This window comes from Mesorhizobium sp. M0045, assembly GCF_040323385.1.
In the GTDB taxonomy this organism is placed as follows: domain Bacteria; phylum Pseudomonadota; class Alphaproteobacteria; order Rhizobiales; family Rhizobiaceae; genus Mesorhizobium.
The window spans coordinates 54,368-109,752 of record NZ_JAMYUY010000005.1; the positions used below are offsets into that span (position 1 = coordinate 54,368).

General features: G+C 63.5%; 56 protein-coding genes and 1 tRNA gene (2 of these 57 running past the window's edge). 26 read left to right on the top strand and 31 right to left on the bottom strand.

Features of this window, described 5'->3' with window-relative positions; all coding sequences use genetic code 11:
* Window positions 1-651, bottom strand: the 5' portion of a protein-coding gene (gene hrcA / locus NKJ72_RS09690; protein ID WP_254818004.1) for a heat-inducible transcriptional repressor HrcA. The gene continues 462 nt to the left of window position 1, outside the view; 651 of the gene's 1,113 nt are visible here — the first part of the coding sequence; the start codon lies at window positions 649-651; the stop codon falls past the left edge of the window.
* A 145-nt stretch (window positions 652-796) separates the two neighbouring features.
* Here hrcA and rph point away from each other — a divergent pair, with 145 nt between their 5' ends.
* The 5 genes from rph to NKJ72_RS09715 are packed head-to-tail and all read left to right on the top strand — an operon-like array spanning window position 797 to window position 4,109.
* Window positions 797-1,513, top strand: coding sequence for a ribonuclease PH (gene rph, locus NKJ72_RS09695; protein ID WP_254818003.1), 717 nt, complete (start codon window positions 797-799; stop codon window positions 1,511-1,513).
* A gap of 32 nt (window positions 1,514-1,545) precedes the next feature.
* The gene (locus NKJ72_RS09700; protein ID WP_352476833.1) at window positions 1,546-1,956 is read left to right on the top strand and encodes a VOC family protein; all 411 of its coding nucleotides are present in this window, start codon (window positions 1,546-1,548) and stop codon (window positions 1,954-1,956) included.
* Window positions 1,956-2,618: an RdgB/HAM1 family non-canonical purine NTP pyrophosphatase gene (rdgB, locus tag NKJ72_RS09705; RefSeq protein WP_352476834.1), complete on the top strand. Its 663-nt coding sequence runs from the start codon at window positions 1,956-1,958 to the stop codon at window positions 2,616-2,618. The genes NKJ72_RS09700 and rdgB overlap by 1 nt, the downstream gene beginning before the upstream one ends.
* Window positions 2,615-3,778: a radical SAM family heme chaperone HemW gene (gene hemW, locus NKJ72_RS09710; protein WP_352476835.1), complete on the top strand. Its 1,164-nt coding sequence runs from the start codon at window positions 2,615-2,617 to the stop codon at window positions 3,776-3,778. Before rdgB ends, hemW begins: the two co-directional genes overlap by 4 nt.
* Before the next feature lie 4 nt (window positions 3,779-3,782).
* On the top strand, window positions 3,783-4,109 hold the full coding sequence (locus NKJ72_RS09715; RefSeq protein ID WP_352476836.1) for a low molecular weight protein tyrosine phosphatase family protein: 327 nt from the start codon (window positions 3,783-3,785) through the stop codon (window positions 4,107-4,109).
* A gap of 66 nt (window positions 4,110-4,175) precedes the next feature.
* Here the strand turns inward: NKJ72_RS09715 and NKJ72_RS09720 are convergent, their stop codons facing one another.
* Together NKJ72_RS09720 and NKJ72_RS09725 are read right to left on the bottom strand one after the other, a co-directional pair.
* On the bottom strand, window positions 4,176-4,361 hold the full coding sequence (locus tag NKJ72_RS09720) for a hypothetical protein (protein WP_352476837.1): 186 nt from the start codon (window positions 4,359-4,361) through the stop codon (window positions 4,176-4,178).
* 7 nt (window positions 4,362-4,368) lie between these two features.
* Window positions 4,369-4,554, bottom strand: coding sequence for a hypothetical protein (locus NKJ72_RS09725; RefSeq protein ID WP_352476838.1), 186 nt, complete (start codon window positions 4,552-4,554; stop codon window positions 4,369-4,371).
* Between the two features lie 176 nt (window positions 4,555-4,730).
* Between NKJ72_RS09725 and rsmI the strand changes: the two genes are divergently transcribed.
* The 4 genes from rsmI to NKJ72_RS09745 all read left to right on the top strand — a co-directional run bounded on the left by rsmI (window position 4,731) and on the right by NKJ72_RS09745 (window position 7,506).
* Entirely contained in the window at window positions 4,731-5,657 is a 927-nt protein-coding gene (gene rsmI, locus NKJ72_RS09730) for a 16S rRNA (cytidine(1402)-2'-O)-methyltransferase (RefSeq protein ID WP_352476839.1), read from the top strand.
* A complete protein-coding gene (locus tag NKJ72_RS09735; protein WP_352476840.1) occupies window positions 5,650-6,027 on the top strand; it encodes a YraN family protein in 378 nt (125 codons plus the stop codon). The genes rsmI and NKJ72_RS09735 overlap by 8 nt, the downstream gene beginning before the upstream one ends.
* Before the next feature lie 192 nt (window positions 6,028-6,219).
* Window positions 6,220-7,191 (top strand): complex I NDUFA9 subunit family protein, encoded by a 972-nt coding sequence (locus NKJ72_RS09740; protein WP_352476841.1) that lies wholly within the window; start codon window positions 6,220-6,222, stop codon window positions 7,189-7,191.
* A 78-nt stretch (window positions 7,192-7,269) separates the two neighbouring features.
* On the top strand, window positions 7,270-7,506 hold the full coding sequence (locus tag NKJ72_RS09745; protein WP_254817997.1) for a metallothionein: 237 nt from the start codon (window positions 7,270-7,272) through the stop codon (window positions 7,504-7,506).
* Window positions 7,507-7,651: 145 nt separating this feature from the next.
* Here the strand turns inward: NKJ72_RS09745 and NKJ72_RS09750 are convergent, their stop codons facing one another.
* Entirely contained in the window at window positions 7,652-8,902 is a 1,251-nt protein-coding gene (locus NKJ72_RS09750) for a flavin-containing monooxygenase (RefSeq protein ID WP_352476842.1), read from the bottom strand.
* A 94-nt stretch (window positions 8,903-8,996) separates the two neighbouring features.
* The gene (locus NKJ72_RS09755) at window positions 8,997-9,803 is read right to left on the bottom strand and encodes an undecaprenyl-diphosphate phosphatase (RefSeq protein WP_352476843.1); all 807 of its coding nucleotides are present in this window, start codon (window positions 9,801-9,803) and stop codon (window positions 8,997-8,999) included.
* Window positions 9,804-9,964: 161 nt separating this feature from the next.
* On the opposite strand from NKJ72_RS09755, the gene NKJ72_RS09760 reads away from it, so the two are divergent.
* From NKJ72_RS09760 to NKJ72_RS09800, 9 genes are all read left to right on the top strand, one after another.
* Complete coding sequence (locus NKJ72_RS09760) at window positions 9,965-10,657, top strand: glutathione S-transferase family protein (RefSeq protein WP_352476844.1); 693 nt, start codon at window positions 9,965-9,967, stop codon at window positions 10,655-10,657.
* The gene (queG, locus tag NKJ72_RS09765) at window positions 10,638-11,798 is read left to right on the top strand and encodes a tRNA epoxyqueuosine(34) reductase QueG (RefSeq protein ID WP_352476845.1); all 1,161 of its coding nucleotides are present in this window, start codon (window positions 10,638-10,640) and stop codon (window positions 11,796-11,798) included. The genes NKJ72_RS09760 and queG overlap by 20 nt, the downstream gene beginning before the upstream one ends.
* Window positions 11,795-12,703, top strand: a complete 909-nt coding sequence (locus tag NKJ72_RS09770) for an SDR family oxidoreductase (RefSeq protein ID WP_352476846.1) — start codon at window positions 11,795-11,797, stop codon at window positions 12,701-12,703. The genes queG and NKJ72_RS09770 overlap by 4 nt, the downstream gene beginning before the upstream one ends.
* 65 nt (window positions 12,704-12,768) lie before the next feature.
* Entirely contained in the window at window positions 12,769-13,854 is a 1,086-nt protein-coding gene (gene mepA / locus NKJ72_RS09775) for a penicillin-insensitive murein endopeptidase (RefSeq protein ID WP_352477090.1), read from the top strand.
* A 121-nt stretch (window positions 13,855-13,975) separates the two neighbouring features.
* Window positions 13,976-15,001 (top strand): glucokinase, encoded by a 1,026-nt coding sequence (locus tag NKJ72_RS09780; RefSeq protein WP_352476847.1) that lies wholly within the window; start codon window positions 13,976-13,978, stop codon window positions 14,999-15,001.
* Window positions 15,002-15,120: 119 nt separating this feature from the next.
* Window positions 15,121-16,980 carry an ABC transporter ATP-binding protein gene (locus NKJ72_RS09785; protein ID WP_254817989.1) on the top strand — a complete coding sequence of 620 codons (1,860 nt, stop codon included), beginning with the start codon at window positions 15,121-15,123 and terminating at the stop codon, window positions 16,978-16,980.
* A gap of 20 nt (window positions 16,981-17,000) precedes the next feature.
* On the top strand, window positions 17,001-17,825 hold the full coding sequence (dapB, locus tag NKJ72_RS09790; RefSeq protein WP_352477091.1) for a 4-hydroxy-tetrahydrodipicolinate reductase: 825 nt from the start codon (window positions 17,001-17,003) through the stop codon (window positions 17,823-17,825).
* Between the two features lie 58 nt (window positions 17,826-17,883).
* Complete coding sequence (locus NKJ72_RS09795; RefSeq protein ID WP_254817988.1) at window positions 17,884-18,504, top strand: 2,3-bisphosphoglycerate-dependent phosphoglycerate mutase; 621 nt, start codon at window positions 17,884-17,886, stop codon at window positions 18,502-18,504.
* Between the two features lie 73 nt (window positions 18,505-18,577).
* A tRNA-Leu gene (locus NKJ72_RS09800) sits at window positions 18,578-18,662 on the top strand.
* Between the two features lie 129 nt (window positions 18,663-18,791).
* On the opposite strand, the gene NKJ72_RS09805 is transcribed toward NKJ72_RS09800, so the two are convergent.
* From NKJ72_RS09805 to NKJ72_RS09825, 5 genes are all read right to left on the bottom strand, one after another.
* A complete protein-coding gene (locus NKJ72_RS09805; RefSeq protein ID WP_352476848.1) occupies window positions 18,792-19,163 on the bottom strand; it encodes a DUF4087 domain-containing protein in 372 nt (123 codons plus the stop codon).
* Between the two features lie 297 nt (window positions 19,164-19,460).
* Window positions 19,461-19,868 carry a lysozyme inhibitor LprI family protein gene (locus NKJ72_RS09810; RefSeq protein WP_352476849.1) on the bottom strand — a complete coding sequence of 136 codons (408 nt, stop codon included), beginning with the start codon at window positions 19,866-19,868 and terminating at the stop codon, window positions 19,461-19,463.
* A gap of 222 nt (window positions 19,869-20,090) precedes the next feature.
* Window positions 20,091-20,525, bottom strand: a complete 435-nt coding sequence (locus tag NKJ72_RS09815; RefSeq protein ID WP_352476850.1) for a hypothetical protein — start codon at window positions 20,523-20,525, stop codon at window positions 20,091-20,093.
* A 33-nt stretch (window positions 20,526-20,558) separates the two neighbouring features.
* A complete protein-coding gene (locus NKJ72_RS09820) occupies window positions 20,559-20,948 on the bottom strand; it encodes a hypothetical protein (RefSeq protein WP_352476851.1) in 390 nt (129 codons plus the stop codon).
* Window positions 20,949-21,732: 784 nt separating this feature from the next.
* Window positions 21,733-23,730 (bottom strand): transcriptional regulator, encoded by a 1,998-nt coding sequence (locus NKJ72_RS09825; RefSeq protein WP_352477092.1) that lies wholly within the window; start codon window positions 23,728-23,730, stop codon window positions 21,733-21,735.
* A gap of 246 nt (window positions 23,731-23,976) precedes the next feature.
* Between NKJ72_RS09825 and NKJ72_RS09830 the strand changes: the two genes are divergently transcribed.
* Both NKJ72_RS09830 and NKJ72_RS09835 read left to right on the top strand, forming a co-directional pair.
* Window positions 23,977-25,062 (top strand): PLP-dependent cysteine synthase family protein, encoded by a 1,086-nt coding sequence (locus NKJ72_RS09830; protein ID WP_352476852.1) that lies wholly within the window; start codon window positions 23,977-23,979, stop codon window positions 25,060-25,062.
* Between the two features lie 25 nt (window positions 25,063-25,087).
* Window positions 25,088-26,575, top strand: coding sequence for a pyridoxal phosphate-dependent decarboxylase family protein (locus tag NKJ72_RS09835; protein WP_352476853.1), 1,488 nt, complete (start codon window positions 25,088-25,090; stop codon window positions 26,573-26,575).
* 49 nt (window positions 26,576-26,624) lie between these two features.
* Here NKJ72_RS09835 and NKJ72_RS09840 read toward each other — a convergent pair whose 3' ends face one another.
* The 7 genes from NKJ72_RS09840 to NKJ72_RS09870 form a co-directional block, all read right to left on the bottom strand.
* Window positions 26,625-28,265: an ABC transporter substrate-binding protein gene (locus tag NKJ72_RS09840; protein WP_352476854.1), complete on the bottom strand. Its 1,641-nt coding sequence runs from the start codon at window positions 28,263-28,265 to the stop codon at window positions 26,625-26,627.
* 212 nt (window positions 28,266-28,477) lie between these two features.
* A complete protein-coding gene (locus tag NKJ72_RS09845; RefSeq protein ID WP_352476855.1) occupies window positions 28,478-29,479 on the bottom strand; it encodes an alpha/beta hydrolase in 1,002 nt (333 codons plus the stop codon).
* Between the two features lie 16 nt (window positions 29,480-29,495).
* On the bottom strand, window positions 29,496-30,173 hold the full coding sequence (locus NKJ72_RS09850) for an isochorismatase family protein (protein WP_352476856.1): 678 nt from the start codon (window positions 30,171-30,173) through the stop codon (window positions 29,496-29,498).
* 20 nt (window positions 30,174-30,193) lie between these two features.
* Entirely contained in the window at window positions 30,194-31,498 is a 1,305-nt protein-coding gene (locus NKJ72_RS09855) for a M24 family metallopeptidase (RefSeq protein ID WP_352476857.1), read from the bottom strand.
* Window positions 31,499-31,790: 292 nt separating this feature from the next.
* Window positions 31,791-32,768, bottom strand: a complete 978-nt coding sequence (locus NKJ72_RS09860; RefSeq protein ID WP_352476858.1) for a GlxA family transcriptional regulator — start codon at window positions 32,766-32,768, stop codon at window positions 31,791-31,793.
* Window positions 32,769-33,093: 325 nt separating this feature from the next.
* On the bottom strand, window positions 33,094-34,275 hold the full coding sequence (locus NKJ72_RS09865) for a cystathionine gamma-synthase (protein ID WP_352476859.1): 1,182 nt from the start codon (window positions 34,273-34,275) through the stop codon (window positions 33,094-33,096).
* Window positions 34,272-35,696, bottom strand: coding sequence for a pyridoxal-phosphate dependent enzyme (locus NKJ72_RS09870; RefSeq protein WP_352476860.1), 1,425 nt, complete (start codon window positions 35,694-35,696; stop codon window positions 34,272-34,274). Before NKJ72_RS09870 ends, NKJ72_RS09865 begins: the two co-directional genes overlap by 4 nt.
* 119 nt (window positions 35,697-35,815) lie before the next feature.
* On the opposite strand from NKJ72_RS09870, the gene NKJ72_RS09875 reads away from it, so the two are divergent.
* Window positions 35,816-35,986, top strand: a complete 171-nt coding sequence (locus tag NKJ72_RS09875) for a hypothetical protein (RefSeq protein ID WP_352476861.1) — start codon at window positions 35,816-35,818, stop codon at window positions 35,984-35,986.
* A 28-nt stretch (window positions 35,987-36,014) separates the two neighbouring features.
* Here the strand turns inward: NKJ72_RS09875 and NKJ72_RS09880 are convergent, their stop codons facing one another.
* From NKJ72_RS09880 to NKJ72_RS09900, 5 genes are all read right to left on the bottom strand, one after another.
* Window positions 36,015-36,221, bottom strand: coding sequence for a winged helix-turn-helix transcriptional regulator (locus tag NKJ72_RS09880; protein WP_352476862.1), 207 nt, complete (start codon window positions 36,219-36,221; stop codon window positions 36,015-36,017).
* A gap of 324 nt (window positions 36,222-36,545) precedes the next feature.
* A complete protein-coding gene (locus NKJ72_RS09885; protein WP_352476863.1) occupies window positions 36,546-37,892 on the bottom strand; it encodes an FAD/NAD(P)-binding protein in 1,347 nt (448 codons plus the stop codon).
* Between the two features lie 49 nt (window positions 37,893-37,941).
* Window positions 37,942-38,394: an RrF2 family transcriptional regulator gene (locus NKJ72_RS09890; protein WP_352476864.1), complete on the bottom strand. Its 453-nt coding sequence runs from the start codon at window positions 38,392-38,394 to the stop codon at window positions 37,942-37,944.
* Window positions 38,395-38,541: 147 nt separating this feature from the next.
* The gene (locus NKJ72_RS09895) at window positions 38,542-38,733 is read right to left on the bottom strand and encodes a hypothetical protein (RefSeq protein WP_352476865.1); all 192 of its coding nucleotides are present in this window, start codon (window positions 38,731-38,733) and stop codon (window positions 38,542-38,544) included.
* 18 nt (window positions 38,734-38,751) lie between these two features.
* Window positions 38,752-39,552, bottom strand: coding sequence for a helix-turn-helix domain-containing protein (locus tag NKJ72_RS09900; protein WP_352476866.1), 801 nt, complete (start codon window positions 39,550-39,552; stop codon window positions 38,752-38,754).
* Between the two features lie 115 nt (window positions 39,553-39,667).
* On the opposite strand from NKJ72_RS09900, the gene NKJ72_RS09905 reads away from it, so the two are divergent.
* On the top strand, window positions 39,668-40,528 hold the full coding sequence (locus tag NKJ72_RS09905) for an SMP-30/gluconolactonase/LRE family protein (protein ID WP_352476867.1): 861 nt from the start codon (window positions 39,668-39,670) through the stop codon (window positions 40,526-40,528).
* A 16-nt stretch (window positions 40,529-40,544) separates the two neighbouring features.
* On the opposite strand, the gene NKJ72_RS09910 is transcribed toward NKJ72_RS09905, so the two are convergent.
* The 4 genes from NKJ72_RS09910 to NKJ72_RS09925 form a co-directional block, all read right to left on the bottom strand.
* Window positions 40,545-42,257, bottom strand: coding sequence for a SulP family inorganic anion transporter (locus tag NKJ72_RS09910; RefSeq protein ID WP_352476868.1), 1,713 nt, complete (start codon window positions 42,255-42,257; stop codon window positions 40,545-40,547).
* Window positions 42,258-42,437: 180 nt separating this feature from the next.
* Window positions 42,438-42,707, bottom strand: coding sequence for a helix-turn-helix domain-containing protein (locus tag NKJ72_RS09915; RefSeq protein WP_292656925.1), 270 nt, complete (start codon window positions 42,705-42,707; stop codon window positions 42,438-42,440).
* 314 nt (window positions 42,708-43,021) lie between these two features.
* Window positions 43,022-43,723, bottom strand: a complete 702-nt coding sequence (locus NKJ72_RS09920) for a phosphatase PAP2 family protein (protein WP_352476869.1) — start codon at window positions 43,721-43,723, stop codon at window positions 43,022-43,024.
* A 14-nt stretch (window positions 43,724-43,737) separates the two neighbouring features.
* Window positions 43,738-44,076 (bottom strand): hypothetical protein, encoded by a 339-nt coding sequence (locus NKJ72_RS09925; RefSeq protein ID WP_023679017.1) that lies wholly within the window; start codon window positions 44,074-44,076, stop codon window positions 43,738-43,740.
* Between the two features lie 202 nt (window positions 44,077-44,278).
* Here NKJ72_RS09925 and NKJ72_RS09930 point away from each other — a divergent pair, with 202 nt between their 5' ends.
* Window positions 44,279-46,285, top strand: a complete 2,007-nt coding sequence (locus NKJ72_RS09930) for a PhoX family protein (protein ID WP_352476870.1) — start codon at window positions 44,279-44,281, stop codon at window positions 46,283-46,285.
* Window positions 46,286-46,388: 103 nt separating this feature from the next.
* On the opposite strand, the gene NKJ72_RS09935 is transcribed toward NKJ72_RS09930, so the two are convergent.
* From NKJ72_RS09935 to NKJ72_RS09950, 4 genes are all read right to left on the bottom strand, one after another.
* Window positions 46,389-47,069, bottom strand: a complete 681-nt coding sequence (locus tag NKJ72_RS09935) for a GNAT family N-acetyltransferase (RefSeq protein WP_352476871.1) — start codon at window positions 47,067-47,069, stop codon at window positions 46,389-46,391.
* Window positions 47,069-47,557, bottom strand: coding sequence for a MarR family winged helix-turn-helix transcriptional regulator (locus NKJ72_RS09940; RefSeq protein WP_352477093.1), 489 nt, complete (start codon window positions 47,555-47,557; stop codon window positions 47,069-47,071). Before NKJ72_RS09940 ends, NKJ72_RS09935 begins: the two co-directional genes overlap by 1 nt.
* A gap of 135 nt (window positions 47,558-47,692) precedes the next feature.
* On the bottom strand, window positions 47,693-48,454 hold the full coding sequence (locus NKJ72_RS09945) for an ABC transporter permease (protein WP_352477094.1): 762 nt from the start codon (window positions 48,452-48,454) through the stop codon (window positions 47,693-47,695).
* A gap of 14 nt (window positions 48,455-48,468) precedes the next feature.
* Window positions 48,469-49,395, bottom strand: a complete 927-nt coding sequence (locus tag NKJ72_RS09950) for an ABC transporter ATP-binding protein (protein WP_352476872.1) — start codon at window positions 49,393-49,395, stop codon at window positions 48,469-48,471.
* A 263-nt stretch (window positions 49,396-49,658) separates the two neighbouring features.
* Between NKJ72_RS09950 and NKJ72_RS09955 the strand changes: the two genes are divergently transcribed.
* The 3 genes from NKJ72_RS09955 (at window position 49,659) to NKJ72_RS09965 (ending at window position 54,685) form a co-directional block, all read left to right on the top strand.
* Window positions 49,659-51,032: a cytochrome ubiquinol oxidase subunit I gene (locus NKJ72_RS09955; RefSeq protein ID WP_352476873.1), complete on the top strand. Its 1,374-nt coding sequence runs from the start codon at window positions 49,659-49,661 to the stop codon at window positions 51,030-51,032.
* A complete protein-coding gene (locus NKJ72_RS09960) occupies window positions 51,029-52,033 on the top strand; it encodes a cytochrome d ubiquinol oxidase subunit II (RefSeq protein ID WP_352476874.1) in 1,005 nt (334 codons plus the stop codon). Before NKJ72_RS09955 ends, NKJ72_RS09960 begins: the two co-directional genes overlap by 4 nt.
* A gap of 102 nt (window positions 52,034-52,135) precedes the next feature.
* Window positions 52,136-54,685 (top strand): mechanosensitive ion channel family protein, encoded by a 2,550-nt coding sequence (locus NKJ72_RS09965; RefSeq protein WP_352476875.1) that lies wholly within the window; start codon window positions 52,136-52,138, stop codon window positions 54,683-54,685.
* Between the two features lie 228 nt (window positions 54,686-54,913).
* Here NKJ72_RS09965 and msrA read toward each other — a convergent pair whose 3' ends face one another.
* A protein-coding gene (gene msrA / locus NKJ72_RS09970) for a peptide-methionine (S)-S-oxide reductase MsrA (RefSeq protein WP_352476876.1) crosses the window boundary here: on the bottom strand, window positions 54,914-55,385 show its 3' portion. It continues 257 nt past the right edge of the window; 472 of the gene's 729 nt are visible here — the last part of the coding sequence; the start codon falls outside the window, past its right edge — the gene reads right to left on this strand; it ends in the stop codon at window positions 54,914-54,916.

A 55,385-nucleotide genomic window follows, 5' to 3' on the forward strand; every position in this document is an offset into this window, starting at 1 on the left:
GGCCAGGGTGCGGCCGCGGATATGGGCGTTGAGGAAGTTGGAGGCTTCGTGCAATTGCGAGACGGTGATGCCGGCGGGCAGATCGATGACGCGATTTTCGACGTCGCCGTTCTGCGAGACCAGCACGGCCAGCGCCTTGGTCGGCTCGAGCTGGATGAATTCGATGTGCTTCAGCGCCGCCTCATTTTTGGCGGCGAGCACGAGGCCGGCGCCGCGCGACATGCCGGACAGCATCTGGCTGGCCTCGGTCAGCATATGCTCCAGCGTCGCGCCCGAGCCGGAGGCGCGCACCTGCGCCTCGATGGTGCGGCGCTCCTCGTCGGAGAGGTCGCCGAGTTCCATGAATGCATCGACGAAGAAGCGCAAGCCGGCCTGGGTCGGCAGCCGGCCAGCCGAGATGTGCGGCGCGTAGATCAGGCCGAGGTGCTCGAGGTCGCTCATCACGTTGCGGATGGTGGCCGGCGACAGCGATGACGGCAGGATGCGCGACAGGCTGCGCGAACCGACCGGCTCGCCATCCCTCAAATAGGAATCGACGATGCGCCGGAAGATGTCGCGCGAACGCATATCGAGCGATTGAAGCGCGGGCGGTTGAAGTGCCGGCGACGAGAGCACTGGCGACTGCGAACCGGGATCGACTACCTTGGTCATTCGAGCCAAAAACCTCCGGTCCGAAGATATAGACTTCCGCGGCGTCGGCGCAACCGGTCCATTTTCCTTTGCGCCTCACGCCCCGTGCGGCTACAAGCCGGCCAAGATTCCCCGGCCAAGATTCCGAAGAAAGAAAGAAGCCTGAATGCGCCCTTCCAAACGCCAATTCGACGAAATGCGCCCCATCTCCTTCGAGCGCGGCGTCTCCAAGCATGCGGAAGGCTCGTGCCTGGTGAAGTTCGGCGACACGCATGTGCTGTGTACGGCCAGCCTGGAGGAAAAGGTGCCGGGCTGGATGCGCAACTCCGGCAAGGGCTGGGTGACGGCGGAATACGGCATGCTGCCGCGTTCGACCGGCGAGCGCATGCGCCGCGAGGCTTCGGCCGGCAAACAAGGCGGCCGCACGCTGGAGATCCAGCGGCTGATCGGCCGCTCCCTGCGCGCCGTGGTCGATCTGCAGGCGCTCGGTGAGCAGCAGATCACCGTCGACTGCGACGTGATCCAGGCCGACGGCGGCACGCGCACCGCTTCGATCACCGGCGGCTGGGTGGCGCTCTACGACTGCCTGCGCTGGATGGAAGCTCGCCAGATGGCGAGCCTGGGCAAGGTGCTTAAGGATCACGTCGCGGCGATCTCCTGCGGCATCCATGATGGCCAGCCGGTCATCGATCTCGACTATATCGAGGATTCCTCGGCCGGCACCGACGCCAATTTCGTCATGACCGGCAAGGGCGGCATCGTCGAGATCCAGGGCACAGCCGAGGGCGAGCCGTTCTCGGAAGAGCAGTTCGCGGCGCTGATGGGGCTCGCCAAGAAAGGCATTCAGCGCCTGGTCAGCTTGCAGCAGATGGCCGTGGCTTAGCTGCGGTCAATATTGGACAGATTGGCGATCCTGTGACTCCTTCCGCAATCCTGGAATCAGCACTCTACGTGACGGACCTTGCTGCCGCGGAACGGTTCTATTCGGGCGTCCTCGGGCTCGATCTGCTCGGTAAGGTCGACGGCAGGCATCTCTTCTTCCGCTGCGGCGACGGCGTGCTGCTTATCTTCAATGCCGAGGCGACCAAAGTGCCGCCGCGGGCCGGCGCCAAGCTGCCCGTGCCGCCGCATGGCACGGTCGGCGAGGGCCATCTTTGCTTCGCCGCAAGCGCGGATGAAATCCCACGCTGGAAAGCGCATCTTGAGGCGAAGAAAATCGCCATCGAAAGTGAGTTCGAATGGCCTCAGGGCGGTCGCTCGATCTATATTCGCGACCCCTCGGGCAATTCGATCGAATTCGCCGAGCCAAGAATTTGGGGCATCTGATGCATTCGCCAACTGTTCACTCGCTTGACGGGCATAAGATCGTCGTCGCAAGCCACAATGCCGGCAAATTGCGCGAATTCACCGATCTGATGGCGCCATTCGGCATAGAAGCGAAGTCCGCAAAGGAATACGGCTTGCCGGAGCCGGACGAGACTGGCACCACTTTCGAGCAGAACGCCTTCATAAAGGCCTTGGCCGCCGCCAAGGCAACTGGATTGCCGGCACTGTCGGACGATTCCGGCCTGTGTGTCGATGCGCTCGACGGCGCACCCGGCGTCTACACCGCCAACTGGGCCGAGACGCCGGACGGCTCCCGCGACTTCGGCATGGCCATGCAGCGCACGGAAGTGGCCTTGCAAGAAGTTGGCGCGATCACGCCTGCCCAGCGCAAGGGCCGCTTTGTCGCGGTCATCTGCCTTGCCTTCCCCGATGGCCAGGCGGAATATTTTCGCGGTGAGGTCGAGGGCACGCTGGTATGGCCGCCGCGCGGCGAGCTCGGCTTCGGCTACGATCCGGTGTTCTTGCCCGATGGGTTCGAAAAGACCTTCGGCGAGATGAGCGCGGAGGAAAAGCATGGCTGGAAGCCCGGCCAGCCAACCGCATTGTCGCACCGTGCCCGTGCTTTCCAGAAATTCGCGCAAGCCCGATTGGCCGGCGCATGACCATGCTGCTCGACCGCAGCCCCGGTTTCGGCGTCTACGTCCACTGGCCATTCTGCGCGGCCAAATGCCCCTATTGCGACTTCAACAGCCATGTCCGCCACCAGCCGGTCGACCAGGAGCGTTTTGCCCGCGCCTTCGAGACCGAGCTAGCGACGATGCGCGGCCGCACCGGACCGCGCGAGGTGACCAGTATCTTTCTTGGCGGCGGCACGCCCTCGCTGATGAAGCCGCAGACCGTGGCGGCGGTGCTGGATGCAGTGGCGAAGAACTGGACGGTGGCTGATGGCATCGAGGTGACGCTGGAGGCCAATCCCTCCTCGGTCGAGGCCGAGCGCTTTCGCGGCTATCGCGCGGCCGGCGTCAACCGGGTGTCGCTTGGCGTGCAGGCGCTGAACGACAAGGATCTGCGCTTCCTCGGCCGTTTGCACAATGTCGATGAGGCCCTGCATGCGATCAGCCTGGCGCGCGAGATATTCCCACGGCTGTCGTTTGACCTGATCTACGCGCGACCCGGTCAGACGCCGGAAGCGTGGCAGGCGGAGCTCGAGCAGGCGATCGGCCACGCCGCAGATCATCTGTCGCTCTATCAGCTGACCATCGAGGAAGGCACGCCGTTCCATGCACTGCATGCGGCAAGGAAATTCATCATTCCAGACAATGAGCTTGCCGCCGATCTCTACGCGTTAACGCAGGAGATCACCGCCGCGCGCGGACTGCCGGCCTACGAAATTTCCAACCACGCCAGGCCCGGCGCCGAAAGCCGGCACAATCTCACCTACTGGCGTTATGGCGAATATGTCGGCGTCGGTCCCGGCGCGCATGGCCGGTTCGTCGAAAATGGCCGCCGCGTGGTGACGATCGCCGAGAGAATGCCGGAGACCTGGGCCAATCTGGTCGAGGCCAAGGGCCATGGCGTTACCGGCGGCGAAATCCTGACGCGGTCGGAAGAGGCCGACGAGTTCCTGCTGATGGGGCTGAGGCTGGCGGAAGGCATCGACCTTTCCCGCTACGAGGCATTTTCAGGGCGCGGCCTGTCGACGGCACGGCTGTCGGTGCTGCAGGACGAAGGCCTGGTGGCACCGATCGGCAATGCCCGCCTGCGCGCCACGCCGGCCGGCATGATCGTGCTCGATGCGGTCGTGGCGGATTTGGCCAGATAGCACGTTGAAGAACGTTCTCTTCACCTGCAGCCAGAATCGCTTGCGCAGCCCGACGGCGGAGCAGGTGTTTTCCAAGCGGCGGGACATCGAGGTCGCTTCGGCCGGCACTAATCACGACGCCGACATTCCGTTGACGCATGAACTCGTCGCCTGGGCCGACATCATCTTCGTGATGGAAAAAACGCACCGCGCCAAACTGCAGCAGAAATTCAAGACAAGCCTGAAAAAGGCTCGAGTAATCTGCCTCGCTATTCCCGACGACTATGCATTCATAGACCCGGCTCTGGTGGGCCTGCTGGAGGCCTGTGTCTCGAAGTATCTAGGTGAATGATACATCGCAGAGCATTCGCAACCGCGCTTCGAGAACTGTCTCGACCGATCGCTAAGGTTTGCGGGGTCAAGCCTCGTGCTTATGGTGGTGTTTGGCGCGATCTTTTTCGCTGGTCTCTCCGGAACGGGCCGGCTTGATCTCGCTTTTGTCGCGCGAGGCACGGTGCTGGTCGTCTGTGGAATGTGGCGCTGCGCCATCGCGGGCGCTTTTTGTTTCGAGGCGGGTGATGAAAATGTCGAAGCGATTGGGCATCGTCCGGTCAGTGCTCCATCGTGCGGTCGGTTTCGTTTGCTTGCTTGCTCTCGGCCGATCGCTGGCGTGCAAGCAGCTTCTTGGCTCTGCCATCTGCGGCTTCGGCAGGCAGGCTCTTGTCGTATGGCGCGGCGAAGCGTTTGCGGCCGGCATAGTAGGGTTCGAAAACGTCCTGTATGGTCAGGCTGTTCATCCTGCTCCTCCCGAGATCAGGTGTAAAATTCGCCGGCAACGGTTTCGTTCCCTACTATGGCGAAGGCATGGCGGCTGGTTCACGTCGGCATCCCTTTTGGAACCCGGGCCTTTGCAACCCAGGCTTTTGCAACCAAGCGTGAGCCGTGCCAAACAGGGTCGAACGGAGTTGTGCAGGTGACCGGCGAATCGGCCAAACGCAGTTATGTGGTCGGGCAGACCGAAATCGCCGCCCGGCCGCTCGAGCCGGCGCTCTACCTGGTGGCGACGCCTATCGGCAATCTCGCCGACATCACGCTACGCGCGCTGGAAACGCTCGCCGCCGCCGATATTGTCGCTTGCGAGGACACACGTGTCAGCCGCGTGCTGCTCGACCGCTACGGCATCCGCCGCCGCACCACCGCCTACCACGAGCACAATGCCGGCGAGGCCGGACCGAAGTTGATCGCGGCGCTGCTGGCCGGCCAAAGCGTAGCGCTGATCTCGGATGCCGGCACGCCGCTCATCTCCGACCCCGGCTACCGGCTGGTCGGTGAGGCGCTGGAACGCGGCATTCGTGTCGTGCCGATCCCCGGCCCATCAGCAGCACTTGCCGCTGTGACGGCATCCGGCCTGCCCTCGGACGCGTTTCTGTTTGCCGGCTTCCTGCCGGTGAAGACCGGGCAGCGGCTGACGCGGCTGGAAGCGCTGAAGGCGGTGCCGGCAACGTTGATCTTCTTCGAATCGCCGCGCCGGCTGGCCGAGACGCTCAGTGCCATGGTCGAGGTGCTGGGCGGTGCCCGCAAGGCGGCGATCGGCCGCGAGCTGACCAAGACTTTCGAGGAGATGCGGACCGGCGCCCTGCAATCGCTCGCCGGCCATTATGCGGGAGCCGATACGCCCAAGGGTGAAATCGTCATCTGCGTCGGCCCAGCCGATGCGGTCGCTGATGAGCCAGAAGATATCGACCGGCTGCTACTTTCGCTCGCCGCCGAGATGCCGGCCTCCAAGGCAGCGGCGGAAGCCGCCAAGATGACGGGTGGCCAGAAGCAGGCGCTCTATCGTCGGCTGCTCGACCTCAAGAATGCTGGAAGAGCCGGGGCCGGCGGCGACGGCGATGGCTGAACGGCCAAGCGCCAGCCGGCAAAAGGCCTACCGGCGCGGCCATCACGGCGAATGGCTGGCGGCGGCGGCGCTGATGCTGAAAGGCTACCGAATTCTTGCCCGCCGCCACCGCACCAGGTTCGGTGAGATCGACCTGATCGCGCGGCGTGGCGATCTGGTGCTGATCGTCGAGGTCAAGGTGCGCCGCACGCTGATGGAGGCAATGGAAGCCGTCGGTCGCGAATCGGAGCACCGCATCGAAGGCGCCGCCGATTTCTGGCTGTCGCGCCAATCCGACTACGGAAAATTATCGGTGCGCTTCGACATGGTGGCGGTGCTGCCGTGGCGTTGGCCGGTGCATGTCGAGAATGTGTTTTACGGGCGAAACTAGGCCATTCTCGAAGTGGGGCCGTTTTGCTGCGCCTGCGGTTCAGATCATGGTTTGCCGATCTGTCAAGCATCCGCCCAGCGCTGACTGGAACAAAAGCGTTCCTGCGTTGTTCCTCAATCGTCCTGATGTTCGACGGGCTGGTTCAAATGCCGGCCAGGGCAGTCCTCGTGGCAGCTATGCGAGGACAAAGGGATGGCGAGGCAAATGGATCCCGACGATCTCAACCCGGAACGGATCGTCACCGTGTTCGGCGGAACTGGCTTTCTCGGGCGCAGGATCGTGAAGCGGCTCCTCGAAAGAGGTTTCACGGTGCGGGCCGCGTCTCGCCATCCGGCTCGGGTCGCCCTGGTCTTCTCCTCGATTACAAGGATGCCCGAAGCAGTCGAGGCGGATATAACGGATGCGTCCTCGATCGGGTCGGCCATTACCGGATCGCAGGCGGTCGTGAATGCTGTCAGTCTTTACGTCGAGCAGGGCGTCCAGACCTTTGAACGCGTGCATGTGAAAGCCGCGGCCGATCTCGCTGCCGCGTCGCGCAACGGCGAAATCGATCAGTTCGTCCAGATTTCCGGGATCGGCTCCGATCCTCAATCGGATTCGAACTACATAAGGGCGCGTGGGCGCGGAGAAGGTGCCGTGGAAAGCGCATTTCCCGGCGCTTTCATTGTGCGTCCCGCTGTCATGACAGGACCTGACGACGCTTTCCTGACGACCATTGTGAGGCTGATACGCCTCCTGCCGGTCTATCCGCTGTTCGGCGATGGAGGCACACGGCTTCAGCCGGTCCATGTGGCAGACGTCGCAGAAGCAGTGAGCCGGCTGATCGACGGGCGAACCCACAAGGGTTCATCCATATTCGAATTCGGTGGCCCGCGCATCTATACCTATAAGGAACTGCTTCGGGAGATCGCCCGACAGCTCGGTAAGCACGTCAAGCTGATGCCGGTGCCGTTTGCGGTTTGGAACGTCTTGGCTGGCGTCGCGGAACTCCTCCCGGCTGCCCCCATAACGCGCAACCAGGTCGATCTTATGCGTCAGGACAATGTGGCAGCAATCGACGCGCCTGGCCTGAAGGAACTCGACATCGAGCCGCGGGGTATCGACGCGGTGATCCGTGCGATCGAACAGCGCCGTGGCACAGGCTCGCGCTCGTCTCCGCCGTAGGAGGGCCCCTGATCCTGGCGGGAACCTATCGCCGCGCGACAGGTTGGTCGAGCTTGGAGCCAGTGAAAGGAAAGAACTATGGCCAGATGCGATCAATGCGGGAATGACTACGATAAGGCTTTCAACGTGACGATGGCCGACGAGACCTACACATTCGACAGCTTCGAATGCGCGGTCCAGAAACTTGCTCCGACGTGTCCGCATTGCGGATGCCGGATCATCGGGCATGGCGTCGAACAGGATGACATCATCTACTGCTGCGCACATTGCGCCGCGGAGGAAGGCGCGAGCGCGCTGACCGATCGTGCGCCTTGACGCGCCTCCTTTGGCGCCTCCAGGTCGACCATTCCGAACGACTGCGCCGGCTCGGTCCGCTTCGACAAAAGGCAGCGTACGTCGTCTTGATCGCGCCAGAGCTGTCATGTTCTTGCACGTTCAAGAACCGCGTTCGACGGCTGGTTTAGACGCCGTTCCGTGGCAAGTCGGGTCGCGCTTGGACAAGTCGCTCCACGACGGCCGCCGCCTCCTCTGGAATGGCCGGTATGGTGCCCGACTTCCGCGTCGATCCGAAATCGAGGCCGGCGAAAAAGAGACCTGGAACAGCGCCGACGCCATCCTCGTGGACGGGCTGGCCGGCTGCATCGAGCGCGCCGGGAAGCCGAACCCACGAGAAATCGCCGGTGAAGCCCGTGCACCAGATCACCGATCTGATGCCGCTCGCCGTCCAGTCGAGGGAGCGGATCGGAGGATCGGGCAAGCGCGGTTCAATCGTCTCGGCCGGATCGTCCTCGGCCGGTGGCGCATCGAGGCCGGCGCGCTCGATGTACTCGTCAACCAGGCGCTTGGCATTCGCCGAGACTTCGTCGGCAAATCGCATATGGTCGTCGAGCTCGTCGCCGAAGACGAGGTTGCCGTTCTCCACACCCCTGAAGCGGCCGAGCAGCACCACGCCCTGCGCGCTCAGCGATTGCAGGCTGATCGTGTGGGTCGCGCCGACCAGCGCGCGGGCCTGCAGCTTGCCGGAGGGGAGGACGAGTTCCTTGCGCGGAACGTCGAGAAAACCGGACAGCGTCAGCCATTTGAGTATGTTGCCCCCGCGGTAGCGCCGCACCCAACGGCCGTTGCGGCTGGTCGCCAAAAAGACCACACGTCCTGCCGACGCCAGATCCTCGGCGATCTGGCCGCCCGACTGGCCGCTTCCGACCACCAGCACCGCGCCACTCTCGAACTCGGCCGGGTTGCGATAGGCCGAGGAATCGACTTGGCGAATTGCGGTTGGCAAATCCGCCGACCCTGCTGGCCGGACCTGCCGATTCTGGTCGCCGGTGGCGATCACCACAGTGCGCGCCAGAAATGCCCTGTCCGTCGTGGTGATGCGAAAGATCCCGTCGTCTCTGGTCAGCTCTTGCACCGGAGTTTGGGTGCTTACCGGCAAGCGGTGCCGCTCGGCATAGCCTTCGAGGTATGCGACGAACTCATGGTGGGTTATCGCGCCCCAGGGCTCGGGGCCGTCGTAGGAATCACCGGGTAAGATGGAGCGGATGGTCGGCGAGTTCAGTCGAAACGAGTTCCATCGCTGCGTTCGCCACGTTTCGCCAATCCGGCCTCGATCAAGCACGCGGTGGTCGCGGCCCTGCCGTGTCAAGAAGTAGCTGACGCCGAGTCCCGCCGGACCGGCGCCAATAACAAGGGCGTCAAGAACTTCGCTCACGCATTCCCCCTGCCAACCATACGTCCACAAGATCGTATGGCTCGGCTTCGGGCAAGAATAGAGTTCCGGCTGGGATTGCGCTATCCGCGCCGGCTCACCCCCAGATTGCCAGCCCCGTCAACCCGACGATGCCGACGACCAGCCGCCACCAGCCGAACAGCGCGTAGCCATGGCGCGAGACGTAGTCGAGCAGGAAGCGCACGACGATTAGCGCGGTGACGAAGGCGGCAACGAAGCCGACTGCGATGATGGGCAAGTCGGCGCTGCTCAGCACATTGCGGTTCTTGAACAGGTCGAAGGCGAAGGCGCCGACCATCGTCGGGATGGCAAGGAAGAAAGAGAATTCCGCCGCCGCCCGCTTGTCGACGCCGAGCAGCAGCGCGCCGACGATGGTCGAGCCCGAACGCGACGTGCCGGGGATTAGCGACAAGCACTGGAACAGCCCGATCTGCAGATAAAGCCTGGTCGGAAACCGCTCGACATCGTGGTAATACGGCTTCGGCGTCATGCGATCGACGAGCAGTAGGATGACACCGCCGATGATCAGCATGATGCAGATCAGCCGCGGCGATTCGAACAGCACCGTCTTGATGAAGTCATGCGCCAGTGCGCCGACAATGGCCGCCGGCAGGAATGCGATGAGAATGCCAAGGACGAAATGCCGCGTCAGCCGATCGTAGGGCAGCTCGAGCAGCATCTTCCAGAGACGGCGGAAATAGACGCTGAGGATCGCCAATATGGCGCCGAGCTGGATCAGGATCTCGAAGGCCTTGCCGGTCGAATGAAAGCCGAGGAAATGGCCGGCGAGCAGGATATGACCGGTCGAAGACACCGGAATAAACTCGGTCAGGCCCTCGAGCATGCCGAGCAGCAGCGCTTCGACTACGGTTTGGCTTTCCATGGCAACCTCGGCGTTGGAGGGCGGGCTTGAGAAAACGGTTTGCTTGTCACGGCGCGGAACTCCCCCTATAGGTCGCAGCACCCTGACAGCCCCTGAATCGGGCGGCCAAGACTTACCGGCGCAGCCGGCGATTTGCCAGTGCGCTCTATTATCGCGGGACCATGCTGACGCTTTTCCACCATCCGATGTTCGCCAGTTGCCGCTTCGTCCGCCTCGCCTTTGGCGAGTATGGCGAGGAACTGGCGCTGATCGAAGAGAAGCCGTGGACGCGGCGCAAGGAGTTCCTGGCACTGAACCCGGCCGGCACGCTGCCGATCCTGCTTGCCGAGGGCGACGTGCCGATCGTCGGCGCGATGGTCATCGCCGAATATCTCGACGAGACGCGCGGCGTACTCAAGCGCGACAAGCGGCTGTTCGCCGAGGATCCGATGGAGCGCGCCGAAATCCGCCGGCTGACCGACTGGTACCTCAACAAGGCGGAAAGCGAGGTTACCCGGCATCTGGTGCGCGAGCGCGTCCTGAAGCCGGTCATGCCGGAAACGGCAGGCGGCGGGTCGCCCGATTCGGCGGCGATCCGCGCCGCCCGCGCCAATATCCGCCAGCATATGAAATACACCAACTGGCTGGCCGGCACCCGTCATTGGCTGGCCGGCAACAAGGTCACCTATGCCGATCTCGCGGCGGCGGCGGCACTGTCGGTGCTCGACTATCTCGGCGAGATTGACTGGCGCGAACACAGCGCCGCGCGCGAATGGTATACAAGGGTGAAATCACGGCCTTCGTTCCGGCCGCTTCTGTCCGACCGGGTGCGCGGCCTGTCGCCGGTGTCACATTATGCGGATCTCGATTTCTGATACGGCAAGCCTGCGCGCGCTCATCGACCGCGAGGCGCGGAACGCCGGCTTCGACGCCGTTGCCGTCACCACGCCCGATGCGATCCCGCAGGCGCCGGAGCGGCTGGCCGAATTCGTTACTGACGGCTTTCACGGCTCGATGGGCTGGATTGCCGAAACGCTCGAGCGGCGAGGCAAACCGAGGGCGCTTTGGCCAGAGGTCCGCTCGATCATCGTACTGGCGATGAATTACGGCCCCGACCACGACCCACGCGAGGTGCTGGCGAAGCGCGACCGCGGCGCGATCTCGGCCTATGCGCAGAACCGCGACTATCATGACGTGATGAAAGGTCGGCTGAAGGAGATCGCCGGCAAGATCGTGGCGCGCGCCGGCGGTGACGTGAAAGTGTTTGTCGACACCGCACCGGTGATGGAAAAGCCGCTGGCCGAGGCGGCCGGCCTCGGCTGGCAAGGCAAGCACACCAACCTGGTTAGCCGCGCGCATGGCTCCTGGCTGTTCCTCGGTACCATCTTCACGACGGCCGAGCTGGTGCCGGACGCGCCTGAGAACGATCATTGCGGCTCCTGCCGGGCCTGCCTCGACGCCTGCCCGACCGATGCCTTTCCGGCGCCTTACCGGCTCGATGCGCGGCGCTGCATTTCATACCTCACCATCGAGAACAAAGGACCGATCCCGCATGAGTTCCGGGAAAAGATCGGCAATCGCATCTATGGCTGCGACGACTGCCTGGCCGCCTGCCCGTGGAACAAGTTCGCCCAAGCCGCTTCGGAGGCAAAGCTTGCCGCCCGCGCGGACTTGCGCGAACCGCCGATCACCGAGCTGCTGCGTCTCGACGACACTGCCTTCCGAACGCTTTTTTCGGGCTCGCCGATCAAGCGCATCGGCCGCGACCGTTTTATCCGCAACGTGCTGATAGCGGCCGGCAATTCCCAGGACTTGTCGCTGGCCGGCGCCGTTCGCGCGCTGCTCGACGACGCCTCGCCCCTGGTTCGCGGAGCCGCGGTATGGGCGCTGTCGCGGCTGGTGCCGGGTCGGGAGTTTGCCGAACGTGCCGCAGCCGCTTTGCAGGCAGAAGATGACGAGGCGGTGAGAGGCGAATGGCTTCTGCCCCTGCCAAAGCCGATCGAGGCGCATACATGACAAAAAAGCAGATTTTCATCTTCGGCGCCGGTTATTCGGGCAAGGCCTTCGCCCGCGCCAACAGGGACGCCGACACAACGATCTTCGGTACAACACGGTCGCTGGAAAAATTCGCGGCGCTGCGGCAAGCCGGTATCGTGCCGCTGCGTTTCGATGGCACACTGACCTCCGAAATCGGCGATGCCCTTGGGAAGACAACCCATCTCGTCGTCTCGGTCGCGCCGGACGAGGCCGGCGACCCGGTGCTGGGCGCCGCCCGCGAGGAGATCGCGGCCAACATGTCGGAACTCGGATGGATCGCCTATCTCTCCACCGTCGGCGTCTATGGCGACCATGGCGGCAATTGGGTGGACGAGGCCGCCGAATGCCGGCCAGTATCGAAGCGATCAGCGATGAGGGTTGCCGCCGAGCAGGATTGGCTGAAACTGGGCCACGACGTCGGCCGGCCGGTGGCGATCCTGCGACTTTCCGGCATTTATGGGCCAGGCCGCAACGCAATGGTCAATCTGGAAAACGGCACCGCCCGGCGGTTGGTCAAGCCGGGCCAGGTGTTCAACCGCATCCATTGCGACGACATTGCCGGCGCGCTCTGGCATCTGGCCGAAGGCAATCGCGGCGGCATCTTCAACATCACCGACGACCTGCCGGCGCCGCCGCAGGACGTCGTCGCCTATGCCGCCCAATTGATGGGCATCGAGCCGCCGCCCGAAATTCCGTTCGAGACCGCCCAACTTTCGCCCATGGCGCGGTCTTTCTATGGCGAGAACAAGCGTGTCGCCAACGCGGCAATCAAGGCGGCCGGTTATGGCTTTCGCTTTCCCGACTACCGCTCGGCGCTCGATGCCATGTGGGCGAGCGGCGACTGGCGCGACGGCGAGGCGCGCAGCCCGATGAAACGGTCCTGATCGATACGTTGCGCGGGCTATGGTATGATGCGGTTCAAATCGCGGAGGGGTCCAGCTTGGGGAAAATGTTGAAGCGAGCCTTGCCCGGCAAAACGCTGCCGCTGACGGCAGCACTGGCCGTCGCCAGCTTGGCGGCGCTTGCAACGCAGCCAGGGAGCGCCGAGCAACGGGCAAAGGACCTGTTCGGCGCCAAAAAGCTGCCGGCACTCGCAGCAGCGCAATCGATCGGCTTCTATTCCAAAGGCTGTTTTTCCGGCGGCGTCGCCCTGCCCCTGGACGGCCGGCACTGGGAGGTGATGCGACCGTCGCGCAATCGCCGCTGGGGCCATCCGGCAATGATCGCGCTGATCGAGAAGCTGTCGCGCGATGCCGCCGCCGACGGCTGGCCGGGCCTGTTGATCGGCGACATCTCGCAACCGCGCGGCGGTCCGATGCTGACCGGCCATGCCTCGCACCAGATCGGCCTCGACGCCGACATCTGGCTGACGCCGATGCCCGACCGCAAGCTCTCGGCCGAAGAGCGCGAAAACATCAGCGCTACCTTGATGGTCGACGAAAAGACCCATCTCGTGAAGGACGGGCTGTGGACGCCGATGCATACGCGGCTGTTGAGGCGCGCCGCGAGCTATCCCGAAGTCGAGCGCATCCTGGTCAATCCCGGGATCAAGAAGAAGCTCTGCGACACGGTCAAAGGCGACCGTAGCTGGTTGCGCAAGGTCAGGCCGTTCTGGGGCCACGACTACCACTTCCACATTCGCATCGGCTGCCAGCCTGGGTCACCCGACTGCAAGGCGCAGGAAGCGACGGCGCCGGGCGATGGCTGCGACCAGGCGCTGGCCTGGTGGTTCACCGAGGAGCCGTGGCGTCCCAACAAGAACCCGGACAAGCCGAAGGCACGCGACGTGATGACGATGGCGAACCTGCCCAGGCAATGCCAGTTCGTGCTCGACGCGCCGGCTCCGCCCTCGGCGGAAGCAGTCACCTACTATGGCGACGGCGTGCCGGTTGCGGCCGCACCCGCTCCCGCGGCAGAGCCTTCGCCGCCGCCGACGCTCGCAGCCGGCGCGGCAGCGCTTCCAGCCTCGGCGAACGCCTTTATGGCGACGCCCGAGTTCGGCATTCCGCTGCCGCGGCCACGACCGGGGCACTGATGCGGGCAGCGTGTTCGCTGTCTGTATCCGTGCATCTCCACTTCGAAAACCGATTTCCCTTTTTGCGGTCATGCGCTAGTCAACGAGAGAACGGCGATACGCGTCGGGAACGGACGAGAGCATGCCAGGCGTAAGCGACGACGACACTCTGTTGCGATTTCCGATCCTGATCGGCGACATAGGCGGCACCAATGCGCGCTTCTCGATCGTACTTGATGCGAATTCCGAGCCCGGCGAGCCAACCATCGTCCAAACCGCCAACTTCAATACGATCGACGAGGCGATCCAGTCGGCCGTGCTCGACCGCTCGTCGGTCCGGCCGAATTCAGCTGTGCTGGCGGTGGCCGGCCCTGTCGAGAGCGACGAGATCCCCCTCACCAATTGCCCATGGATCGTCAAGCCGAGACAGATGTTCGCCAGTCTCGGTCTCGGCGACGTCGTGGTGCTCAACGACTTCGAGGCGCAGGCGCTGGCTGTCGTCGCGCTCGGCGAAGAGCACATGGAAAAGATCGGCGGCGACGAGCCGGAACCGAATTCCGGGCGGGTGGTGCTCGGCCCGGGAACCGGGCTCGGTGTCGCCGGGCTGGTTTATGCGCTGCATCACTGGATACCGGTGCCCGGCGAGGGCGGCCATATGGATATCGGGCCGCGCTCGCCGCGTGATTTCGAGGTGTTTCCGCATATCGAGAAGCTCGAGGGTCGCATCTCCGGCGAACAGATCCTGTCAGGACGCGGCCTGGTAAACGCATACCGGGCGGTGGCCAAAGCGGACGGCAAGCCGTCGCCCTTCACCACGCCCGCCGAGATCACCGCCGCGGCGCTGGCAAAGAACGATCCGGTGGCCGAAGAGGCGCTGTCGATCTTCGTCACCTGTCTGGGGCGCACCGCCGGCGACCTCGCTCTGGTGTTCATGAGCCGCAGCGGTGTTTTCCTCACCGGCGGCATCGCGCAAAAAATCCTGCCGGCGCTGCGGACCGGCAGTTTCCGCGCTGCCTTCGAGGACAAGGCGCCGCACAGCGCCTTGATGCGCAGCATGCCGGTCTACGTCATCACCCATCCGCTGGCAGCGCTTTTAGGGCTGGCCGCCTATGCCAGAAATCCGTCGCTGTTCGGCGTGCAGACGGCGGGGCGACGCTGGCGGGTTTAGGACACAAGCTGCGCCGCGACGAAGTTTCGCCGTCCCCGGCCATAGGCAAGCCGCCATTGGGGCGTTAAGAGGTTGCCGAATTGCAGCCCGGCCGAACCGAAACCACAAAGCGCTCAAACGTGACACTTCCAGCACCAACCAAAGGGAAAGTCCGTCCCAGCGAGATCGTGGCTGTTATCCGCCGCATCATCGCCGAGAACAGCCGCGATTATCGCTGGTACTATGCTCTTGCCGTGCTGTGCCTGGTGACGATCGCGGCGACGACCGCCTTCACAGCCTGGATCATGAAGGATGTCATCGATCAGATCTTCTACCAACGGCGCGGCGATCTTATCGCGCTGATCAGCGTCTCGATCCTGGCCGCCTTCATGCTGCGCGGGCTGGCCAGCTACGGCCAGGCGGTGACGCTGGCCAAAATCGGCAACAATCTGGTGGCGCGCTATCAACGCCGCATCTTCGACCACCTGATGAAGCTCGGCGTCGGCTTCTTCAACGACACCCGCTCGGGCCGGCTCGCCGCGCAGATCAACGAGAACGTCAACGGCATCCGCGATCTCCTGTCGATGACGCTGACATCGCTGGCGCGCGATGCGGTATCGCTTGTCGCGCTGGTCGGCGTCATGATCTGGCAGGACCCGATGCTCTCCGCGATGTCGCTGCTGATCGGCCCGCCTTTGATCTACAGTGTCACCTATCTGATGCGCCGGGTGCGTCGCATCACCCGTGAATCGGTGCAGATCAACTCGCGGCTGATCGGCGCCATGCAGGAAGCAACGCAAGGCATCGCCATCGTCAAGGCCTTCACCCTGGAAGACGAGCTGTCGCGCCGCATCGGCGGCCTCGTCGCGGGCGCCGAGCAGCGGGCAAACAAGATCGCCCGCGTCTCGGAACGGCTGACGCCGATCTCCGAAATGCTGGCCGGCTTCGCCGTCGCCGGCGTCATCGCCTATTCCGGCTACCGGGCGACCGTCGGCGGCCAGCCGCCGGGCGCGGTGTTTGCCTTCATCACCGCCCTGCTGCTTGCCTATGACCCCGCCAGGCGGCTGGCGCGCATGCAGGTCGGCATGGAAAAGTCGCTGGTCAATGCGCGCATGATCTATGAGCTTCTCGACCTCGAGCCGCAGCAGGGTGACGTGCCGGGAGCCGCCGAGGCGAAATTCACCTCTGGCGAAGTGCGCTTCAACAACGTGTCCTTTCGCTATGTCGAAGAAGCGCCGGTCCTGCAGGATTTGAGCTTTGTCGCCGCCGCCGGCAAGGTGACCGCCATCGTCGGCGCCTCGGGCGCCGGCAAGACGACGCTGGTTGCGCTGCTGCAGCGCTTCTACGACGTCGAGTCGGGCAGCATCGAAATCGACGGTCAGGACATTTCAAAGGTCACCAAGCATTCGCTGCGCGGCTCGATCGCTTATGTTTCGCAGCAGCCCTATCTGTTCGAAGGCACCATCCGCGACAACATCCGCTACGGACGTCTGAGCGCCACCGACGCCGAGATTGAACGCGCCGCGCAACAGGCCGCGGCCGACGATTTCATCCGCCAGCAGCCGCAAGGCTACGACACACCGGTCGGCGAGAACGGCGTGACGCTGTCGGGCGGCCAGCGCCAGCGTGTATCGATTGCACGCGCCATCGTTCGGCAGGCGCCGATTCTGCTGCTCGATGAAGCCACCTCGGCGCTCGACAACGAGGCCGAGGCCCGCGTCCAGGAGGCGCTGACCCATGTCATGGAAGGGCGCACCACCATCGTCATCGCGCACCGGCTGTCGACGGTGGTCAATGCCGACCATATCATCGTGCTGGAGCAGGGCCGGCTGGTCGAACAGGGCACGCATGCCTCGTTGATGGCCGACCCGCACAGCGTCTATGCGCGGTTCCACCGGGTGCAGGGCAGGAAAGGGCTGGGGCTTGTCGATGACGCCAAGCCAATCCAGACTGCGGCGCAAAATGGTCACGCGAAACAGGCGGCCGGGAGACATGCATGAGCGACACACCGACCGTCAACATCAATGAAACGGGGGAAATGGGCCTGGTGGTGGTGGGCGCGGCCGGCCGCATGGGCCAGGCGCTGATCCGCGCCATCCACACGATACCGGGTGCCCGCGTCGCCGGCGCCATCGAGCGGGCCGGCTCGCCCCATATCGGCAAGGATGCCGGCGAGCTGGCCGGCGTCGGCAGGCTCGAGGTGGCAATCGGCGACGATCCGCTGCCGGCCTTCGCCAAGGCCGACGGCGTGCTCGATTTCACCACGCCGGCGGCGACCGTCGAATTCGCCGGCTACGCCGCGCAGGCGCGCATCGCCCATATCATCGGCACAACCGGCTGCTCCGCCGAAGACAATGCCAGGATCGCGGCGGCGGCACGGCACGCGACGATCGTCAAGTCAGGCAATATGAGCCTCGGCGTCAATCTGCTGGCAGTGCTGGTTGAGCAGGCGGCGCGCGCGCTCGACGCCGACGATTTCGACATCGAGATCCTGGAAATGCACCACCGGCACAAGGTCGATGCGCCGTCGGGCACGGCGCTGCTGCTCGGCGAAGCCGCCGCTGCCGGGCGCGGGGTAGCACTTGCCGGCAACGATGTTCGCGTGCGCGACGGCCATACCGGCGTGCGCAAGAGCGGCTCGATTGGTTTCGCCAGCTTGCGTGGCGGCTCGGTGGTCGGCGATCACAGTGTGGTGCTGGCCGGTACCGGCGAGCGCATCACGCTCGCCCACCACGCCGAAGACCGGGCAATCTTTGCCCGCGGCGCGGTCAAGGCAGCCCTGTGGGCGCGCGGCCGCAAGCCGGGCCTCTATTCGATGCGGGACGTGCTCGGCCTGACAAGCTGATCCACAGACTTGGCTGATCCACAAGATTAGCCGATTCACAAAATTTGAAGGAGCAAATATGTCGAGAACTCTCGTGCTCGTGCGCCACGGCCAGAGCGAATGGAACCTCAAGAACCTGTTTACCGGCTGGCGCGACGTCGACCTGACCGAACTGGGTCATGCCGAGGCCAAGGCGGCCGGCGCCAAGCTCAGGGCGCGCGGCATGAAATTCGACATCGCCTTCACGTCGTCGCTGATCCGGGCGCAGAAGACCTGCCAGCATATTCTCGACGCCGTTGGCCAGAGCGAGCTCGAGACCATCCGCGACCAGGCGCTGAACGAGCGCGACTATGGCGATCTCTCTGGCCTCAACAAGGATGATGCGCGCAAGAAATGGGGCGAGGAGCAGGTGCATATATGGCGCCGCTCCTACGACGTGGCGCCGCCCGGCGGTGAAAGCCTGAAAGACACCGGCGCGCGCGTCTGGCCCTATTACCTGCACGATCTGCAGCCGCATGTGCTGCGCGGCGGCACGGTGCTGGTGGCGGCACACGGCAATTCGCTGCGCGCCCTGATCATGGCGCTGGACGGCAAATCGGGCGAGGAGATCGTCAAGCTCGAGCTCGGCACCGGCGTGCCGGTCATATATACGCTCAACGCCGATTCGACGGTGGCATCGAAGGAAGTGCTGGAGGGCTGAGGCGGAGAAGGAACGCGGCATTCAAAAAAGCGCGTTGACACTCATCCCTCGCCCGCTTAATGAGCGCGCACCAGCCCAGATGGCGGAATTGGTAGACGCGCACGGTTCAGGTCCGTGTTCCGCAAGGAGTGGAGGTTCGAGTCCTCTTCTGGGCACCAAATTCCTGTTTCGGACCGTTTGATATGGTTCAGAGACTCCAAGAAAAAGCCCGGTTTTGCCGGGCTTTTTTGTTGAGCTGATGCCTAGGCCGTCCGCCGTCGCCCATGGTATCCATTAATATCCAATAATTATCCGTCCGGGTTAGGCAGCGATCTGTCGTTGCGGCAGCGCACCAGCGGAAGGATTTCGCTCGAGATCACCCTGGTGATCTTTTGCTGTTTGGCGTTGGTCACGACGGTCATGCACGCACATCCGTAGCCATCGCCCGAACCGGGCACATTGGTCTCGACGAATTGCCGCTTGTCAAAGGCCGGCACATTGTCGATGCCTTTGGGATCCGATCGTCCCTGCATCTGGATCCACCAGTCCCCGTCACTGTCGGTCAGGACAAGGTTGCCGGGTGTCGGGCTGGAGTACCAACCACAACGGCGCTCGGCATGGGCGGCCGCAGGCAAGGACATGATGACCAGGCCGAAACAGGTAGCGAACAGCGGGCGCATGAGAATCTTTGCCTCCCTGAAGTAAGCAGGTCATGCCGCGAGTAATCTACGCTGGCGCCGGTGGCGAGCGCATGATTTTGTATGCCTTATGGCTTCAACTTCGTGTCCACGTTTTCTTCGATCAATCCGCAATGAAGCGTCACAGGCTCCCTCTGGACATCGCCTAGTGGACCGTCGATGAAATCGCCGTTGAGCAATTGTCCGCACTGCCCTGGCGCGCCTCGCATCCTTTCATGTCCGGCGGCGACGCCAAGCTCGTCGCCGGCGTCATCGTGATCAGATCAGCTGTGGCATGTGTCAGTTCGCGGCCGGAACAGGGCAGCTCATGTCGCCCTCCTGGCATTTCAGATAGCCTTCGAAATCTTTGACACGGGATTGCGTAAGGCCGTCCATGCACTGCGCGATGAGCATTGGCATCATGCTTCCTCCGGCCGCTCCCGCCGTCTGGAAACTGCACTCCGCATCGCGAAACTTGCCCCAATCGCGCTGTGCCTGGACAAGCAGCTTCTTGGTATCCGCATCGTCGTTCAGGCGGGCTTCGATCTGCTTGTAAAGCTCGTTGAGCTTCTTGTCGGATTTCTGAAACTCGGCACCGAAGCACTGGTTCATGGTGGCCTGATCCTTGGCATCGGCGCACTTGTCCTTGGCGAAGGCGACAGTCGGCATGGCCGGAACCATGGCAGCAATCAGTATTGCGGTTTTCATCGATTTCCCTTTCCGGTTGAAGTCAAGCTCTTAAGTTGCTCAGCCCCGCCCCATGTTGCTGTCCGTCATTGCCACGGTTAGCCGTGCCCATGGTCTGATTATCTGGGTTTCGTTGGATCAGCTTTGTCACCCTCGGGGACCGTGACGCGACTTCCGTCACGCCGGAATAGTTGTTCTCCTCACACGCCAACGGCGTCGGCGGCAAATCTCCACCGATCACCATCATTCCGTAACTTGCTCGGCAAAACACTTTGCCAGATCTTGCGGCGCTCCGAGCTTCTTCGCCCAGGATACCAGTTCAGGTTTTTCCGACGGCTCGGCATAGCCGCCCCAGACGTCGCGGAACTGCTTCTTTCCATCGACTGTCTGGAAGAACATCACACCGTCGTCGCTCACGGGCGTGGAGACGTAAGCGGCGCTCCAGTTGCCGTTCTCCATGATCGTGATGAACTTAACCCGAGCCGGCTTGACCTTGTTGTTCAACGCCGAGGCGACGAGCGTGGCATATTCCTGCTTGCGCGCCTTCGTCGCTTCGACCTTTATGCCGTCGCAGGCGCTACCCGCAGCGAAAGCGGATGTCAGCGTCATTCCCAGCCCCGTGAGGCCGGCCATAACGATTTTGGCATGTCGCCGGACCAGGCCGCTGAATTCAGGCATAATTGGCTTCCTCCTTTTTCGCCCCGGAGTCCCTTATTCGGAATCGTCATCGTCCGATGAACTGTCATCGTCCGGTGTATCGACCTCGCAGCCGATGCCGCGGCAGCCTTGGTAGTTGCCTTGCGTATCGAAGTTGGGATTGCCTTCTTTGTCGTACTGCGGTCTGTCGTCGATGGTTTGATCCCCGTCATCAGGATCGTCGACTTTACATCCGAGCCCATGGCAGCCGATGTAACGGCCGCTGGTATCGAAGTTGGGATTGCCGTTCCTGTCGAACTGCGGCCGGTCATCAATCTTTCGGCCGGCTTTGTGGGGCGGATCAACCAGGCAGCCCTTTCCGCGACAATCATCGTAATCGTCGGTGGTACAACCGGCGATCGCCATCACAGCAGTGGCCAAGGCCGCACAGATTACGAATTTCATGGTTCATTCCTCCGACTGGCTGGCGGACATCGTCCATATCGGAAGGCCGTTGCAGGCGGCGATCCCCGCCTTTGCCGCGGAGTCTGGCGCCAATCGGAGGAGGGCAAAGCTTCGCCGGCCATCGAACGAGAGCCAGGCTGTGGGCGACGCATTCGACGACTTAGCCGATGGTTGTCGTAATCTCTAACGTCGGAGGGAACGCTCCCGGCGGGGGCCGCCGCATTAGCGAATGTCAATATTCCTCTCCATGCTTAGTGCCCCGTCCGCCCAAGCATGTTTCAACAATCCGCTGACGCGGCTGTGCTTCCAAGAAATTGCATTCGAATCCGCCTGTGACAAGGACAAATCCCAATATCGCAGGATTGAATTTGGCAGATGCTTAATATTTCGGAATCAGAACCGGTTATCTTAGCAGACACTGAAACATGCACCTCCAGCAAGATTAGGGAACGTTCCATTAGCTTTGTTTCTCGTTGATACAAATAATACTCCATATCGTTGTGACTTTTCACCTGCTCTACGAAAAAACGCGACGAGACCGTTTCTTATAAGATCGCCCTAATCGTGATCTATTGTAGTATTTTTTTCGAACCCAGCCCAACCCGTTGCGAGGGCCGAAAGAAACGCCGCCCCTTGGCCGACTTTTCGTACTGGCCGTCGGGCCAAGCGACGGCAAACATCCTCAAGGTCAGTCTGACGATGCGCCTTGGCTGCGGACATGACGATGTTTCGTGGCGCCAGCCGCGATGAGCGGTTTAGAAAGCCGGACGAACCACGCCTTGTCTCACCCCAGCCCGATCCGCTTGGCGCCTTGCCGGAACAGCGCCTCGGCGTCCGGCTCGAAGCGAAAGGTGCCGATGAAATCGTCGGCGCAGTAGTTCGGCAGCATCTTGCGCAGCGCAGCGGCGAAACTTCGTGCCTCACTCAGCCGGCCCGCCAGCGCAAGGCAATGCGCGGCAATCGCCAGGATGATGACATGGGCGTTGGGACGGGCGGCTGCTTTCAGCGCCCATTCGGCGGCTTCATCGAACTGGCCAAGCCGGACATGCGACATCGCCCTGGCGCCCAACATGCCGAACAGCAGTGGATCGAAGGGACTCAGATGCCTGGAATGGTCGGACGAGCCGATCGCGGCCTGCGGGTCGCCGGACTGCGAATGGACGAACGACAGCGCATAGTGGCCGAGCGCGAAATTCGGGCTGAGGTCTACGGCGCGTTCGAGCTCGATGAGGGAGCCGTCCTGTTCGCCGCGCAGCCACAGCGCCCGCCCCATGGCCCAGTGAGCGGCCGGATTGTGATCGTCGACGAGCAGGCTCTGGCCGGCTGCCTCGAAGGCCAGGGCGCTTTCCTGGTCGCGGTCGCCCCAACGCTGGAAGGCATTTTGCCAATGGGTGAAGGAGAGGCCGGCATAGGCGCGGGCGAAGGTCGGATCGAGCTTCAAGGCCGTGTCGAAGAAATGCCGGGCCTGCTCGTTTTCCGTGCGGGTGAAGCGATACATGTGCCAGAGGCCGCGATGGTAGGCTTCCCAGGCGTTCAGCGAATTGGGCGCCTTCAGCATGGCGCGGTTGCGCTCGACGGTTTCGATCTCGGCCGAGATCGACGAGACGATGCTGTTGCCGATGTCGTCGAGCACGGTAAAGATGTCGTCCGGTCTGCGCTCGAACGTCTCGGCCCAGACGATCCTGGCCGTGCGCACCTCGACAAGTTCCACGCTGACCACGACGCGGGCTGCCTGGCTGCGTACCGTGCCGGTGGCGACATAGTCGACGTTGAGCCGGCGGCCGGCGTCCTCCGGCGCAATGTTTTTTTCGGCGAGCGCAAACACCGAGCCGCGCGCGATGACGAAAAAATCCCTGAGCTTGGCCAGGCGGGTGATGATGTCGTGGGTGAGGCCGTCGGCCAATCCACCGCGCGGGCCGCCGACAGCCGCCTCTTCGGCAAACGGCATCACGGCGAGCGAAGCCTTCTGCGATGCAGCAGTATCGGAACGGGGAGGCACAATTGACGCGTGGGGGGCCGCGGGTACGAGTGAAGGTCGCGCCCAGAGCGCTGCTGCAGGTCGTTCGCCGCGGATCGTCCGCCATGCCTCCCGAACGGCTCCGAAATCCAGATCCTCTGAAGCAAACAGCCGCGCCGCGGAAGCGAGATGTTCCTCGCCCGCGCCAAACTGGCCGCGCTGCGCCAGCCTTTTCAGAAGAGCCACATGCGCGCGCCCGTCGAACGGAGCGAGTTCCAGCCATTTGTCCAGATGCGAGGACATTTCGTCGGCGTCCGCCGGAAGCTTGTTGACGAGGTGTTCCAGGATTGCGGCGTGCCAGGAGCTGAAGCGGCGGCGCTGAGCGATCAGCCAACCGTTGAAATGCGGGCTGCGGTCGATCTCCAGCCCATCGAGAAAATCGCCGCCGAACATTCCGGAAAGAGCCTGCAGCCGCTCCAGACCGAGCGTCTCAACGCCCTTGGCGGCGGCCGAAGCTATGTCGACAGCGTCGACGGAAGCACCTCTCAGATCAAGCGCGATCGTGTCGCCTGGTGTCTCGACCCTGCGATGGTGCGGTTCATCGAGGATGCCTCTAAGCTTGCTCAGGCACCAGCGAAGCTCGCCGCGCGGGTCGTTCGGCACATCCCACAAAAGCTCGCAGAGGCGGCTGCGGCCGACCGGATGCGGCGCCAGCGCCAGATAGGCGAGCAGCGCACGCAGCTTGCGAGATTTTGGGAGCTGGATGATGATGCCGTTGCGTGCGATCGTTACCGGTCCGAGCAGACGCACGGAAAAACCGGCCATCTCGCCGCCGAGGCTCGATCGGGCGGATTCCACGTAAGTTTCCACGCCTGCTCCCACGCTGGCCAGTCGGCCTTTGTTTTATCACCAAACGTGACACGGTGCATCCGGCAGCGAATTCCCGCGCCGGATGCTGGCATTGCCGGGTGCAAATGTAGCGCGGCAAGGTCTCGAAGCCTCGCCGCCCAAGCCACCGGTCTGTAACCGGCCCGTGACGACAAGAGACAACGACAACGCGAGGAGATCGACATGTTGCATCAACAGAAAATCAGAACCACCGCCGGGCGCGGACGTCTGTTCGACAGCATTCTCGACACGGTCGGCGATACGCCGGTGATCCGCATCAATAATCTCGGACCGGACCATGCCACGATCTATGTGAAGGCCGAGTTCTTCAATCCCGCCGCCTCGGTAAAGGACAGGCTGGCGCTCAACATCATCGAGGAGGGCGAGCGCAGCGGCGCCTTGAAGCCGGGCCAGACCGTCGTCGAGGCGACCAGCGGCAACACTGGCATCGGCCTGGCCATGGTTTGCGCCCAGAAGGGCTATCCGCTGGTGGTGACGATGGCCGACAGTTTTTCCATCGAACGCCGCAAGCTGATGCGCATGCTGGGCGCCAAGGTGGTGCTGACGCCGCGCGCGCAGAAGGGTTTCGGCATGTACAAGAAGGCGGTGGAACTGGCCGAGGCCAATGGCTGGTTCCTTGCCCGCCAGTTCGAGACCAAGGCCAATGCCGCCATTCACGAAGCGACCACGGCGCGCGAGATCATCAACGATTTCGCCGGCTCGCGGCTTGACTGTTTCGTCACCGGCTATGGCACGGGCGGCACCGTCGCCGGCGTCGGACGCGTGCTGCGCCGCGAACGGCCGGAGACCCGGATCGTGCTCGCCGAACCGGCCAATGCGCAGCTTATCGGCAGCGGCAAGCCGCAGCAGCGCGGCGCCGGCGGCGCGCCTGCCGCCAGCCATCCAGCGTTCGAGCCGCATCCGATCCAGGGCTGGACGCCTGACTTCATTCCGGACGTGCTGCAGGAGGCGATCGACACAAGCCTCTACGACGAGGTGGTGCCGATTGCCGGGCCCGAGGGCATGAAATGGGCCAAGGCGCTGGCGCAGAAGGAAGGGATTTTCACCGGCATCTCTGGCGGCGCGACCTTCGCGGTGGCGCGGCAGATCGCGGAAAAGGCGCTGCCCGGCTCGGTGATCCTGTGCATGCTTCCCGACACCGGCGAGCGTTACATGACCACGCCGCTGTTTGACGGCATCGAAGCGGAGATGGACGCCGAGGAGACCGCGCTTTCGCAGTCGACGCCCGGCTGCCAGTTTCCGGCGTGACGGCGGCACATCGGGAGCGGCCTGCATGGACACGAAGCCTGGATTGGCCGTCACGGCCACCGAGGAAACGCTTGACCCCTCGAACTGGGCCGATGTGCAGGTCCTGTCGCATCGGATCGTCGACGATGCCGTCGCTTACCTGCGCGATGTCAGAGAGCGTCCGGTGTGGCAGGAGATGCCGGTCGATGTGAGGACCTTCTTCGCATCGCCGCTGCCGCGTTCGCCGGCGCCGCTGGCAGAAATCTATGGCGACGTCACCAGGAGCCTGATGCCCTATCCGATGGGCAATATCCATCCGCGCTTCTGGTCCTGGTATATGGGTTCGAGCAATTTCACCGGCGCGCTCGGCGATTTCCTGGCGGCGATCCAGGGCTCCAACCTCGGCGGCGGCAATCATGCCGCCGCGCTGATGGACAACCAGGTCGTCGACTGGTGCAAGGAAATGATGGGCTTTCCGCAATCGGCCAGCGGCACACTGGTCAGCGGCGGCTCGATGGCCAACATCATCGGTCTGACCGTGGCGCGCAACGCCAAGGCCGGCATCGACATACGCGAGCACGGCGTTGCCGGCATCGACAAGCCACTGCGTTTCTACGGCTCCGACCAGCTTCACTCCTGCCATCGCAAGGCGATGGAAGCGCTCGGCCTCGGCAACCGGGCGCTGCGCCGCATCCCGAGCGATGCCGGGCTGCGGATCGACATCGCTGCGTTGCGGGCGGCGATCGCCGAGGACCGTGACGTCGGTTTCAAGCCGGCCTGCGTAATCGGTACGGCCGGCACGGTGAACACCGGCGCAATCGACGATCTGCAAGCGCTGGCCGACCTGGCGGCAAAAGAGGATCTGTGGTTTCACGTCGATGGCTGCATCGGCGCCTTGCTTGCGATTGCGCCGGACAATTCGCATCGCGTTGCCGGCATCGAGCACGCCCACTCAATCGCGCTCGATCCGCATAAATGGCTGCACGCGCCCTTCGAGGTCGGCTGCGCGCTGATCCGGGATGCCTCCGCGCATCGCCGCACGTTCGCGGTGACGCCGGAATATCTCGAATCGACGCCGCGCGGCCTGGCCTCCGGCCAATGGCTGCACGACTACGGCTTGCAGACGTCACGCGGCTTCCGGGCGCTGAAGGTGTGGATGGCGCTGCGAGAACACGGCATCGAAAAGTTCGGCCGGCTGATCGACCAGAACATCGCGCAAGGGCATTATCTCGGTCAGCTGATCGAGGCCGAACCGGCGCTCGAGCTGGTGGCGCCGGCGAACATCAACATCGTCTGCTTTCGCTATCGCGCCGATGGGTTGGACGCTGAGCGCCTGAAAGCGCTCAATACCGAGATCATGCTGAGGCTGCAGGAAGAAGGCATCGCCGCCATTTCCGACACGACGGTGCATGGCCAACATTGCCTCAGGGTTGCCATCAACAACCACCGTACCCGGCGTGACGATCTGGACCTGCTGGTGCGGGAAACGGTGCGCCTCGGGCGGGAGATTTCAAGTGCGGGCACCGCCGGGTGACGCCGGCTTCCGCTGCCTTGCGCGCCGGCTTTCCGTCGGGCGGCACGACTCACGCCTCGAGCCAGACCTTCTCGAAATGCTGCTCGAGCGACTGGTGCTGCTCGCAGCCATGCACGCCCTTGCGGTAGGTGCGGTAGACCGAGCGCCAGTAGGGCTGGATGATGATGCCGGAATCGCGGAGATTCTGCTCGATCTTTGCCATGATCTCCTTGCGGGCGCCTGCATCGGGCATCGCCAGCGCCTTGTCGAGCAGGCTGTCGAATTCCGGATTGGCGTAGGCGCTCTCGTTCCAGGCGGCGCCCGATTTGTAGGCCAGCGCCAGCACCTGCACGCCCAGCGGCCGGCCGAGCCATTCGGTGCAGGAGAACGGATATTTGCTCCAGTCGTTCCAGAAGGTGGCGGCCGGCAGCACCGTGCGCTTGATCTTCAGCCCAGCCTCGCGCATCTGCGCTGCGATGGCGTCGCCGGTGGTCTTTTGCCAGTCGACGTCGACCGAAATGAGCTCGTATTCGTGATCGGCCTTGCCGGCCTCGGCGAGCAGGGCCTTGGCTTGATCGATGTTGCGCACGGCTGGGCCGATATCGGCATATTCGGGATGCATCGGCCCGACATGATGGTTCTCGGCCGGCTTGCCGCGGTTGTCCATGCCGATCTTCAGCACAGCGGCGTTGTCGACGGCGAGCTGGGCGGCGCGGCGCACCTTGATGTCGTCATAGGGCGGATTGGCGACATTGAAACGCGCGACGATCGTCGAGCCGGTGGCGATCTCGGAATTGCTCAGGCCCATCGAGTCGGTCTGCGCAACCGTGTCGGAGGCGGTTTCGTGGTCGGTGTCGATCTCGCCCGATTCGAAGGCCGACAGCATGGCGTTGGGGTCGGAGCCGTAGTCGACCCATTTGATGCCGTCGAGGTAGAATTCGCCCTTCCACCATGGCTTGTCCTTGCGGCGGACTTCGGCGCCGACCTCGGCGTCCCATGCCACGAGTTCGCACGGCCCGGTGGTGATCGCCAATGCCTTCAGCGGGTCGCCGTCGCCTTCATAGCCGCGGTGCATGATCAACGCCGGATAGTCGGCCATGCCGGCAATCAGCGAGATGTCGGGCTTGGGCAAATTGAGCCGCACGGTGAAGTCGTCGACGCGTTCGATGCCGCCGTCGACGGCTTTCTTGGTGTCCGCGTTGACCAGCGCGCCCATCCGCGCGGCGACAGAATTGCCGGCGACGGACGCATCGCACCAGCGCGTCAGATTGTGAATGACATCGTCGGCGTTGAAGGTGTCGCCATTCGACCAGTTGACGCCTTTGCGGACATGCAGCGTCAGCACGCGGGCATCGTCGCTGGTCTCCCAGCTCTCGAGCAGCCATGGCTCGAAGGTGAAGTCGCGGTTCCAGCGCACCAGATATTCGTTACACTGGCGGGCGACGTTGGACATCTCGACGCCGTCGAAGGTGCGCGGATCCTTCCAGCCCTTGACGTTCATGGCAACGCGCAAGACGCCGCCGCGCTTCGCCTCCTCGGCCCTGGCCGGTGACGGAGCAAGCCCGCCAAGCGCCAGCGCGCCGGCAGCGCTGACACCAAACGCGGCCATGGTGGCGAGATATTCGCGCCGGTTCATCTGGCCCTTCTTGAAGCCGTCGGCGACGGGCGCGGCCTGCGGATGCAATTTCCGATCGGTCAGCATGAACTTCATCGTCGTTCCCTCTTTGTTGGGCGCCTCCGACCGACCGCGCCGCGGGGGTGGATGCGTTTCGCAGGGGCGCCTTACGTGAGGTGATGATAATGCTGGCCTGAGCGGGCAAGTGTTCGGGTTTCCGCAGTTGTTGTGCGCTGTTCCGCAGTGGGGAGCTTGAGGAGAGAGGATTTCTGCGCTTGCCTGGCCGGCATGAGAGTCGCACTCCGCCGTCACTCCGGCCACTTACCCCCGCCCAGCGCGGCTATAGCCGCGACGATGCGATCAAAGGCCTCGCTGGCGCGCGGCACGGTCTTGCGGGCGCGCAGGAAACTGTGCACGAGGCGCGGCTCCTCGCGCCACCATGCCTTACCGCCGGCGGCAAGGATGCGGTCGCGATAGGCCTGGCCGTCCGATGACAGCGGATCGCATTGCGCGGTGACGATGACCGTCGGCGGCAGGCCGGAGAAGTCGCTATCGTTAAGTGGCGAAAATGTCGGGTCGTCCGGCGACTGCCCCTTCGCTGCCCGGATATGGCGGTAGAATTCGACGTCCCGCAACGTCAGCAGCGGTGCCTCGGCGTGCTCGATATAGGAGCCGGTGCGCGCTTTGCCGTCCAGCTCTGGGCCGTCTAGCTCGTCACCGCCCAATTCGGGATAGATCAGCACCTGGCCGATCGCGCGGCGAGGATGGCGGCGCGTCGCCTGCGCCACTGCTGCGGCCAGGTTGCCGCCGGCGCTCTCGCCGCAGAGCACGATCGGCAAGCCGGTCGTCGCCGCAGCCCATTCGAACACCGCCAGCGCATCCTCGAAGGCCGCCGGATGCAGATGTTCAGGCGCCAGCCGGTAGTCGGCGGACAGAACCGCAAAGCCGGTGCCGGCGCAGATCTCGGCGCAGATGTCGTCATGGCTGTCGAGCCCGCCAAGCACGAAACCGCCGCCGTGATAATAGACGACCATCGCCTGCGGCGCCGTTCCCGCCATATGGTAACGCCGGACCGGGATCGCACGGTCGCCGACGCTGCTGTCGCTGGCCTTGACGCCGGGTGGATAGGGCTCGCGAAACGCCCGGCACATGGCATCATAGACCGCCCGCTGCCTGTCGATCGGCATGTAGACGATTTCGGGCGGATACCACTCGTTGACCCGATCGATATAGGCCCACAGCTCCGGATCGAGCAGCGTCAGGTATTTTCCGCGGTCTGTCGTTTCGGGTCGCTCGGCTTCGGTGACCATCGCGGCGCGATCCCGCTCAGAGCTCGGCGTAGAGCCGGGCGGCGTTTTCGTAGCTGAAACGCAGCGGCACCGAGCCCTCGACCTGCCAGGCATCGACCGTCTCGCCGGCCAGCAGCCGGCAGGCGGCCTCGGTGGTGGTGACGGCACCGCCATAGAGCCGGTTGGCGAGGTTGAGGATGGCCGTCTGGTGCATCGCCGTGCTGCCGCTGCCGCAGGCATCCTTGACCAGCAGCACGCGAAACCCGAGCGCCACCGCATCTTTGACGGTGGCATCGATGCAGGCCTCGGTCCAGACGCCGGCAACGACCAGCCATTCGATGCCGTCGGCCTTGAGCCGCCCGGCGGCAGGCCCTCCACCAAAGGCGCTGGCCTGCGTCTTGACCATCATCGTCTCGCCGGCTGCAGGCGCCACTTCCGGACAGATCGCCGTCAGCGGATCGTCCTTGTCGGAAAAGGCCGACTTGCCGTTGGTCTCGACCGGGTGGAACGACCGTGCTGTGGCGACATCGACGACATAGGCCCAGTGATACAACGGCACATGATTGGCCCGTGCCGCTGCCTGCAGGCGCTGTACGTTGGCGAGGATATCGCCATAGCCTTCGACCAGATAGCGCTTGTCCCGCCGATGCTCCTCCTGGAGATCGATGAACACCGCCGCCGCCTTGCCGGACTTGATCGAGATCGGGCTTTTCATGCAAAACTGCCTGTCAGCACTCAAACTTGCCTGTCAAGGAACTCGTCCTCATAAGGGAACCGCGACAGAAGCTCGGTGCCGGTCTCGGTGATCAGGATCTCGTCCTCCAGCTTGACGCCCTCGCGACCGCCCTTCTCGCCGATATAGCTCTCGACGCTGACCACCATGCCGGGCACGATGACCCCGTCGCGGCCATAGGTCTCGTAGTCCATGGCATGCGCGATGAACGGCGTCTCGCCATGCATGCCGACGCCGTGCATGACCGAGGTGTAGCGCTGGTCGACGAAGCGGTCAGGAATTTTCCAGGCCTTTTCGGCAATCTCGCGAAACGCCATGCCCGGCTTGACGACCCCGATATTGTGCTGAACCTGGTCGTGCGCCATCTTGTAGAGCGACTTCTGGTAATCCGTCGGCCTGCCCGGGCCGCAGCGGAAGGTGCGCGAGAAGTCCGAATAATAGCCGTAGCAGCCGATCGTGTCGGTATCGAGCGCCAAGAGCTCGCCCGGCCTGATCTTGCGGCCGCTCGCTTCGTTGAACCAAGGATTGGTGCGCTGGCCCGAGGTCAGCAAACGGGTTTCGATGAACTCGCCGCCTTGGCGGATCACCTCGCCATACATGATGGCGAACAGCTCGTTTTCGGAAACGCCGGGCTTGATCGCCTCGCGCACGGCATAGACGGCGGCCTCGGCGCCGGCCATCGACACCTGCAGGCATTTTACTTCCTCGGGTGTCTTGACCGCACGCACCGCCAAAATCTCGCCCTGGCAATCGCGGACGTCGCAGCCGCGCTTTTCGAGCGCCAGCGCCTGCAGATGGCTGCAGCGGTCGAGGCCGAGCTTCATCGAGCCGCCGCCATGCGCCTTGAGCAAATCGGCGATCTCGTCGGCGAAGGGACCCGCGGTTTCGTCGTCGCGGCCCGACACTGAAGACCATACCAGCTTGGACGGACGCGCCTCGTCGATCGTGTCGAGCACCATCGAGACATGGTAGCTCTGCGGATATTCGAACAGCACGATCGGCCCTTCGGTGGGGATGAAGAAGTAGCGCGTCGAGTTGCGCAGGAAATAGCCGAACATGTTGCGCGAACCGGTGGCGTAACGCTGGTTGTAGGGGTCGAACAGGACGACGCCGCCATAGCCGGCCTCGCGCATCCAGGCACGCAGCCTGGCAAGGCGCCCCTTGCGCAGCGCGTCGGCGTCGATGAAGGACGGCTCGGTATCGGACAGCCACATGCCGCCGGCCGGATCGGCCGCCGCCGGATGGCGCATGCGATCCTTGAAATCGACGTCCTCGGTGCTGTCGGGGTCAAAAACGACAATGCTCATAGGTGCCTCCTGGAAGCGGCGACGATGAGCCATGCGTTGCGCAGAGGCTGTGCGGAATCCCGCGAATGTCGTGCGAGATACCGCTAGAAGCCGTGCTTAGCGCTCTAGGGCGCCCCCCTCTGCCCTGCCGGGCATCTCCCCCTCAAGTGGGGAGATCGGACGTCACTTCGGCTTTCGCCAATCACCAACGGAGCAAAACGAGCTGAACAGTGAAGCTGCCAATCTCCCCCCTTGAGGGGGAGATGTCCGGCAGGACAGAGGGGGGCGCTGTCCCGCCGACGTCTCGCAGCCCCTAATGCCTCCGCATCACCTTCGGCGCATGCCCATGCTCTTCCCGAAACGCGCGGGCAAAGCTCGACATCGAGGCAAAGCCGCAGGCGAGCGCCACGTCGCGCACCATCAGCGTCGAATGGGCCAAAAGATCGGCGGCACGCTTCAGCCGCAGCCGGCGGTAGTAGCCGTTGGGCGAAATGCTGAGCTCGGAGCGAAAATTGCGTTCGAGCTTGTCGGAGGAGACGCCAAGCCTATTCGCCAACTCCGCCATGCCGAGCCGTTCCTCCACTGCATCCTCCATGATGGCGATGGCCGACAGCACCAGTTCGTTCTGCACGCCGGTGCGTAAGCGCAGCGGCATCAGCTTGCGGTCGACACTGGAGCGCAGGGGGCTGTGCACGAACCATTCGGCGACGCCGGCCGCGAGTTCGGCGCCATAGTCTGACGTGATGATCTCCAGCATCATGTCGAGGCTGCCGATGCCTCCGGCCGAGGTGAAGCGCTTGCGGTCGATGACATAGAGATCGCGCCTCAGCTCGATGTCGGGAAAGGCCTCGGTGAAGGGCGCCTGGCTGGTCCAGTGCAAGGTGCAGGCATGGCCGTCGAGCAGGCCTGCGCGGGCAAGGAAGAACGCCGCATCCGCCACAGCACCGATATGGGCGCCACCGCGCAGGCTCTTGCGGATCCAGTTCACGGCATCGTATGCGACGAGATGATCGGCATCGCCGCCCGAGCAGACGACGATGCGATCGACCTTCGGCGCGTCATGGGCGGAAAAACCGGGCTGGATGACGATGCCGTTCGAGGCCTCCACCGGGCCTTCGGCGGCGCCGACGATGATCCAGCGATAACAGTCCCGCTTGGCCAGCACGTTGGCGGCGCGGAGCGGCTCGATGACCGAACTGAACGCCATCATCGGAAAGCCGGGGAAGACCAGGATAGCGAAGGTAAGCGGGGTATCGCTTGCCGTCGGTTGGTTGCGTTGTCGGTTGTTCATAGCTTCCGGAGCCAGGCCGCAAGTGGATCAGGAAGCTACAATTCTGCCAGATGGCGCCAAGGTCAACGGAATAGAATGTAAGACACATGGATATGGATGCAGAACAAGCGCCGCTCGTTGGCGATCCTTCACGCCCCCCTCTGTCCTGCCGGACATCTCCCCCTCGAGGGGGGAGATTGGCAGCTTCGCCGTCCCGTCCGTGTTCCAGCGTTGGAGGTTGGCGAAAGCGCAAGATGACGGCCAATCTCACCCCTCGTGGCCGAGATGCCCGGTAGGGCAGCGGGGCACTGTCCGCCGACGTCTCGCAAGGTTCTTGCTGCCGGGCTCAACTCGCCAGCGCCTGATCCAGATCCGCAATCAAATCATCACCGTCCTCGATCCCGGCCGACAACCGCACCAGCGAATCCGAAATCCCGATCTCGGCGCGTTTTTTCGCCGGGATCGAGCCATGCGTCATCAGCGCCGGGTGCTCGATCAGGCTTTCGACGCCGCCAAGGCTTTCGGCCAGCGTGAACAGTTGCGTGTGTTCGAGGAAACGCTTGGTGCCGGCGAGGTCGCGGTCGAGCTCGACGGTGATCATACCGCCGAAGGCATGCATCTGCCGCCTGGCGATGGCGTGTTGCGGATGGCTGGGCAGGCCGGGATAGATGACACGACGGATGTCGGGGCGGCTTTCCAGCCAGTGCGCGATCTTCTGGCCGTTGGACGAATGGCGCTCCATCCTGAGCGCCAGCGTCTTCAAGCCGCGCAGCGCCAGGAAACTGTCGAACGGCCCGGAAATGGCGCCGATGGCGTTCTGCAGGAATTTCAGCCGCTCAGTGAGATCCTTGTTGTCGCCGACCACGGCGACGCCGCCGACCATATCGGAATGGCCGTTGAGGTATTTCGTCGTCGAATGCACTGATATGTCGATGCCGAGCTCCAGCGGCCGCTGCAGATAGGGGCTGCAGAAGGTGTTGTCGGCGACCGAAAGCACGCCTTTGCGCCTGGCCAGAGCCGCGACGGCTTCCAGATCGACGACGCGCAGCAGCGGATTGGTCGGCGTCTCGACCCAGAGCAGCTTGGTCTCAGGGCGGATCGCCGCTTCGACCGCGGCAAGATCGGTGAAGTCCACGAAGTCGACCTGCAAATTGGCCGAGCGCTTGCGCACCCGCTCGAGCAATCGGAACGTGCCGCCATAGATGTCGTCGGTGGCGACGATATGCGCGCCTGAATCGAGCAGTTCAAACACCGTGGCGATCGCCGCCAGCCCCGAAGCGAAGGCGAAAGCGGCTGTGCCGCTTTCGAGGTCGGCCACAGCGCGTTCGAAGGCAAAGCGGGTCGGGTTCTGGCTGCGGGCATATTCAAAGCCCTTGTGCACGCCCGGGCTCTGCTGGCCATAGGTCGAGGTGGCGTAGATCGGTACCATCACCGCGCCCGTCGTCGGGTCGTGGCTCTGGCCGCCATGGATGGTGCGGGTCGAGAAGGCGAGGCGGTTTTTGCCCGATACAGTGGCTTTTATGGTCATCGGGCGCGCCTCAGATGGTTGATCAAGTCGATGCGGGTTATCAGGCCAATAAATTCGTCGCCGTCGAAGACGATGGCGACCTCGTTGCGGTCGAACACCGGCAGCAGCGCATCCAGCGTCTGGCTGGCCTGCAGCGTGTGCAGATTGGTGGTCATCGCCGTCCTAACCGGGGCCTTGAAGCGGTCCCAGCGGCTGTCATAGGGGCCTTCGACTTTGGCCAGGATATCGCTTTCGTCGATGATGCCGACGAGCTTGCCCTCGTCCAGCACCGGCAGTTGCGAGACATCCGAGCGGCGCATGCGGCCATAGGCGTTGAGCAGGCTTTCGTCGGGGCCGACGGACACGACATCGCCGGTGCGGAGCGTGCGCATCACCAGGTCGCGCAGGTCGCCATGCTGCTCCTGCTCGGCAAGGCCCTGCTCGGCCAGCCAGAAGTCATCGAAGACTTTCGACAGGTATTTGTTGCCGCTGTCGCAGACGAAGGTGACGACGCGCTTCGGCACGGTCTGCTCGCGGCAATAGCGGAGTGCTGCCGAAAGCAGCGTGCCCGACGACGAGCCGGCGAGAATGCCTTCCTTCGAAAGCAGGTCGCGCACCGCAAGCATGCTCTGCTTGTCGGGGATGGAATAGGCCTTCCTGACCAGCGACAGATCGGCATTGGGCGGCACGAAATCCTCGCCGATGCCTTCGACGGTCCAGCTTCCGGCCTCTACCATCTTGCCGGTCTTGATCAGCGGCGCCAGCACCGAGCCGACCGGATCGGCGAGCACCATTTCGGTCTTCGGCGAGACTTTCGCAAAATAGCGGCCGAGCCCGGTCAGCGTGCCGCCGGAGCCGACGCCGACGACCACCGCATCGACATCGCCTTCGAGCTGCTGAAATATCTCCGGCCCGGTCGTGGTCTCGTGGGCATGCGGATTGGCCGGGTTGGCAAACTGGTTGGCATAGAAGGCGCCGGGCAACTCGGCGGCGATCTTTTCGGCCATGTCCTGATAATATTCGGCATGGCCCTTGCCGACATCGGAACGCGTCATGCGCACTTCAGCGCCGAGCGCCCGCAGATGCTGGATCTTTTCGCGCGACATCTTGTCAGGCACGACAAGGATGATGTGGTAGCCCTTGGGGATGCCGACCTGGGCGAGACCAAGACCGGTGTTGCCGGCGGTCGCCTCGACGATCGTCCCGCCGCGTTTCAGTTTGCCCTGTTTTTCGGCGGCGGCAATCATCGACAGCGCGATGCGGTCCTTGATCGAGCCGCCGGGATTCTGGCTTTCGAGCTTGATGAACAGCCGGCACTTGCCGATGTCGAATTTGGTCAGCTCGACGACCGGCGTCTGCCCGATCAGGTCGAGAACCGAGGCATAGGGCGGGCGCAGGCGGGACGACGCATCGTCCTGTGCCACGATCTTGTGCTTGCTCATGTCAGATGCTCCGTTGCCAGAATGAGCAACCGCCCTGGAAGACGGCAACCTACCGTCTTTTCCAGCCGTTTGCAGTTGGAAAGAAGATAGATCGTGCCAATCCGGCCGCCAGCAGGGGAATGGAATTTCGCGAAAGCTTCGCCGGCTCCAGGCAAGGCAAAGATTTGCAGAACCTGCTTAGGGTTCAGGCGATCGCGGCCTGGGCTTCGATCTCGATCAGAAAATCCGGATTGCCGAGGCCGGCGACGCGCAGCACCTTGATGATCGGCGGCGCGCCACGGTTTGCCTAGAAGGCCATCCAGGCGCCGAAGGCCGGCCCTATATCCAGGTCGCCGGCGATATAGACCGAGAGGCTGACGAGGTCTTCAGCATCTTGTCGGAAAGCGAAGGGATCAGCCGGCGCAGTTCGGAATAGCGCATCGGCTGTTCCTTGATGCGCGCCAGGATCACCGTCTTCCATTTGCCGCCGAGCGCGTCGAGCGCGAACTCGACCGGACAGCCGTAGAGTCGTCCGCGTTGGGTCATGCGCCATGGTGGGCAAGGCACGGTGACGACGAAAGCAGAATTTGCCCGGCCATCTGGCCAGGGTCGCGGCTTACGGCCTCGCCGACTACAAAATCCATGGAGGAGACCGAAGACGGGCGTACGCGACACCAATCCGGTCAATGCGAGACGGCCGAACTTGGCGTCATCGCTTAGCTCTCGACCACCACGGGCTGGCTGGTCGGCTCTGGTGGAGCGAGCTCCCGCACCCCTGGTTCGCCTTCAGCGAACGCGGCTATGCCGTCGAGATCTTTTCACCCAACGGCGGCGGTCTTGCATCCGAAGTGCGTCTAGACAAAGAGGTCCTCATGCGAGCAAGCGCTTGCTCAGCCGCGCGCACTGCACGCGAATATCGGGAATGGCGTCGATTTCGAAGAAGGTGCCGCGCGTCAGTGGCCCGACGGCGAGGATCTTGGCGGATACCGTGCCGTCGCCGGCGATGACCTCGCAGTTCGCGGTCACGTCGAGGCCGAGGCGCAGCGGATCCGGCCGTGCCAGTCCACGCTCGACCAGCGACCGTACCACGCTGTTCGAGGTGGTCGAGATGTCCCTGGCGATGCCGGTGCAATCATAGATGCGGGTGACGTCGAACCTTTCGAGCTGCTGCGTGTGGCGCGACTGGACCTGTACCCTGAAGCCGTCGCCCGCGGCGATCTCGACGACGCGCCCGGCGACAAGGCGGATGCGGCCCGCTTGCACCGCCTCGGCAACGCGGGTGTAGACTTCCGGCGCCATGCGATGGCGGTGGATGTCCCACCAGGCCTTGGTGTGCTCGACGAAGCGGCGCTTGGCCGAAGACGGCCAGTTCTGCCAGATCTTCTGGTTGAAGGGTCTCAGACCGTCGACGACGTCGCGCCAGTCGATACCGGCCTTCTGGTTTTCCCGGATCAGGTCGCGGAACCAGCCGACGAAATAGGAAAGCTGGGTGCCGAGCGGAATGTCGGCGACGTCGAGCTTGATCGGATTGCCCTTGCGATGCGGCGAAGGCAGCAGGCCGCGCCGCGACACCGCGACGATCGCGCCGCGGTGGCCGCGCTGCTCGAGCGACAGGAAGGCATCGACCATGCTCAACCCGGTGCCCAGGACCAGGACTTGGGCTTCGGGGTCGAGCGCAGTGTCCGCCTCGGATCCCATCCTGATCGCATGCCCCTGCCCCGCCCCCGGCTCTTCGTCATGCCCGGTGGCGAGCACGGCAAGATGCGCAACCACGCTGGTGCCGTTGGCCAGCGCCACCTCGACGCCGGAGGCGGTCGGCGAGATCGACAGGCTCTCCTCGCGGATCAGGCGCAGCCGGCCCGTCTGCTGCTCACGCGCCTCGAGCTCGTCGAGCAGCTCCTTGAGATAGCGGGCGTAGACGCTGCGCGGCGCATAGACTGGCGCCTGTTCCGGCGTCGCTATGCCGCGTTCAAGCAGCCAGCGCGAGAAATTGCCGGGATCGTCGGCATAGGCGCTCATGCCCGACGCGCTGACATTCAGCACATGCGCCGACAGCAGCGTTGAATAGGCCATGCCTTGCCCAAAATGCGGGCGTTTTTCGATCAGGCTGACGCGGAGATCGGGATTGGGCGACTTCAGCAGATGCGCCGCAAGCACGACGCCGCTGGCGCCGCCGCCGACAATGATGATCGAATTTGGCGTGGCGTGCCCGGTCATACGCACACCAGCTGTCCTGGCGATCGTCGCCGGCTCAGGAGAGATTGGTTCAGGCCTGGATTTTCAACGCCGCCGAAAAGTCTTCGTCGCCGACGATATCGCGCATTTCGGCGAGGCTGCGCTGATCCAGCACCTCGGCGATGGCCTGCCGGACCTCCAGCATCAGGTGTCGGACTTGGCATGTCGCCTCGTTGCAGTCTTCGCAGCGCTGATACTGGGTGCGGCTGGCGCAAGGAATGGGGGCAAGCGGCCCGTCGAGCACGCGCACGACGTGGCCGACCTTGATCTCGTCCGCCGGGCGCGCCAGCCGATAGCCGCCGTCCTTGCCCTTGCGGCTCTGGACGAACCCCGCATTGCGCAATTCGCCAAGAATGGCATCAAGGAACTTCTTTGGAATATTGTTTCCTGTAGCAATGTCGTTGACGAAGGCGAGCTGTCCAACCGGCAGGCGCGCCAGATGGACGAGCGCCTTGAGGCCGTACTTACCTTTTTTCGTGAGCATAACCCGAACGTTTCTCTGTCATGCGATGGCGCAAGGCCACCGGTTGCGAAACGCCTGGCGTGCCTCCCCGCCGCGTCCAAGCTGTCACTACAGATAAATTCTAGTGACATGATATACAAGCCGAGAAACGTTGATTTTGCTTCGTTTTCAAGCCGCAATGGCCATTCTGGTCGGGGCTTGCGCCCTTGCGAGCACAGGAGCCGCCGCGAATGGCACACCGGCAACCTGGCCGGCGGCAGGAATGTCCCGATCGGCGAGAATGCCGACGGCCGCTTCTGCCCCTGAATTTGAAGGCCAAAGCATGCCGCGCACGGCAACAAGGAGGGTGGCGTCAATCATCGTCCTCTCCAATCCTTGTTAGGCCGGCAGCGGCGGTCGTGCCTTTGCGGCGGCCCGGCCGGGTGTCCGCGCGCCTGCGTCGCGCGGATGCGGCCCGATCGGCATGATCACGGGGAACGGCGTTGCGCCGAAAGCGAAGGTCCATTTGTAGCCGATCAACCCGTCTTCCGGCGTCGTGTGCTGATCGTGATGCGCAAGCAATTTGGCGCGCTCGGCCAGTTCCTCCGCCTCCCGCCTGACCATTTCCGCCGTCTCGGGCCGCATCCGCCTGGAGAAGCTGACGAATGTCGCCTCGCGCTCCAGATGCGTGATGGCCCAGCCGATGAAGTTCTTGTTGGTCACCTCGAACAGTGGCCGCAATGGCCCGTCGAAATTCCACTGGATTGGCGTCTCGACCAGCAGCCTGGCCGACAGGCCGCGACCGAGCGCGACCAGCCCCAACTCCTCGAGGTCGCGCAGATAGAGGAACATCGAAGCCTCGCTCAACCCCTGTGAGCGCATGATGCCTTCGGGCGTAAATTTTTCCGAAAGCATGACGAAGATGAACAGCAGTGCCGGCCGGCCGGCGAGCTTGCGCTCGATCTCCGGCGCGATGTGGTTGGCAGGTCCTGGTCCTCTGTTCATAGAGCCGAGCACGTTCTCCAACTCCACGCCGGCGGCAGCGCAGATCTCCATCAGCCGGTCGAGCTTGCAGTTGCGCTCGTGGAAGATGCGCTTCACCGTCGGCTCGGAAACGCCCATTCGCTCGGCAAGGACGCGGTAGGTCACGCCCTTGGCCTTCAGCGTCCGCTTCAGCGCGTCGAAGATCAGGCCGTTCACGGGATGCACCTCTTTTGCACGATTTGGTATCAACCTTCGGTACTAGTCCCGATAGATCTTCCCGGAAAGTATCGAAAGGCCTAGCTCTCCGCCAGTCCATTACAGGAGACTAGCCATGAAAAGCCTCTTCACACCGATACTTCTCGCCATCTTCGGCATCGCGACTGCGCCGGCAATTCAGGCCGCTGAACTCTGGCGCGCCAGCGGCCTCGAGCAACCTGAATCGGCGCTCTTCGACGCCGCCGGCCAGCGCGTTATCGTCTCGAACATCGTCGGCAATCCCGGCGAAGCCGACGGCAACGGCTATCTGTCGGTTCTGTCGATGGACGGCAAGCTGGTCACACAACACTGGACCGACGGCATGGACGCGCCCAAGGGCATGGCGATTGCCGGCGGCAAACTCTACGTCGCCGACATCACCCATGTGCGCGTCGTCGATCTCCAAAGCGGCAAGCTAGCGTCGACGATCGACGTGCCGAACGCTGTCTTTCTCAACGACATGACCGCTGATGCATCCGGCAAGGTCTACGTCACGGATATGCTTGCCGATACGATCTATCGCATCGACGGCGACCGGCCCGAACTGTTCATCAAGGATGCGGCGCTCGCTTCGCCGAATGGCATCTTCGCCGATGGCGGCCGGCTGATCGTCGCTTCGTGGGGCAAGGGCATCAAGCCCGACTTCAGCACCGCGGAGCCGGGCGGCCTGCTCTCGGTCGATCTCGCCACCAAGGCCGTTTCGCCTCTGGCTGGCGCGGAAAACTTTGCCAACCTCGATGGCGTCGTTGGCATCGGCGGCAGCATCTACGCCACTGCCTATATGACCGGCACGCTCTACCGCTACAAAGCCGGCGGTACGCCGCAAGTGGTTGCGACGTTCAAGCCGGGCAGCGCCGATATCGGCACAGATGGCAAGTCGACAATCTTCGTGCCGCTGATGAACGAGGGCGAGGTCTCAGCGTTGGGCCTCGACTAAGCCGGCAGTTGCCAGCTCAGGCGGCGGGCGCGGCTTTCTTCAGCTGCGCCCGCGCATCCGTGATCGATGCGGCATAAGTCACCAGCGGCCGCTTGACACCGTGGTTGATCAGCATGCGGCGTGTCTGCGGTGAAGCGCCTGAGATAATAAAGCGAACGCCGGCGCGCTTGGCCTTGTGGGCCGCGCCCTCGATGACATTGGCCGCCGTCGAATCGAAGAACGGCACCGCCGAACAGTCGAGGATGAAGTTCTTGCGCTGGTCGGCGATGCGGTCCAGCACCGTGCCGACGGTCGAGGCGGCGCCGAAGAAAAAGGCGCCCGATATCCGGTAGACGACGGTGTCGGCATCGCTCGCCTCGCTGGAATCATAAGCGCTGGCTCGGTCGGCGACGTCTTCCTGCACCAGGGATTGATGGTCCGCCTCCACCGCGATGCTCTTGGCCATGCGGTCGATGAACAGGATCGAGCCTAGCGCGAAGCCGACGACGATGCCTTCGGTCAGGTCGCGGAAGATGACGATCAGGAACGTCGCCATCAGTACCAGCGCATCGCCGCGCGAGGCGCGCAGCAAGGTGGCGAAGGCCTGTTTCTCGAACATGTTCCAGCACACCACCGCCAGCACGCCGGCAAGTGCTGCAAGCGGGATATAGCTGGCCAGCGGTGCCGCCACCAGCATCAGAGCAAGCAGGATGGCCGAGTGCATCATGCCTGAGACCGGTCCATGCGCGCCGGCCCGTACATTGGTCGCGGTGCGGGCAATGGTGCCAGTGGTACATATGCCGCCGAACAAGGCGGAGGCGATATTGGCGAAGCCTTGCGCCACCAACTCGCAATTGGAGCGATGCCGCCTTCCGGTCATGCCGTCGGCGACGACGGCCGACAGCAGCGATTCGATCGCCCCGAGCAGCGCAAAGGCGATAGCGTCCGGCAGCACGTCGATTATCCTGTCGAGGCTGAGCGGCGGGAAAGCCGGCCATTGCAGGCTGCGCGGGATGCCGCCGAAGCGCGTGCCGATCGTCTCGGCCGGCATGGCGAGCAATGCGACGACGAGGGATGCCAGTCCGATGGCAATCAGCATAGCCGGCCACTTCGGCCGAAACCGCCTCAACGTCGCAATGGTGATGATGGTCAGTGCCGCCACCGCGGTTGCGGCGAGGTTGATTGTTCCGGCCGCCTCGCCGATGGCCATCAGCTTCGGCACCAGCGGCCCTGGCTCCTTGCCGGCGAGCTTCAGCCCGAACAGTTCGACGATCTGGCCGGAGAAGATGATGACAGCGATGCCGGCGGTGAAGCCGACGGTCACCGGGTAGGGGATGAATTTGATGTAGGTGCCAAGTCTGAGATAGCCGATGGCAAGCAGGAACACGCCGGCCATCATCGTCGCCAGCAGTAAGCCGTCGACGCCAACCCGCGCCACCGTCGCCGCCACAAGCACAATGAAGGCGCCGGCCGGGCCGCCGATCTGGAAACGGCTGCCGCCAAGCGCCGAGACCAGGAAGCCGCCAATGATCGAGGTGTAGAGCCCGCGCTCCGGCGTCACGCCTGAAGCAATGGCAATTGCCATCGACAACGGCAGCGCAACGATGGCGACAGTCAGCCCGGCGATGGCATCCGCCTTGAAATGCGTGAGCGTGTAGCCCTCGCGCAGCACCGTCACCAGCTTCGGGGTGAACAGTTCGGAAAATGTCGGCCGCGCCGGTTGATGCACTGCCCGCTGCGTCTGATCCATCGAGTGCCTTCCGCATGAAACCAAGGAGCGGCGGGATCGTCGGCAGGACTGTCGGCGGTCGCCGTCGCGACTTGGAGCGGCGTGCGTCCAAATAGGCGCACAGATACGCCCCAACACTTTTGACCCGCGCATCGGACTATCCGAAAATCGAATTTGATTTTCGGCGATGCGGCAGTAGCGTCAGCCTTGCGGGTTCTGCGGCGTGACAGGCTTGAGGCGAACGCCCCTGCCGCCACGCTCGCTCGCCTGGTTCTCGCCGATCAGCTCGACCCCGGCCTCTTCAAGGGCCTGGATGACCTTCATCAGCGTATCGACCACGCCCCGGACCACGCCGTCGCTCGCTTCCATGCGCTGAATGGTTGGAAGCGAAACCCCGGCGCGCTCGGCGAGGGTCTTCTGATCGATGCCGGCCAGCGCCCTCGCGGCACGCATCTGCGCGGCAGTGATCATCGGTCAAAACCCCGTCTGAGTTCTGCAGTATCACGTATAATACCTTCATAATGATGGGTCAAACATCATCTTGCATATGTGAAACATGCAATAGTCTTTGCCAGCCGGTGCGCTGGCATGCTACAAACCTCGACATCGTTAGGCGGGACATCCATTGCGGTACCGATTTCACAAGTACGACCTTAAAAAGGATGAGCAGGTGAAGACATTCAAAGCGTTGGCGACCTCGACAGTCTTGCTGTCGATGGTTTTCCTGCTGGCAGGCTGCGGACATGGCCTGATCAACAGGCTGATTTGAAGTAGTCCGGCCGACGTCAGGTGCCGTCGGCCCGCCCTAGCCATCGCTGCAGCAATCGTGCCGCCAGCCAGCACAGCATCGCCCAGGCAAAGCCGGCGCACCAGCCGGCCAGCACGTCGGACGGCCAGTGGACGCCGAGATAAATGCGGCTGATGCCGACCACCACCGTCGTCAGCACCGCCAGCACGAGTACATAGATCTTCGTTGTACGCCCGGGCAAAAACCGTGCCGCCATGCTGCCCAGCGTCAAATACGTCACCGCCGACAGCATGGCGTGGCCGCTCGGAAACGAAAGCGATGCCACATCGGCGAGATGCGAGACCAGATCGGGGCGCGGCCGGTCGATATCGAATTTCAGCACGCTTGACAGGAGCTGGCCGCCCGCCACCGCGACGAACATGAGAAGCGCCGCGCCTGGCCTGCGGATAAGGAGCAGATAGACGATCATTGCTGCCGTGATCAGCACCAGCACGCTGGCGCTGCCAAGGCTGGTGACGTCGCGCATCGCTCCTTCCAGCCACGCCGGTCCGATCGGATTGTCGGGCTGGCCGGCCTTGCGGAAGGCAAGCAGGATTTCGGTGTCGAAGGCATGCGGCGTGGTCGCCCGCGCCAGCTCCATCAGTTCTTCGAACCCCCACAGCCCGCCGGCAATGACCAGCCCGGCCAGCAGAACCGGGAACTCCAGCCAGTTGCGCAGTCTGCTTGCAATCTTCTTCATCGGCCCGATCGCAGCTACAGCCTTTGCAGATAGGGCCCGAGCGTGATCAGCGCCACAGCTGCGATGGCAAGCACAATGCCGGTTGCCTGCAAGGCATTGACGCGCTCGCCGAAGAAGACCAGCGCCACCACATTCACCGACACCAGCTGGATCACCGCCGACAGGCTGAACGACACCGACATGCCGAATTCACGGATCAGCCTCAGCATGATCAGATTGCCCAGCGAATAGAGCGCCAACGTCAGCACGATCTTGCCGAGGCTCGGCGCCAGCCCCCACTGTTTTGCGGCCATCGCCGCCAGCAGGAAGATCACCGTCGAAACGCAGAGCTGCCCAAGTCCCCAGAAACTCACTTTTGTTCCTCCCGATGCGGTCCCTACGCGCCTGCCGCAGCTCTTGTTTCCGAAGCGCCGGTCGCGGTCAAGCGGGGCTGATGTTGGATACGAAATCGCAGGTGGCAATTAGCCGGCATGTCATCAAACTGTGACCTGCCGGTAATACCGGATTGGCCAAGCAACACGCTCCAGCAATCCATCCAGCCAGAGGCAGGCCCCCATGACTGAACAGCGCTCGACCGAACATCGCACCCCTGACGCCCATTTCCGCACCAGTCTGCTCGAGGAAAACGATGGGCCAGGAGCCAATCCCACCGACAACCGCACCATGGGTGAGATCATCGCCGCGCGGTTCTCGCGCCGCGGCTTCCTCAAGGGCTCGCTTGCCGTCTCGGCCATAGCCGCTACCGTCAGCCCGCTGGCGCTGATCGCCGCCGACAACGCCCGCGCCGCCGAAGGCTCCGCCTTCGCTTTCGACGAACTCGAGGCCGGCATCGACGACAAGCATCACGTCGCACCTGGCTATGACGCCGACGTGCTGCTGCGCTGGGGCGATCCGCTGTTCGCCGATTCGCCGGAATTCGATCCGACAAAACAGTCGGCGGAAGCCCAGGCCAGACAATTCGGCTACAACAACGACTATGTCGGTTATATCCCGATCGGCGGCTCGGCCGAGCACGGCCTGCTGGTCGTCAACCACGAATACACCAATCCGCATCTGATGTTCCCGGGCCTCGTCACCATCGTCGATGGCAAAGCCAAGCAGGCGCCCCTCAGCAAGGAGCAAGTCGATGTCGAGATGGCCGCGCATGGCGGCACCATTGTCGAGATCCGCAAAGAAGCCGGCAAATGGCAGGTCGTGCGCGACGGCAAGCTCAACCGCCGCATCACCTCCAATACCAAGATGGCACTGTCTGGCCCCGTCGCCGGCCACGACCGCGTCAAGACCAGCACCGACCCGAGCGGCACGAAGGTCATCGGCACCCTCAACAACTGCGCCGGCGGCGTCACGCCGTGGGGCACCTATGTCATGGCCGAGGAGAACATCCACGGCTATTTCTCGGGCGACCTGCCGCAGGGCCATAACGAGGCGGCCAATTACAAGCGCCTCGGCATTCCCGAAGGCGCCTATGAATGGGCGGCGCATCACGACCGTTTCGATATCGGCAAGGAGCCGAACGAGCCGAACCGCTTCGGCTGGATCGTCGAGGTCGACGTCCAGGATCCGACGTCGGTGCCGAGGAAGCGCACCGCCATGGGCCGCTTCAAGCATGAGGGCGCAGAATCGATCGTCGCCAAGGATGGCCGTGTCGTCTTCTACCTCGGCGACGACGAGCGTTTCGACTATGTCTATAAGTTCGTCACCACAGGCAAGTTCAATCCGGACGATCGCGCCGCCAACATGAATTTGCTCGACGACGGCACCTTGCATGTCGCCAAGTTCGCCGAGGACGGTTCGATCGAATGGCTGCCGATCGTCTTCGGCCAGGGGCCGCTGGGGGCGGAAAACGGCTTTGCCAGCCAGGCCGACGTGCTGATCGAGACGCGCCGTGCCGCCGACCTGCTTGGCGCCACCAAGATGGACCGCCCGGAAGACATCCAGCCCAATGCCGCCAATGGCAAGGTCTATGTCATGCTGACCAACAATTCGAAGCGCAAGGCCGACCAGGTCGACGCCGCCAATCCGCGCGCCGAAAACGCCTTTGGCCATATCATTGAGATCGTCGAGGATGGCGGTGATTTCGCTGCGACCAAGGGCAAGTGGGAAATCCTGCTGAAATGCGGCGATCCCGCCGTGGCCGAAATCGGCGCCACCTTCTCCACCGCAACCACTGCCAATGGCTGGTTCGGCATGCCGGACAATTGCGCGGTCGATTCGGCCGGCCGCCTCTGGGTTGCTACCGACGGCCAGGGCCCGAAGGCCACAGGCCGCACCGACGGCCTGTGGGCGGTCGACACGGAAGGCCCGGCGCGGGCGACCTCAAAGCTGTTTTTCCGTGTGCCGATCGGCGCCGAAATGTGTGGTCCCCTGTTTGCGCCGGACGACCAGACTGCTTTCGTTGCCGTCCAGCATCCAGGCGACGGTGGCGAGGACTGGGAGGCTTTTGGGCGTCCCTCCTATTATGAGGATTTGTCGACCCGCTGGCCTGACTTCAAGCCGGACATGCCGGTGCGCCCGGCGGTCGTTGCCATCACCAGGCAAGGCGGCGGCAAGATCGCGGTCTGAGACGCAGGAAGGCCTTGCAGTCTCGAGGAAGGATTTCGACCATACGAAATCCTTCCTTTCCTGATACGGGATGCATCCATGCTGCGCATCATGCGCCGACCAATCATTCGGTGCGCTGAACCACGGCCACATTCATTGTGCTTCGCAACCTGAAGCCAATGGACTCGTATAGTCTGATGGCCGTGGCGTTGCTGGCATAGGCGTGGAGATAGGGAACTTCGCCGCGCGCCATTATCCGGTTTGCCACGAACAGGGACAGCAGCTTGCCTAGGCCACCGCCGCGAAATTCCGGATGTGAGCACACCCCGCTGAGTTCGGTATAGCCAGGTTGCTTCATGCGCTCGCCGGCCATTGCCACAAGTCTGCCCTCGATTTTCACGCCCCAAAAATCGCCCAGGCTCAGGGCTTCGAGCGTGAATGGGCCAGGCTTGGTGAGCAATGCCAGGGCGAGCATCTCAGCCGCATCGTCTCGGGTCAGACGTTGCACACGTTGGTCAGACACGGTTTGCAACGGCCGCTCGGCAATCATTTGAACCCCGGCTGCGGTGGAAGTCGCAAAAAGCCCCGCGGGCAGAGCAATGGCGTCCGACTGAAGCAGGATGACACTCTCGCCCGCGGAGACAAGCTGTTCGAGCGCCCGCAGGCTTTCGGCGTCGTCGGCGCCAGTGGCGGCGAACGGAACGATCGACGGCCGATACCGCCTGGCGAGGTCATTACCTTGTGCGAACGCCCGATGTCGCGTCTGAAGCGCGCTCCAGATAGGGCGGTCGAGCAGGTGTCTCATTACGCCGCGGCCTCCGGATTTTTCACTCGACGGTCGAGAGGAGCCGCGGCTAGACCGTCCTCGATGGCGGTCAGCTGCTCAAGAAGCGGCCCCGAAAGATCCGCGCACAAATCCGCAACGGCGTTTTCGATGCGCGGCCAGACCTCGCGCTTTGCGACATCGACCAGCCGCCGGCCGTCCCGAGTGAGAGAGACAATCCTGCGCCGCTGGTCATCGGTCGACGGACTAACCTCGAGCAATCCCAATCCGGCCAGAAGCGAGACGCTTCGCGTTATACCTGGCTGCGCGATGCCAAGCGATTGCGCCAGTTCCCCGACAGGCAGCGGGCCCAGCCTGTCGAGCGCGGCCAGCAGTGGGTATTGGCTCGCCTGAACCGGAACATCCAGCCGGTCCAGCAGGCGCTGCGCCTCCGCTTGCAGTTGCTCGCCTATACGCTTCATCCTGCTGCCCAGGCACAAGAAGCCAAGCGATCGTATGACGTCTTCCATAAACCAATCCGCCTCGCGAAGAACCATAACATGATATATAACAAAACATGAAGATCAAGGGGTACTGTCGCAAGGGCTGCACTCAGCGCTGTTTCCGTTGACTGATAAGGCTGCTTTGCCTGGCAGGCCAGTCGATCAGTTGCGCAGCCGGTAGCCGGTCCTGAAGATCCAGGCGACGATTGCTATGCAGACGAGCAGGAAAACAACCGTCATGCCGAGGCTGACGCCGACCGAAACGTCGGATTTGCCGTAGAAGCTCCAGCGGAAGCCACTGACCAGGTAGACGACCGGGTTGAACAGCGTCACCGTGCGCCAGATGCCGGGCAGCATGTTGATCGAATAGAAGCTGCCGCCGAGAAAGGTCAGCGGCGTGATGATCAGCAGCGGCACCAGCTGCAGCTGCTCGAAGCTCTTCGCCCAGATGCCGATGATGAAGCCGAACAGGCTGAAGGTCACCGCCGTCAGCACCAGGAAGGCGAGCATCCAGAACGGATGCTCGATGTGAAGCGGCACGAACAGCGAGGCCGTCGCCAGGATGATCAGGCCAAGCACGATCGACTTTGTCGCCGCACCCCCGACATAGGCGATGACGATCTCCAGATAGGACACAGGCGCCGACAGCAATTCGTAGATCGAGCCGACGAATTTCGGAAAATAGATGGCGAAAGAAGCGTTGGAGATCGACTGCGTCAGCAGCGACAGCATGATCAGCCCCGGCACGATGAAGGCGCCGTAGCTGATGCCGTCGATCTCGGTGATGCGCGAGCCGATGGCCGAGCCGAAAACGACGAAATAGAGCGACGTGGAAATGACCGGCGAAACAATGCTCTGCAGCACCGTGCGAAGGGCGCGCGCGATCTCCACCCGATAGATCGCCCATACCGCATGAAGATTCATGACCGCGCGCGGGTTCATGCCGGTTTCCTCACCAGATTGACGAAGATCTCCTCAAGCGAGCTGTTTTCCGTATCGATGTCGCGGAACTGGATGCCGGCCGCCTCGAGCTCGCGGATCAACGAGGCGACGCCCGGCCGTTCGCTCTGGTTGTCATAAGTATAGGTCAGCTGCCCGCCATCCGGCGAAAGCTCCAGCGCGTAGCGCGAAAAGGCGTCGGGAACGGTGGCCAGGGGACTGCGCAGTTCCAGCACAAGCCGCTTGCGGCCGAGCTTGCGCATCAGCTCGGCCTTGTCCTCGACCAGCACGATCTCGCCGCGGTTAATGACGCCGACGCGGTCGGCCATCGCCTCCGCTTCTTCGATGTAGTGCGTGGTCAGGATGATGGTGACGCCGTCTTCGCGCAGCCTGCGCACCATCGCCCACATGTCCTGGCGCAGCTCGACATCGACGCCTGCCGTCGGTTCGTCGAGGAACAGGATGCGCGGCTCGTGCGACAACGCCTTGGCAATCATCAGCCGGCGCTTCATGCCGCCGGATAGCGTGATCGCCTTGGCGTCCTTCTTGTCCCAGAGCGACAGGTCGCGCAGCACCTTTTCGATGAACGCCTTGTCCGCCGGCTTGCCGAACAGGCCGCGGCTGTAATTGACCGTCGCCCACACGCTCTCGAAGGCGTCGATGGTCAGCTCCTGCGGCACCAGCCCGATCAGACTGCGCGCCGCGCGGTAGTCGCGGTTGATGTCATGGCCGTCGACGGTGACGGAACCCGACGAGCGGTTGACGATGCCGCAGACGATCGAGATCAGCGTCGTCTTGCCGGCGCCGTTCGGCCCGAGCAGCGCAAAGATCTCGCCGCGCACTATATCGAGATTGATCTCCTTCAGCGCCTTGAAGCCGGTGGCGTAGGTCTTGGTGACCCCGGAAATCGAGATGATCGGCTGCATGGCTGAAAACGGCTGCTTGAAACAGAGTTGTTGATTTAATCCGCTGAATGTCGGTTCGCAAACCCGGATGTCAATGCCGCTCCTGACAGTTCTGGACATCGAGGTTCGCCGGAATAGGCGACACCTGCCCGATCGTCCAGCCAAATTCCGCGCAGAAGCAGATTCACCGGCACTGCGGCGTTCCGCCTCGCGGCGGGACGCCGCTTTGACCGTCCCGCGCATGAAGCCTATCCTTGTACAAACAAGCAGCAGCCGGAGCCGCCATGGACCCGCTCATTCTGTCGCGCATTCAGTTCGGCGCGAACATCTCGTTCCACATCCTGTTCCCGGCGATCACCATCGCGCTCGGCTGGGTGCTGCTGTTCTTCAAGCTCCGCTACAACGCGACAGGCGATTCGGCCTGGATGCGCGCTTATTTCACCTGGGTTAAGGTATTCGCGCTGTCCTTCGCCATGGGCGTGGTTTCCGGCGTCACCATGAGTTTTCAGTTCGGCACCAACTGGCCGGGCTATATGGAGACGGTCGGCAACATTGCCGGCCCGCTGCTGGCCTACGAGATCCTGACCGCCTTTTTCCTCGAGGCGGCGTTCCTCGGCATCATGCTGTTCGGCTTCCGCCGCATCTCGAACCGCGTCCATACGCTGGCGACGGTGCTGGTGGCCGGCGGCACCACCTTGTCCGCCTTCTGGATCATCGCACTCAATTCGTGGATGCAGACGCCGGCCGGCTTCGAGATGCGCGATGGTGTAGCGCACGCCACCGACTGGTGGGCCGTTGTCTTCAATCCGTCCATGCCCTACCGGCTCGTCCATATGCTGCTTGCTTCGGGGCTGACCGTCTCGTTCCTGATCGCCGGCCTGTCGGCGCTGCGCTATCTCTACGGCGATCGTTCGGAATCGATGTGGAAGGCGCTGCGCACCGGCGTCCTCACCGCCGCGATCCTGATCCCGATCCAGATCTTCGCAGGCGACCAGCACGGCCTCAACACGCTCGAACACCAGCCGCAGAAGATCGCCGCCATGGAGGCCAACTGGAACACCGGTCCCAACGTGCCGCTGGTGCTGTTTGCGCTTCCCGATGAAGCGGCGAGCGAGAACAGGTTCGAACTCACCATTCCCGACGGCGCCAGCCTCATCCTCAGGCACAGCGCCGGCGGCGTCGTGCCGGGGCTGAACGATTATGCCGGCAACCATCCGCCGGTATTTCCGGTGTTCTGGGGCTTTCGCATCATGGTCGGCACAGGCCTCCTTATGCTCGCCGTCTCCTGGTCGGCGGCCTTCTTCCTCAAGCGCCGCCACAGCCTGCCCAAGCCGCTGGCGCTCGTCATGGTGCCGATGGCGCTGTCCGGCTGGCTGGCGACGCTGGCCGGCTGGTACACCACCGAGATCGGCCGCCAGCCCTGGCTGGTCACCGGCGTGCTGCGTACCGCCGATGCTGTCGGGCCGGTCGCCGGCAGCCATGTCGCGCTGTCGCTCGCGGTCTATCTCAGCCTCTACGTGCTGCTGCTGATCGCCTATCTCGGCGTGTTGGTGCATCTGGCATTGAAGGCGGCGAAGGATGGAGACACCTCGCCGCTGCCGGGCGTCATGAACAGGCCGCTGTCGCAGCCGGTTGCGCAACCAGGAGAAACATCATGAGCTTCGACTGGCCGACCCTGCTGCCTCTGATCTTCGCCGGGCTGATGGGCCTCGCCATCCTGATCTACGTCATCCTCGACGGCTTCGATCTCGGCATCGGCATCCTGTTCGCCGCAGCCGAAGGCACCGAACAGGATACGATGGTCGCCGCCATCGGCCCGTTCTGGGACGCCAACGAGACCTGGCTGGTGCTGGCGGTCGGCCTGCTGCTGGTCGCCTTCCCGCTGGCGCACGGCACCATTCTGACCGCGCTCTACATTCCGGTTTTCGTGCTGCTGGTCGGCTTGATCCTGCGCGGCGTCGCCTTCGATTTCCGCGCCAAGGTGCCGGCCGGCAGGAAACACCGCTGGAACCGCATCTTCTTCCTCGGCTCGGTCGTCGCTTCGCTGGCGCAAGGTTATATGCTCGGCGTCTATGTGCTCGGCCTCGACGTCGGCCCTGGCGGCATGGCGTTCGGCGCGCTGGTGGCGCTCTGCCTTGCCGCGGCTTACGCGGCAATGGGCGCGGCCTGGGTCATCTATAAGACCGAAGGCGATCTGCAGAAGAAGGCGGTGCTGTGGCTGCGCACGGCGCTGGTGCTGACCGCGCTCGGCATGGTCGCGGTATCGCTGGCCACGCCCTTTGCCAGCGCGCGCATCTTCGACAAATGGTTCGTCTGGCCGGCCATGCTCTATTTGTCACCGCTGCCGATCCTGTCGGCAGTGCTGTTCCTGTGGCTGTGGCGCCAGACCTTCCATCTGCCGAAACCCGGCGACCGCCACGCGCTGCTCCCGTTCCTGACATTGGCCGCGATCTTCACGCTCGGCTTTGCCGGCCTCGCCTGGTCGTTCTACCCCTTCGTGGTGCCCGACCGGCTGACCATCTGGCAGGCTGCTTCGGCACCCGAAAGCCTGGCCGTCATCCTGGTCGGCACGGCCGTCGTGCTGCCGATCATCATCTTCTATTCGTTCTTTGCCTACCGGGTGTTCGCCGGCAAGGCGACGGATCTGACCTATGACTGACCGGCATCGCCGTCGCAGCCTGAAACAGAATATTCATCTTCAAGCGGAATAACCTTCTCTGGCCGGCCGAGCAGAATCGCCGGCATCAAGAAGGGCGATGCAATGACCCCCTTTTTTGCGGCAGGACAGGATCGGCTGCTGCTTTTGCTGATACGGAGGGTCGCGCTGATCGGCGCACTCGCGCTTGCCGGCCTGCTGCCGGCCATGCCGCAGGCGCATGCCCAGGACGCGGCCAACTGGACCGGCGTGTGGGACACGAAATGGCGCGGCGGCGGCGCCCAGATCAAGTTCGAGCAGACCGGCGCCGACGTTAAGGGCGTGTACCCGCTTTATAACGGCCGTATCGAGGCCAAGGCCGAAGGCGACAAGCTTGTCGGCCACTGGTTCGAAGGCGACCGCCAGGGCGCCTTCACCTTCGTCCAATCGCCTGACGGCGGCAGCTTCATGGGCCGCTTCGATGCCGCCACCGCCGAATGGTGGACAGGTGTGCGCGTCAGCGCCGTCGAGGACGTGCGTGTCGACCAGTCGAGCCCGATCAGCACCATGCGCTCGTTCCTGCAGACGATGAACGAGAGCGGCGCCGACAACGTGCCGCGCGCCACCGGCGGCGGCATGGGTCTTGCCGGTCTGGCGGCGGGTCTCGTCGACGTCACCGAGGCCGACCGCGGCGGCCTCAACATGCCCGATTACACCAAGCTGCTGTTCACCGTCATCGACAACGCGACGTTCCGTCTGTGGAGCCTGCCGCATGACGCGATTGCCGGCGACGAGGTGACGGCGACGCTGCCGCAATACGGCACCAGGGTCTCCTTCGCCGTCACTTTTCGCCGCAGGAATGGCGACTGGTTCATCGTCGGGCCGCCACTTGGCCAGCTTCAGGCCAAGCTCGCCGAATTCCAGGAAGCGCGTGGCGAAGCCATCGACATGGTCGACGATCCGAGCAGGCTCGCCTCGCCGCGCGACACGTTCAAGGTGCTGTTGAGCGGCCTCACCGAAGCCGGCGATCCGGCACAGGCGGCGCTCGACCTGCGCAACTACAGTCAGGCGGTGCGCGGCGACGAGGCGTTCCTGCTCGAGCGCTATCTCAAAAAGGTCATCGACCGCATCGGCTATGTCTATTGGCAGGAGATCCCCGACGATCCGAAGAGCAACACCCCCTTCGTCTATTTCGAGCATCCCGCCGGCAACATCGTCATCGGCCCGGTCGAGACCGACCCCGACGGCACCGGCAAGCGCAAGATCTGGCAGTTCACGCCCGAGACGCTCGCCCACATCCGCGCGCTCTACGCCGACGTCGAAGACGTGCCGGTGGCGCCGGAATTCGCCGCCTTCGCCAGCACCGACCCGTTCTTCATCGCCCGTGGCCTCGCCCGCGAGATCAGCCCCGGCCTGCTCACCCGCGCCGGCCCGATGGAGCACTGGCAATGGTGGATGCTCGGCCTTGCCGTACTGGCCGGCATCGTCTTCGGCTTCATCGCCAATGCGCTGATTTCCTTATTTGTGCGAAGGACGGACAGCCCGGCCTTCTTCCGCATTGTCGAATGGGCGGTGCGCTCGATCGTGCTTGGCTTCTTCCTGCTGTTGACGCTGCGCCCGCTCGGTCTGCCGCAAGTGGTCGCCGCTCCAGTCAAGGCAATCGCCTGGAGCCTGATCGTGATCGGCGCCGTGCCGGTGGTCTGGCACCTGATCGGCAAGGTCGCCGACCATTACCGCGGACTGTGGCAAGTGCCCGGCTATCACGACACGCTGATTTCGCTGTCCACCGGCGTCGCGCGCGTCGCCGTGCTCGTCGTCGCCTTCCTGCTGTTGGCCGAAGTGCTCGCCATCCCTTACGAAGGCGTCATCGCCGGTCTCGGCATCGGCGGTCTGGCGGTGGCGCTGGCCGCGCAGCCGACGCTGCAGAACTTCCTCTCCGGCCTGACGCTCTATGCCGACCGGCCGGTAAGCGTCGGCGACTTCTGCAAGTTCGGCGACCAGTCCGGCACGATCGAGCATATCGGCATGCGCTCGACGCGCATCAGGTCGCTCGACCGCACCATCATCTCGGTGCCGAACTCGGATTTCGCCGGCATGCAGATCGAGAACTACGCCCATCGCGACCGCACCCGGTTCGCGACGACGCTGCAGCTGCGCTACGAAACGACGCCCGATCAGCTGCGTTACGTCCTGGCCGAGCTGCGCAAGCTGCTGATTGCCCACCCGCGCGTTATCGATGAGCCGTGCCGCGTGCGCTTTGCCGGCTTCGGCGCCTATTCGCTCGATATCGACGTGTTCACTTATATCAAAACCGCCGACGTGGCCGATTTTCAAGCCATCCGCGAGGACATCCTGTTGTCCATGATCAACATCATGGATGATGCCGGCGCGCAGTTCGCCTTCCCTTCGTCACTGGAATACAGAGCCACCGACCTTCCGGTCGACGACGAAAAACGCATTGCCGCGGAGAAAAGGGTCGGCGATTGGCGCGAGGCGCAAAATCTGCCTTTCCCCGACTTCAGCCAGATCGACAAATTTGCCCTCAACAACACGCTTGCCTACCCGCCTGAGGGCTCGGCGCATTATCGCGAGACAGAGCCCGACCCGGACTCGGCCGAGGCAAAGGCGACGCTGGAGAAAGTGCGCTGGAGCCTGCCCTGGAAAAAGGGGAGTTAGTTTCGAGACGTTGGCGGGACAGCACCCCCCTCTGGCCTGCCGGCCATCTCCCCCGCAAGGGGGGAGATTAGCAGTTTCAGCGCTCCGCTCGTCCTGAACGTTGGAGATTTGGCGAAGGTCGAGGTGATAGCCGATCTCCCCCCTTGCGGGGGAGATGTCCGGCAGGACAGAGGGGGGTGCGAAGGATCGCCGACGCTTATTCTCCGTCGCGCCCGCCGGCGCAAAAGCTCAGCTCTTGTTGGCGGCCAGCACCAGCACCGGCTTTTCGCTGTAGAGGTTGGGGAACAGCCGCTTGAGGTTCTCGACCTTGGGCAAATCGTTGTAGACGATATAGGGATAGGTCGGGTTGAGCGTCAGAAAGTCCTGGTGGTAGTCCTCGGCCGGATAGAAGCTCTTGCCGGTCTCCAGCGTCGTCACGATCGGCTTAGGAAACACCTTGGCCTTGTCGAGCTGGGCGATATAGCTTTCGGCGATCTTTTTCTGCGTGTCGTTTTCGGCAAAGATCGTCGAACGGTACTGGGTGCCGCTGTCCGGCCCCTGGTAGTTCAGTTGCGTCGGATTGTGCGCCACCGAGAAATACACCTGCAGCAGCTGGCCGTAAGTAACCTTGGACGGCTCGTAGGTGATCTCGACGGATTCGGCATGGCCCGTCCGGCTGGTGCCGACCATTTCATAGACGGCCGTGTCCTTGTCGCCGCCG

Coding starts and splice junctions, on each gene's coding strand:
- rph (WP_254818003.1), top strand. CDS start 797: ATGCGCCCTTCCAAACGCCAATTCGACGAAATGCGCCCCATCTCCTTC.
- rdgB (WP_352476834.1), top strand. CDS start 1,956: ATGCATTCGCCAACTGTTCACTCGCTTGACGGGCATAAGATCGTCGTC.
- hemW (WP_352476835.1), top strand. CDS start 2,615: ATGACCATGCTGCTCGACCGCAGCCCCGGTTTCGGCGTCTACGTCCAC.
- NKJ72_RS09720 (WP_352476837.1), bottom strand. CDS start 4,361: ATGCCCAATCGCTTCGACATTTTCATCACCCGCCTCGAAACAAAAAGC.
- NKJ72_RS09725 (WP_352476838.1), bottom strand. CDS start 4,554: ATGAACAGCCTGACCATACAGGACGTTTTCGAACCCTACTATGCCGGC.
- NKJ72_RS09735 (WP_352476840.1), top strand. CDS start 5,650: ATGGCTGAACGGCCAAGCGCCAGCCGGCAAAAGGCCTACCGGCGCGGC.
- NKJ72_RS09740 (WP_352476841.1), top strand. CDS start 6,220: ATGGCGAGGCAAATGGATCCCGACGATCTCAACCCGGAACGGATCGTC.
- NKJ72_RS09745 (WP_254817997.1), top strand. CDS start 7,270: ATGGCCAGATGCGATCAATGCGGGAATGACTACGATAAGGCTTTCAAC.
- NKJ72_RS09755 (WP_352476843.1), bottom strand. CDS start 9,803: ATGGAAAGCCAAACCGTAGTCGAAGCGCTGCTGCTCGGCATGCTCGAG.
- NKJ72_RS09760 (WP_352476844.1), top strand. CDS start 9,965: ATGCTGACGCTTTTCCACCATCCGATGTTCGCCAGTTGCCGCTTCGTC.
- queG (WP_352476845.1), top strand. CDS start 10,638: ATGCGGATCTCGATTTCTGATACGGCAAGCCTGCGCGCGCTCATCGAC.
- NKJ72_RS09770 (WP_352476846.1), top strand. CDS start 11,795: ATGACAAAAAAGCAGATTTTCATCTTCGGCGCCGGTTATTCGGGCAAG.
- mepA (WP_352477090.1), top strand. CDS start 12,769: ATGTTGAAGCGAGCCTTGCCCGGCAAAACGCTGCCGCTGACGGCAGCA.
- NKJ72_RS09780 (WP_352476847.1), top strand. CDS start 13,976: ATGCCAGGCGTAAGCGACGACGACACTCTGTTGCGATTTCCGATCCTG.
- NKJ72_RS09795 (WP_254817988.1), top strand. CDS start 17,884: ATGTCGAGAACTCTCGTGCTCGTGCGCCACGGCCAGAGCGAATGGAAC.
- NKJ72_RS09805 (WP_352476848.1), bottom strand. CDS start 19,163: ATGCGCCCGCTGTTCGCTACCTGTTTCGGCCTGGTCATCATGTCCTTG.
- NKJ72_RS09810 (WP_352476849.1), bottom strand. CDS start 19,868: ATGAAAACCGCAATACTGATTGCTGCCATGGTTCCGGCCATGCCGACT.
- NKJ72_RS09815 (WP_352476850.1), bottom strand. CDS start 20,525: ATGCCTGAATTCAGCGGCCTGGTCCGGCGACATGCCAAAATCGTTATG.
- NKJ72_RS09820 (WP_352476851.1), bottom strand. CDS start 20,948: ATGAAATTCGTAATCTGTGCGGCCTTGGCCACTGCTGTGATGGCGATC.
- NKJ72_RS09825 (WP_352477092.1), bottom strand. CDS start 23,730: ATGGCCGGTTTTTCCGTGCGTCTGCTCGGACCGGTAACGATCGCACGC.
- NKJ72_RS09830 (WP_352476852.1), top strand. CDS start 23,977: ATGTTGCATCAACAGAAAATCAGAACCACCGCCGGGCGCGGACGTCTG.
- NKJ72_RS09835 (WP_352476853.1), top strand. CDS start 25,088: ATGGACACGAAGCCTGGATTGGCCGTCACGGCCACCGAGGAAACGCTT.
- NKJ72_RS09840 (WP_352476854.1), bottom strand. CDS start 28,265: ATGAAGTTCATGCTGACCGATCGGAAATTGCATCCGCAGGCCGCGCCC.
- NKJ72_RS09845 (WP_352476855.1), bottom strand. CDS start 29,479: ATGGTCACCGAAGCCGAGCGACCCGAAACGACAGACCGCGGAAAATAC.
- NKJ72_RS09850 (WP_352476856.1), bottom strand. CDS start 30,173: ATGAAAAGCCCGATCTCGATCAAGTCCGGCAAGGCGGCGGCGGTGTTC.
- NKJ72_RS09855 (WP_352476857.1), bottom strand. CDS start 31,498: ATGAGCATTGTCGTTTTTGACCCCGACAGCACCGAGGACGTCGATTTC.
- NKJ72_RS09860 (WP_352476858.1), bottom strand. CDS start 32,768: ATGAACAACCGACAACGCAACCAACCGACGGCAAGCGATACCCCGCTT.
- NKJ72_RS09865 (WP_352476859.1), bottom strand. CDS start 34,275: ATGACCATAAAAGCCACTGTATCGGGCAAAAACCGCCTCGCCTTCTCG.
- NKJ72_RS09870 (WP_352476860.1), bottom strand. CDS start 35,696: ATGAGCAAGCACAAGATCGTGGCACAGGACGATGCGTCGTCCCGCCTG.
- NKJ72_RS09875 (WP_352476861.1), top strand. CDS start 35,816: ATGGAATTTCGCGAAAGCTTCGCCGGCTCCAGGCAAGGCAAAGATTTG.
- NKJ72_RS09880 (WP_352476862.1), bottom strand. CDS start 36,221: ATGACCCAACGCGGACGACTCTACGGCTGTCCGGTCGAGTTCGCGCTC.
- NKJ72_RS09885 (WP_352476863.1), bottom strand. CDS start 37,892: ATGACCGGGCACGCCACGCCAAATTCGATCATCATTGTCGGCGGCGGC.
- NKJ72_RS09890 (WP_352476864.1), bottom strand. CDS start 38,394: ATGCTCACGAAAAAAGGTAAGTACGGCCTCAAGGCGCTCGTCCATCTG.
- NKJ72_RS09895 (WP_352476865.1), bottom strand. CDS start 38,733: ATGATTGACGCCACCCTCCTTGTTGCCGTGCGCGGCATGCTTTGGCCT.
- NKJ72_RS09905 (WP_352476867.1), top strand. CDS start 39,668: ATGAAAAGCCTCTTCACACCGATACTTCTCGCCATCTTCGGCATCGCG.
- NKJ72_RS09910 (WP_352476868.1), bottom strand. CDS start 42,257: ATGGATCAGACGCAGCGGGCAGTGCATCAACCGGCGCGGCCGACATTT.
- NKJ72_RS09915 (WP_292656925.1), bottom strand. CDS start 42,707: ATGATCACTGCCGCGCAGATGCGTGCCGCGAGGGCGCTGGCCGGCATC.
- NKJ72_RS09920 (WP_352476869.1), bottom strand. CDS start 43,723: ATGAAGAAGATTGCAAGCAGACTGCGCAACTGGCTGGAGTTCCCGGTT.
- NKJ72_RS09930 (WP_352476870.1), top strand. CDS start 44,279: ATGACTGAACAGCGCTCGACCGAACATCGCACCCCTGACGCCCATTTC.
- NKJ72_RS09935 (WP_352476871.1), bottom strand. CDS start 47,069: ATGAGACACCTGCTCGACCGCCCTATCTGGAGCGCGCTTCAGACGCGA.
- NKJ72_RS09940 (WP_352477093.1), bottom strand. CDS start 47,557: ATGGAAGACGTCATACGATCGCTTGGCTTCTTGTGCCTGGGCAGCAGG.
- NKJ72_RS09945 (WP_352477094.1), bottom strand. CDS start 48,454: ATGAATCTTCATGCGGTATGGGCGATCTATCGGGTGGAGATCGCGCGC.
- NKJ72_RS09950 (WP_352476872.1), bottom strand. CDS start 49,395: ATGCAGCCGATCATCTCGATTTCCGGGGTCACCAAGACCTACGCCACC.
- NKJ72_RS09955 (WP_352476873.1), top strand. CDS start 49,659: ATGGACCCGCTCATTCTGTCGCGCATTCAGTTCGGCGCGAACATCTCG.
- NKJ72_RS09960 (WP_352476874.1), top strand. CDS start 51,029: ATGAGCTTCGACTGGCCGACCCTGCTGCCTCTGATCTTCGCCGGGCTG.
- NKJ72_RS09965 (WP_352476875.1), top strand. CDS start 52,136: ATGACCCCCTTTTTTGCGGCAGGACAGGATCGGCTGCTGCTTTTGCTG.